Source organism: uncultured Desulfovibrio sp., assembly GCF_944324525.1.
Taxonomy (GTDB): domain Bacteria; phylum Desulfobacterota; class Desulfovibrionia; order Desulfovibrionales; family Desulfovibrionaceae; genus Desulfovibrio.
The window spans coordinates 1-46,990 of record NZ_CALUWS010000024.1; the positions used below are offsets into that span (position 1 = coordinate 1).

Genomic DNA, 46,990 nt, shown 5'->3' on the forward strand with positions numbered 1-46,990 from the left:
GGCATCTCGGCGACGCTGAAGGCGGCGGGCACGGCCACCAGCGCCACGGTGGGCGCGGTGAGTTCGGCGGCGGGAACGCTGAACCGGCAGACTCGGCATGCCGTAACTTCGCTGGGAAAGGCGGCCCGCAACGTCCTGCCCTGGCGGAGACGTTCCGTTGATTGAAGCCTGACGCATGCCGGGGGCTTTCCCCATGAGAAAGTGATTATTTATTATGCGAGGGGGAGAGGGAAACCGTTTTGAAAAACGGTTCTCCCTCTCCCCCTCGCGCACCCCCTCTCCTTTCCCCAAACTTTTATTCGGTTCATCCGACAGGGACGTGTCCGGCAGGGCGTTCGTCAGCCGCGTTCCTCGACGGCATGAAGACAAACAGCTCGGCCGGCAACAGCTGTCCGCCCTGTCTGTTCGTCCAGAGTCTGGCTGGCCTGGAGCCGGGCGAGGCTTTGCATGCCACGACGGCTTGCGTCTGGACAAGTAAAGTTTTTGGGGGGATGGGGGGTGTGGGGGAAGGGGCCCTTTGTTCACAAAGGCCCCCTTCCCCCACGAGAAAAAATGTTTATCCGGCGTACTCGACAGAGACGTGTCCGGCAGGGCGTTTGCGTCTGCTGCGTTCCCCGGTTGCTGAAGACAAACAGAGTCTGGCTGGCCTGGAGCCGGGCGAGGCCTTGCATGCCACGACGGCTTGCGTCTGGACAAGTAAAGTTTTTGGGGGGATGGGGGGGGTGGGGGGAAGGGCCCCTTTGTTCACAAAGGGCCCCTTCCCCCCACGAGAAAAAACTTTTTGCCCAAAGTTCCTTTCCCTCTCAGGGGCGGATGACCTTGTCAGCCAGGGCAAGACTGCTGACCACATCGAGCATATTGGTCGTCTGACCGACGGCGCGCTTTTCCAGAAGTTGATAAAAGTCGAGGCAGGTGCCGCAGACGAGGATGGACACTCCGGCGGCTTCCAGCGCCTTGAGGCTGTCGAGGGCTTTGCCGGGACGGGCGGCAAGGCGTACGCCGCCGTTGAGCAGGACGATGCGCCAGAGGGCATCTCCCAGTTCCGGCAGGGTGGCGAGAAAGTTGTCCATGAGTCTTGCGCCGAGGGTATCATCACCGCGCCCAAGGGTCTCGGTGGTGATGAGCACGAGGGTCTTTCCACGCGGCGCGGAGGGGGCGGGCTGCGACTGGGGAGCGGCGTCGGAGGCGCTGCCGCCGTCGCGGGAGGCGCGTATCCGCCAGAGGGACTCCTCCCTGCGCTCACTGGCGACAGCGTAGCCGCTGGTGCGCAGGAAGCGGCTGACGTTCTCTACGGCGGCCGCATTGTCCACCAGAACGGCGAGGGCGGAGGGGGCCTCCTCCTTGACCAGGCGGCTGCAGGCGACAACGGGACCGGGACAGGCTAGGCCGCGGCAATCTACTTCCTTCATGGACATTTTCCCCCTTTCAGAGCGTCGAGAAAACGGGTCTATGACGTTTTGGCCTCACTATCCGGCCGGGTGGCGTGGGCATCCACATAGAGGGAGTATTCCTCCAGCGGCATGGGCCGGGCGAAAAGATAGCCCTGCCCGCAATCGCAGCCCACACGGGTGAGGTAATCACGCTGTTCCGGCGTTTCGATGCCTTCGCAGAGCATGAAGAGGTGCAGACGCTTGCCCATGCTGATGACGGAGCCGATGATGACGTCGGCAGCGGCTTCATCGCTGGCGGCATTGTCCAGGAAGGCCTTGTCCAGCTTGATGATGTCCAGCTCAAAGGATTGCAGAGCGGCCAGCGACGCATAGCCCTTGCCGAAGTCGTCCAGCGCCAGCCGTACGCCGCAGGCCTTGAGCTCGGCAAGACTGTTCTTGAACAGCTCCTCGTCCAGCCAGGCCATGCTTTCGGTGATCTCCACCACGATGAGCGATGTCGGCACGTTGAAGGAGGCCAGGATGCTGAGGAAGACCTTGACGTAATCGTTGGAGAAGAAGAGGGCCTTGGACTGATTGATGCTGACGGTGGAGACGGGCAGTCCCGCATCCATGCGCTGCCGCAGCCAGGCGCAGACAGTGCGCAGCACGAAGAGATCCAGCTCGCGGATGAAGCCGTTTCGCTCAAAAAGCGGTATGAATTCATCGGGGTAGATGGGTTTGCCGTCCGGGGGTATCCAGCGGATGAGGGCCTCGGCCCCGTGCAGGCTGTTGTCGGCCAGATTGTGCTGCGGCTGCATGAAGACCTGGAATTCTCCGTTGCGCAGAGCGCCGGTCATGCGGTCTTCCAGCTCGTTTTGCTTGAGGAGGACCGCCTCGAGACGGGCGTCATACAGGGTGTAGCTCGAACGGTAGCTGTCGTCGGCAACGCTGCTTTCCGCGGTCTCGGCCCGCAGCAGGCAGTTGGCCATATTGCCGTCATACGGCATGGTGGAGGTCACCCCGCAGGAAAAGAGCACGGTCGTGCCGAGCTTTTGCCGCAGGGCGGCGGCACTTTCGAAAAAGTCCTCGATGCGCTGCCGCAATTCCGCCACGTCCCGGCATTGCCAGAGCAGCAGGAACTTCCCTGCCGAGGCGTGGGCGATCAGCTCGTTGTTGCGAAGCTGCTTGCGCAGGTCCCGGTAACAGAGCTTGATGAGCATATCGCCGCCCCGGTGTCCGCGCGTGCGGTTGATGAGCTTGAGGCGGCGCACGTTGACCAGCAGCAGATAATGGGGAGCCTGGGTATGGCTCAGGAGCTTGTGGGCGTCGTGGATGAAGCGGGCGCGGTTGTTGCCGCCGGTAAGGGGATCCCGGTAGGCGACTTCTTCCAGCTCGCGCATGTGGCGACGGTTGACGTGCAGGACGCGCAGGATGATGACAGCAAAGAGGATGATGCCGCCAATGCACAGTTCAAGACTGTATTCCCGCAGGATATCCAGCAGGAGTGCGCCGGGCGTGGGGGCGGTGCGCTCCAGCAGCAGAGCGTCGATATCCGCGGTGCTCATGGTCATGATGGAACGGTTGAGCACCGACATGGCATAAGGGGAGATGTCGTAGCGGAAGCCCAGCGACATGGGGTAACGGGCCCGGGTCGTCAGCATGGACGCGTTGGGCGGATTGACCGGCATGACGCCGCTCGCATTGGGATAGCCGGGGATATACGCGTCGATGGCCTGTCGCTTGAAGGCATCCTGGCATTGCTGCATGGAGTCATAAAAGGTGACGGTATCCTCCGGGTAGGCGGCCATATAGGCCTGACCGAAGGAGAGCAGTTCATGCGTGACGCCGACGCGGATCCTCCGGCCCGGTACGGCTTTGGCCTGTCCTACCAGCAGGACCGGCATGTCGAAAAAGGGACGGCTCACCAGAAGCGGCTGTGAGGCGTACATGCCAAGTCCGGCAAAGATGTTGCTGATGATGTCCGCCTTGCCTTCCTTGAGCAGGGCCAGCGCCTCGGGATAGCTCGGCGCGGAAACGTAGTCGAAGGCGATGCCGCTGCGCCGGGAGAGTTCCTCCATGAAGCGAATGAGGAAGTTGGATCCCGGCATGTGGTCGTTCATCATGGCCTGCTGTTCGCTGTAGGCCACACGCAACCGGGGTTTGTCGGCAAGCCACTCCTCTTCGGCGCGCGTCTGGCTGAAGGAGACCTGCTGGATGCCGTGCATGTAGCCGTCAAACAGGCTGGCGAGCAGCCAGGGCGAATAGAGGCTGAGCTGCTTCAGGGCTTCGTTGAGCGGCGGCAGCAGGGGGCTGCCCTTGGCCGTGACGAAGAAAAAGGGCTCCATGGCGATGATGGCCGCGATTTTGGCGTTATCGCCATGCAGGGAACCGTCGATGTAGCCGTCGATCTCGCCGCGCCGCAGGGCCTCCTGCATTTCCTTCTTGGTCGAGAACGTATACGGGCGAAACGTGAACTGGTACTGGCGGGTGAATTCTTCGATGACCTTGCCGCCGTAGGCTCCCCTGACCGTGCCGACGCGCATCTGGTCGAAATCCCGGAAATCCATGAAGCGGATGGGACTGTTTGCCGCGACATGGAGCGTAAGGCATTCATAGCCCACAGGAAGGCTCGTATAGTCGAAAGCGGCTTCCCGCTCCGGGCTGTAGGAGATGCCGCAGACAAGATCTATCTCTCCGGAAGCCAGTTTGGCGGGCAGATCGGCAATGGTGGTGTGTATCCACTCGTACTGCCAGCCGGTATAGGCGGAGACGGCCTGGAGCAGATCGGCGGCATAGCCTGCCATCTTGCCCTGCCGTTTCTGAAAGATGCCGGAAAGGTCGAACCAGCCGACGCGGATGAGCTTTTTTTCCTTCTGGTTCTGGGCGAGGATCTCGGGCGAGAAGTAATAGAATGTCTGCTTGGCGGTCGCCATGTAGGCCTGTGGCGGCAGGTCCGGGGAGGCGGCATGGGCGACAGGGGCAGCAAACAGACACAGGAGCAGGAAAAGGGGAAGGATTTTCCGAAGCATGACCTCATCTTTACCGTCCGCCCGGGACGGCGACTGGTATTGCGGCATCATCGCCAGCAGATGCACGAGGGGAAGGGAAACCTTTCCCGCGGAAAAGCCCCCTTCCCCGGCAATGATCATGTAACTAAAGAATGTCGCAGCTCTTTCGCCGTTGGGGCAGGGCGGAGAAGAGACGGCATGCTCCGCTGCCGTCAGCCCTCCCAGCGAATCAACGAAAAAGCCCTGCAGGCCGTCCGGCGGCTAGAAGGCGCAGATCTCGTCCGGCGGCAGAATGGTGAACTTGTGCTCGCGGAGCAGCTCAATGGCCTGATCAACCTTGTCAAAACGGAAGATGAGGATGGCCCCGCCCTTTTCCCGCTGCAGGAAAGCGTACATGTATTCCACGTTGATGTCGTGCTTGGAGACCAGCTGGAGTACGCTGTCCAGCCCGCCGGGGCGATCCGGCACTTCCACGGCTACCACGGAGGTCCGTCCAAGGGTGAAGCCCTTTTCCTTGAGGGCCTGCTTGGCCAGTTCCGGATCGCAGACGATGAGGCGCAGGATGCCGAAGTCCGAGGTGTCCGCCAGCGAGAGCGCCCGGATGTTGACCCCGGCCTCAGCGAGGGTATGCGTCACCTCGGCCAGGCGGCCAGCACGATTTTCAAGAAAAACAGAGAGTTGTTCAGCTTTCATGAGCGTATCCTTTGGCCCTAGGCCTTGCGGGATTCATCGTCGGAAGAGGAAGCCTGCTGTTTGTCCCTGCCGGGAGTGATGTCGATCTCGTCAGGTTCCGAGGAAGCGCGTTTGAAGTTACGGATGGCGCGGCCCAGTCCGCCGCCGATCTCCGGCAGCTTCTTGGCGCCGAAAAGGAGCAGCACGATGACCAGAATGACGAGGATTTCCTGAGTACCAATACCAAACATGGAAAAAGCCTCCCGTAAAGTGGGGCCTCTAGGCCAAACGTCATCAGCATACGGCCCGGAGGGGTTGAGGTCAAGCGGAGGGAACGATCAGCGCCGCCTCCCGGCCATGAGACGTTTTACCTTGGCGGGGGAGCCGGGAGCGGCGAACCCCGCTTCGACGAGGCGGCGCGCCATGTTGTCGCGCGCGGCACGGCTGCTGCCGCCCATGACGACGGCCATGAGCCGGACGCCGTTCCTTTCCGCCGTGATGATGACGTTATAGCCGCTGGCAGCGGTAAAGCCCGTCTTGAGGCCGTCGACCCCGCGAACCCGGCCGAGCAGCTGATTGGTGTTGTTGATGGCGCGGCCGCGATGCACCAGCCTGCGAGTGGCGTGGAAGGTGCGTACCGAAGGATAGGCCCGCAGATAGGCGCGGGCCAGCTTGGCCATGTCGCGCGCGGTGGTCTTCTGGCCCGGAGCGGGCAGACCGCTGGGATTCTTGAAGACGGTATGCCGCAAACCGAGATTGCGGGCCTTGCGGTTCATGAGGCGCACAAAGTTGCGGGTGCTGCCGGAGATGGCGTGAGCGACGGTCATGGCGGCATCGTTCCCCGAGGCGACGGCCATACCGAGCATGAGCCGGGAGAGGGGGAGGCGTTCCCCCGTGCGCAGGTGCATGGATGAGCCGCCCGTGCGCGCCGCCTCCCGCGTGACGCGCACCTTGCCCATGAGCGAGAGCTTGCGCGAAGAGACGGCGTCCATGGCCAGATACATGGTCATGAGCTTGGTCAGCGAGGCGGGAGGGATGCTCAGGTTGGCGTTGCGCTCATAGAGCGTCTTGCCGCTATTGAGATTGATGAGCAGCATGGCCTTGACGCCGGCATGCGCGGTCTGCGCGCTCAGACAGAGCAGGCAGAGCAGCGCCAGCAGAGGGAGGATCCGCCGAAAGCATGCGGCGGGGGTGAGCTCAGGCATGCTTTTCATACAGGACGCGCGCTTCTTCCAGCGACTGCAGGGCAAAGGCCAGCAGCACCGGGCCGACGATGAGTCCCACGGCGCCGAAGCTGGCCAGTCCGCAGATGATGGCGATGATGAGGACAAAGAAGGGCGCCTTGATGCCCTGCTGCAGGAAGAGCGGCCGCAGGACGTTGTCCACGCCGGCGACGGCGATGACCCCCCAGAGGGCCAGGCCCACGGCCGCCATGGTGTTGCCCGTGAACCAGAGCGAAAGACAGAGGGGGAGCCAGACCAGCGCCGTGCCCACGAAGGGGATGGGCGCCACCACGGTGGCCAGCAGGCCCCAGAAGGCGGGCTGATTGATGCCGGCCACGGAAAAGCCGATGCCGCAGAGGAAGCCCTGTGCGGCCGCCACCAGCAGGATGCCGAGCATGATCCCGCGCAGGGCCCGCCGGATGGCGCTGACGAAGCGGCGCAGCATGGCGGGCGGGACCAGGGTCAGCCGGGAAGCCACCTGGGCGATGCGTCGCGCATAGACCGCAAAGACCACCGTCAGGATGACGAAGAGCACAAGGCTCCAGAGGACGTTCATGGTGCCGCCCAGCACGTCGAAGCTCCGGTTGATGAGGATGCCCATAGCGTCGCTGAGCGTGCTGTCGATATTGTGGATCAGCTCGTTATAGGCGGATTCGAGGCCGGGGTAGTCGGCAAGCTTTTTCTCGAACGTCTGGAAGTATTGCACCCATTCCGGCGGAAGCTGGAAATTGTTGTCCTGCAGTTCGCGCAGGCGGGCCAGGCCGCCGGCGACCTGCGGGGAGACCAGCAGGATGAGGGTGGCGACCGGGATGATGATGACGGAAATGGTGAGCAAGGTATAGCCGAACAGCGGGATCTGGCGCACCAGCTTCAGCAGGATGCGCCGCGGCACTCCTGCCGGACGCCGCAAAACGCGCCGCCGCAGACGGCAGGCCCGGCGGGTCAGGCGGCGATAGAGCGGCAGGCTCAGGCAGGCGAAGCAGGCAGCCATGAAGATCGTTATGGGGTTGGGGCGCAGCAGCAGATAGCAGGCCAGTACGGCCAGCAGATAGAGGATGCGGGGAAAATGGGCGCTTGTTGTCATGGCGAGATTTGAAAATGCGACAAGTGCGGCAAAGTTTGAGTGTAGCAAAGGCCCCGCCTGCTGCCAAGCGGTAAAATGGTGACGGATTGTGAGCGTCCTTTCGGGGGAAGCGCCGCCGTCAGGCAAGAGCCTGCAGGATGGTCCGCAGCCGGTGGCCGTAGGTATGGCGGGCCAGCAGTTCTTTGCGCCAGGCGGCGGAAAGAGCGGCCCGCTCGTCCGGGCTGCGCCGCAGGGCGACCAGACGCCCGGGAAGCTCGTCGGGAGCGGCCAGCCGCATGGGGCGGATCAGCTCCGCGGGAAAGAGTTCGAGCCCCGGCGTGGGATCGCTGAAGAGCACGCCGCCCGAGGCCCAGACGTCGAAATGCCGCTGGCTCAGGCTGTGCGGCAGCAGCAGGCTGGTCACGTTGAGCACGGCCTCGGAGCGGGCATAGAGCGCAGGGAGGCGGCCGTAGTAATCCACAGGCGGCAGCACCGTCACGCCGGGCAGCAGCGTGCCCCAGGCCGCATCGCCGCAAAGGACGAAGCCCGCCCGTACGGCGGTCGCCAGCCAGTCCGCACGGCGGCGGCGCGAGCAGGCATCGGCCCCCGCTCCCGCCTCACGGATGGCCATGCCCGGCCAGCCTTGGGCATGCAGCCTGCGCTGCCACCAGTGGATATGGGGTAGCGGCGCCTGCGCATCGTGCGCCTGCGCCAGCAGGCCTTCCGCCAGAGCGAGAGCCTCCCGGTCGGGATGTACGGCGGCGAAAAAGCGTGCATGGTCGGGAAAGGAGGCCCGTCCCACGAAGAGCGGCGGCAGGGAGGGCGGCGTATCGGACGGCGGCAGCCACATGTGCCGTGCCGTGGCCAGGGGCAGCGGTTCCGCCCGGCTCGCGCCGGCCTCCCGCAGCGGAGCCAGGAAGCTCGCGTCCGTCACGAAAAGGGGGACGTTCCGCCACCAGGGAAGGCGCAGGCTGGAGAGTACATGCCAGGGCATGTCCACGAACCAGATGGCCAGACGGATGCCCAGCGCCCGGCAGGCATGGGCGATGCGGCCCTGCGGGTCCAGACCGCGCAGATTGACGGAGAGGAAGAGCGGCGGCACGCTGCCGGGCAGGTCGGCCAGCCGCCGCAAGAGAGCGGCGACCTGCTGCGGCTGCTCGACGCGGGCGGGCCAGGGCATGACGGGCAGGCGAAGGGCCGCCGCCGCGGCGCAAAGCTCCTGATGCAGCAGGGTATGCGCATCGCCGGGCAGGACGAGCGCCGGAAGGGCGGACGGCGCGGGAGCGCGGCGGTTCGCGTCATGCAGACGCGCGGCGTCCAGATGGCCCAGCAGGGGGCCCCAGAAGCGGGGGAAGAGCCGCATGCCCGGCTGATAGAACAGGATGCGGCACTGCCGGGCCAGCGTCCGTGCCTCCGCTTCCGAAACGGGACGGGCGCGGGCGGCATCCGGCGGGGCAAGGCGGCGGGCCTGCCGCCAGGCCAGCATGGGCGGGGCCTCCAGCCAGAAGACGGGGCCGGCGTCCGGCCCATTGGACGCAAGGGGGGCCGCTTCGGCGTCCGGTCCCAGGCCGAGCAGCAGGGTCGGCGCACCGGCTGCCGGCGCGGGCGCTACCTCCTGCCATGCGCCGGCATCGGACGGCAGACTGACGAGGCAGCCGTTCCAGTCCGGCAGGCGGGGCCGCCGCGGCCGCTCCGGGCTGGACGTGGCGGTGTCGGAGAGTGAAGGGGAGTCATGCGGCATGGCGGTATGCTTCCGATGCGGCGGATGCGCGGAGGGGAAAATCAGGACTTGGCGGCGGAGAAAAAAAAGAGTAAACTGCCTGCCGACAAATCCTATGAAAGAATATCGCGATCACTATTTCCTCAAGGCCAAGCGAGAGAACTATCCCGCCCGTTCCGTCTACAAGTTGAAGGAATTGGACGGCAAATTCAAGCTCTTTCGTCAGGGCATGCGTGTACTCGATCTGGGCGCCGCTCCCGGTTCCTGGTCGCTGGGCGCGGCCGAGCGCATCGGGCCGCGCGGTCTCGTGCTGGGCTGCGACATCCAGACGACGGAGACGGCTTTCCCGCCGCAAGTGACCTTCCTGCAGGAGGACGTGTTCCAGCGTTCTCCCGAGTTCGAGGCGCTGCTGACGGAAAAGGGGCCGTTCGACGTGGTCATGAGCGATATGGCCCCGCGCACCACGGGGACGAAGTTCACGGATCAGGCCCGTTCGCTGGAACTGGCCTGCGAGGCCCTGAACGTGGCCTGTCTGCACCTCAAGGCGGGGGGCAGCTTCGTCGTCAAGATCTTCATGGGGCCGGACGTGCAGGAATTGCTGCAGCCCATGCGCAAAGCCTTTCGTTCGGTCAAGTCCTTCAAGCCCAAGAGCTCCCGTGCCGAGAGCAAGGAGACCTTCTTTGTCGGCATGGGCTTCAGGGCTGTCCCGCCGGCGGCCGGCATGGCCGCTGACGCCGCGGCGAGCGCCGGTCCGGCGGCTCCCGATCCCGGAGAAGCATAGGGCCTGCTCCCCCCCCTGCGGGGAGGGCCCCGGCATTTGGGCACACCGCCTCGGTGTGCCGCTTTTTTCGTCCATTTCACCTGACCGCACGGGCGGTCGCAAGTCACACAGTTTCGGAGGTTGTATGTCTGGGCATAGCAAATGGGCCAATATCCAGCACCGCAAGGGCCGTCAGGACGCCAAGCGCGGCAAGGTCTTCACCAAGGCCGCCAAGGAAATCATCATCGCCGCCAAGAATGGGGGAGATCCGGCGGGCAATCCTCGTTTGCGTGCGGCCATTGCCGCGGCCAAGGCCGTGAACCTGCCCAAGGACAAGATCGAGGCCGCCATCCGCAAGGGCACGGGCGAAGATGCGGGCGGCGACCTGACCGAAGCCTTTTATGAAGGCTACGGCCCCGGCGGCATCGCCATCATGGTGGAAGTGGCCACCGACAACAAGAACCGCACCGTAGCCGAAGTGCGCCACCTCTTCACCAAGCACGGCGGCAACATGGGGGAAAACGGCAGCGTGAGCTGGATGTTCGACCGCAAGGGCGTCATCACCGTGGACAAGAACGCCTACGCCGAGGACAAGATCATGGAAGCCGCCGTGGAAGCCGGCGCCGACGACGTGGTGGATGATGACGACGTCTGGACCATCCAGACCGCCATGGCCGATTTTGCCGCCGTGCGCGACGCTCTGGAAGCCGCCGGCATCGCCATGCAGAGCGCCGAGCTGGCCATGGTGCCGCAGAACCTCGTGGCCGTGGACGCCGATATGGGACAGAAGGTGCTGCGGCTCATGGACGCGCTGGACGATAACGACGACGTGCAGAACGTCTTCGCCAACGTGGACTTCCCTGACGACATGGCTACGGACTAGAGCGTTTTCTTTTTGAGAAAGATAAAACGCGAGGCGGCGGCACAGCGCCGCCCGGCCCAAAATGAGCGGAAAAACCGCGTTTTTTCCGCGAAAGGCCAGGCCGTTTGGTTTGAAACGCGCAGCGTTTCAAACGGAAAATGCTCTAGGGCGGGCCATCCTCCTGCCCGCGGCAATGCCGCCGCTTTCCGTAACGATGCCGCGTTGCGCGGGCTGCCTGTGCGGTCCGCTCCTGACGGAACCATCCTTTTGTGACGAACCTTCCGGGAGGAGGCCCCGCCTTCTCCCGGTCTTTTTCCTCCCGCACGGGGCGTTTGTCCTGTGCGGCTGGAAGGGCCCCGTTTCCCGCATGCAGCAGCTCAGCCATCCCCTGACCATCATCGGCATCGACCCCGGATCGCAGCGTACCGGCTGGGGCGTCATCCGGGAAGCGTCGGGCGTCCTGACGCTGGTGGACTGCGGCATCATCCGTACGACCTCGGCGGGCGGCGATGCCGCCTTTTCCGTACGGCTTGCCCGTATCTTTACGGAGCTTGCCGCGGTCGTCCGCCGCCATTCCCCCGTCGAGGCCGCCATCGAGCAGGTCTTTACCGCCAAGAACTCCGCCAGCGCCCTCAAGCTGGGGCAGGCCCGGGGCGTGGCCGTGGCGGCCTGCGCCGCCTGCGGCGTGCCGGTCAGCGACTACGCGCCGACCCTCGTCAAAAAGGCGCTGGTGGGGACAGGACGGGCCGAAAAGGAACAGGTGGCCTTCATGGTGCGCCGTCTGCTCAATGTGCGCGGCGAAGGCTGGGCGCTGGATACCTCCGACGCGCTGGCCGTGGGCATCTGTCATCTGACCATGCGGCGTTTCGCGGCGCTGGCGAAGCGCTGAGATTCGGCAAGCGCCGGGGAGAAAAGAGCCAATGGCGGACCGGGAAAGCCTGCTGGCCTATGTAAAGGAAAAATACGCCACGTCGCCGGAATTCCTCTGGCCGCGTCAGCCCCGCTATGCCGTCCTGCGCCATGCGGAGAACGGCAAATGGTATGGCGTGCTCATGAACGTGCGGGCGTGCCGTCTGGGCCTGCCCGGGACGGGGGAAGTGGATGTGATCAACGTGAAGAGCCCGTGTGCGCCGGATATGTTGCTCAGCGGCGTTGCCGGGGCCTTTCCGGCCTATCACATGAACAAGCGCCACTGGATCTCCCTTGCCCTTGACGGCTCCTTCCCGGATGCGGAGCTCTACAGGCTTGTGGAGGAAAGTTTCCTGCTGACCCGTTGAAGCCCGCGCCGGCCGTATCCGGCATCGGGGGCCTCGTGTCCGGACAGCCAGCCTCACTCGTTACGGAGATTTTATGTCGCTCCTTGCCGTTTTTCTTCTTGCCGTGGCCCTTTCGCTGGATGCCTTTGCCGTGGCGGTGGCCTCCGGCTGCGCGTTGCGTCCCATACGCTGGGAGCATTATTGCCGCATCGGCGGCGCCTTCGGTTTTTTCCAGTTCTTCATGCCGGTGCTGGGCTGGCTGCTGGGGCAGTCCGTCCACAGCTATATCGAGGCCTGGGATCACTGGATTGCCTTTGTCCTGCTGGCCTGGGTGGGCGGCAACATGCTGCGCGGGGCGTGGAAGGACTTCCATCAGCAGGGCGGGGAGGCCCCCGAAGCGGCGGCGGAATGCTCCGGCTCGCCCCTGCGCTGGCGGACGCTCCTCGTGCTGGCCGTGGCCACCAGCATCGATGCGCTGGCCGTGGGGCTGACCTTCGCCATGACCGGGACGCCCGTCTGGCGGCCCGCCGTCATCATCGGCCTGACCTGTGCGCTCATCTCCGCCGCCGGGTTGCACCTTGGCCGGGTGCTGGCCGGCATGTCCGCCCTGCAGCGCTGGGCCGGACTCATCGGCGGGCTGGTGCTGCTGGCCATCGGTCTGCGCGTGCTCTGGCAGGACGGCGTGTTTGGTTAGGATCGGTTAGGCGTTTTGCCTGTAAAAAAGGCGAAACGCTTTATGTGAGTACGCCCAGGACGAACCGCATTCCGCGGACGGCGGGTCGGCCGTCGTGTCCTCTTTCCCCGTCGGGGATTTTTTCGTAAAAGGGTGGAGAGGGGCCGTTCTCATGGGCGGTACCGTCTGACATTTTTTCCAGGAGGACAGCATGGCAACGGCAACGGGAACGTATCTTGGGGATCTGCGGGTGGAACTGCGGCACGAGCAGAGCGGGGCCACCATCATGACCGACGCTCCGGTGGACAATCACGGCAAGGGCGAGGCCTTCTCCCCCACGGACATGGTGGGGGCGGCGCTGGGCGCGTGCGCCATGACCATCATCGGCATTTACGCTCAGGCGCATAACGTGGACGTGAGCGGCATGAAAATGGAAATGACCAAGACCATGAATGCCGACCCGCGCCGCATCGGCAAGCTGGAAGTGACCTTCATCATGCCGAAGCGCGCCTATTCGGACAAGGAGAAAGCCTCCATCGAACGGGCGGCCCGCACCTGCCCCGTGCACCTGAGCCTGCACCCGGATACGGAGCAGGTCTTTACCTTCCTCTGGCAGGAATAAGCGCCGGCATGCCCCGCAGGGCCGTTCACGGAAAGGTTGGGCGACCACGGGCGTGGCCATGACGCACAACAGCCCGAACGTTTGGATCGTTCGGGCTGTTTTCGTCTGCGAGTCCGCCGTGCTTTCGTCCAGGGCCTGTTAACACTAATTTTGCAACTAATTTAAATAGATAAGATATATCTCCCGTACGCACTCAGCTGGCCTCCGGGGCGGGGTTGCCTCATGTCCCGACTCTTCCCCCGGTAAAAGCGCGCTGGGGAAGGGATGGGGGGTGGGGGGAAGGGGAACCCCTCCCGCGCCGGCGGAGGGGGTCCCCTTCCCCCCAAACAAGTAGCGATGGCGTTGGAGCATTTTCCGTTTGAAACGCAACGTGTTTCAAACGGAAAATGCTCCAGGATGCGGCCACGGGCGTGGCCATGACGAGCAACAGCCCGAACGTTTGGAACGTTCGGGCTGTTTGCGTCTGCGAGTCCGCCGTGCTTTCGTCTACTGGCGGGCGATGCTGCCGTTTTCCACGCGGAAGACGGCGCAATGCGGCTGCGCTTCCCGCAACATGTCGGCCATGTGCGGATGGCAGGTGAAGTAGAGGAGCTGATGCGGGCGGCCGTGGCGGCCTTCGGAGAGCTCGACGAAGGTGCGGGCGGCCCGGGCGGCCCGCTGCGGATCGAAGTTGACCAGCACGTCGTCCATGATGACCGGCAGGGGCGTGGCCCGCTCCGCGTGGTTCTGGATATAGGCCAGCCGCAGGGCCAGATAGGCCTGTTCCTGCGTGCCGCGGCTGAGCGCCTCGGGGCTGATGGCCTCACCGTAATGGGGCAGGATGTGCAGGCTGGTGTCGTCCAGGGAGGCATTGATGCCGCGCCAGTTGCCGCCGGTGATGGAGGCGAAGATGGTGGACGCCAGCCGGATGACCTGCGGCTGCCGTTCGCGTTCGAAGGTGTTCTTGGCGCGCAGGAGGAGCTCGCGGGCCATCGCCAGGGCGCTCCACTGCAGGGCCAGACGGCGCATGCTTTCCAGGGAAAGAGCTTCCTGCTGCCGCAGGCGGGCCAGCGTATCCGTGCCGGTAAGGCCGTTGACCCGGGCCGTGAGGCTGCCCACCTCGTCGGAAAGGCGTTCTTCCTGTTCGCGGATGTCCCGCAGCTCGGCATTGAGGGCGGCGCAGCGGCTTTCTTGAGCGTCGTGATCCTCCGCCTCGAAGGAGGCGAGGAAGTCTTCAAACGGCTGGTTGCCGGCGGCGATACGCAGATTTTCCTGCAGACTGTCGCGCAGGCGCTGCGTCTCCCGGCTCTGGGCCAGCACGGCGGCCAGCCTCAGGAACTCGTCGGCATCGGCCGCTTCGGCCATATGCAGCAGGGTGGCCTCGCCGTGCCGCGCTTCTTCCAGCGCGGCGGAGGCGGCGCGCAGCTCGGCGTCCTGCTCGGCCAGCAGGCTGTCAAGGCGGCGGGCTTCAGCATCCACTTCCGCTGCCCGTTCGGCAGCCTCCAGCGCGCTGTCCAGCGCGCCCAGCCAGTCGGTTTCCCCCTCCTCATTGCAGGGCAGGGGACGGGAAAGGGCTGTCAGCAGCTGTTCCAGCGGCTGGTGCAGGGCGGCCATCTCCTGCTCGTTCTGGGCCAGCTCCGCCGCAAGCCGCTGACAGGCGGCATCGAGCGCAAGGCAGGTATCCATGCACTGCAGGGCCTTGCGGACGGTCTCGGGATCAAGATCCTCGCCCAGCCCCAGGCCGTTGAGGCATTCGCCCCAGTCGCGGCGGGCCGCTTCAAGGCGGGTCTGCGCCTGCGCCAGAGCCTGGGAAGCCTCGGCCTGCCGGCCCTGTATGCGTTCCAGTTCGTCTTTGTGATGCTGCAGGGTGGCGGTCGCCTTGATGCGCTGTTCACGGGCGGCGTCAGCCTCCCGGCAGGACTCCAGCACCTGACGGACGGCATCCAGCAGCGCGGGCAGGTCGCCCGGCTCGTGTAGGCAGTCCTGCACGGGCGCAAAGCCCCGCAGGGTGTTTTCGTACTGGGCGAGGTCGGCGCGCTGGCCTTCCAGCTCGGCCTGCGCGTTCTCCACGGCATCCCAGGCGGCACGGGCCGACTCGGCGCGGGCAAAGAAGCTTTCGGCGCTTTCCGGCGCGGGCACGTTGACCACCCGCAGCATGCTCATGAAGTCCTGCCAGCGGCGGCGGATACGCTGCACCGCGGCCTGCATCTCATGGGCCCGGGACTGGAGCTCGGCGATGCGCGCACGGGCAAGGCCGATCTCACGCTGCAGCTCTTCGGCTTCCTTGTGGCTGCGTTCCTGATTGAAGCACTGCTCCCGCTTGCGCTCCAGCATGACTTCCACGGCTTCCAGCGTTTCGGGATCCATGCTGTCCACGCCCGCTTCCTGACAAAGCTTGCGGGCCTTGTCGCCCAGCTCGGCGACATGCAGGGCGCAGGTCTCGCGGCGGCTCTCCAGCTGCAGGCGTTCCTGCCGGAGACGCTTGGCCTCGGGGCCGTTGCGGCGCGGCAGGCCGCCGCCCACAGCCATAGCGCCGCAGACCAGCACGAGGTAGCCGGACCAGAGGGTCGTGGGCAGGTGCAGGTTCTCGGTGATGGCAAGACTTTCCATGCCGAACTGCCAGTGCCCCACGAGGATGGCCAGCCCCAGCAGCATGATGATGCCCCCCAGCACGAGCAGGGCCATGTTCTTGACGGCGGCGGGCTCCTTCTCGGCATTGAGGCGGTCGCTCAGCTCCTTGAGGCGCTCCTGCTCCGTTTCCAGCGAAGCGGAAAGGGCGCGCAGCGAGCGCAGGGCGCTGCTGCGGTTATCGAGCGCCTCGCGGCTGGGGCCGTTGCTGCTGCGCTGTTCCTCGCGCAGCTGCTCCAGCCGGGCGCGCAGCATGTCGGCCTGCTCCTCGGCCTGCTGCACGGCGCGGGCCGCTTCCCCGGCGCTGTCGATGCTGGCCTGCACCTCGCGGGCCAGCCCCAGCGCCTCTTCCCGTTTGGCCAGCAGGGTGTCCAGAGCGGCGCGGGGGTCGTCGGCCTCCAGTTTGAGGCGTTCCTGAGCGCGTTCAAAGGCATGTCGTGCCTGTTGCACCGCCCGTTCCCGCGCGGGCAGGCGCTGGCGGCCTTCCTCCAGCAGGACGAGCGTCTGCCGCAGGCGGTCGCGCTCGGACTCGCCCAGGGCGGCCGCCGGGTCGGGCAGCAGGTCCAGCGCCGCGGTGGCGGAAGCGATGTCCCGCCGGCAGAGCTCCACATCCCGGTTGAGGCGGTCGAGCGTATCCACCGCGGCCTGATGGGAGGAATCCGCGGCATTCAGCTCGCGGGCCTGCCGTTCCAGATCCTTGTCGGCAAAGATGCCGCGGTCCGTCTGCCGGATGCGGTCACAGTCCCAGCCGGGGCCGAGGCGCTCCAGCTCGCGGGCAAGATCGGCATCGGCGCGTTCCTGCTCGCCCCGCAGGCGGGGCTGGGCCAGCTGGGCCTGCCGGTAGCCGCTCTTGCGCTCCGCCAGCGCCCGCAGCCGGGGCAGGGCCTCGAGCAGGGGACCGTCTTCCTGCAGGGCCTCACGCCGCTCCCGCAGGCGGGAAAACTTCTCCTGCTGGGCGGCCATGTGGCGCTCACAGGTCTCGCGGGCTTCCTGCGCGCGGGCCAGGCGGGCCGGGCCGTCTTCGGGGAAACCGGCGCTGACGGCGGGATAGGCCTCCAGCCGCAGGCCGCACTTGCGCCATTCGTCCCACTGCTGCCAGACGTTGAGCCGGCGCTCCACGCGGCGGCGCTCGTCGTCCACCACTTCGCGGCGTTCCCGCAGGGTGGCAAGCGTCTGTTTCTTCTCGTTGAGGGTTGTAGCCAGCTGATCGTAACCGGCCGATTCCTCGCTGACGGCCTGGATCTCGCCGCGCAGCTTCTCCAGGGACGTCAGTTCCTCATTGAGGCGCGGCTTGCTGGCGCTGGCCCGGAAGAGGGCGTCCTTGCGGCCGTCCAGATCGCGCAGGGCCTCCACGGGCGAGCGCAGGCCCGCGCCGAAGCTGGCCCCGTAGAGAGCATTGCGCACGCCGTCGCCGGAGAGGCTCTCAAAGGTCTGCAGTTCATTGAGGCTGAAGCCGAAGACGTTGCGGTAGACGTCCCGGTTGATGCCGAAAAGCAGCTGCTGGAGCAGCGTGCTCTCCAGCGGATCGCCGCCGGCATTGCTGAGGGTCAGCACGCCGCCGTCCTGCCCGGGCCGCCGGGTCAGGCGGATCTCGCCCTGTTCCTCACTGATGAGGTTCAGGCTCCCGCCGGGCTGACCGCCGCGCAGGGGCGGCGGGATGCGGCGGGCATCGCGGCTGCGGGCATTGGGATAGCCCACGAGCATGGTGCGCAGAAATTCCAGACAGGTGGACTTGCCGGCTTCGTTCTCGCCGAGAAAGACCGTCAGGCCCGGCGGCAGATTATCCACCTGCACGTCCGCAAAGATGCCGAACCCGTCGATATGGAAGGATTGGATATACATCAGCGGACCTCCAGCATGTCGATGCACAGGCGCTGGGCTTCATCCAGCAGGCGGCGGCTTTCCTCCGGGTCCGGCGGGGCCAGGGCCTTGCGCATGCGGGCATGGCCGAAAAGGGGCGCAAGGGCCGTCGCGCCGAGTTCGGCGAATTGTTCGGGATCGCGGCGCATCTCCTCGATGAGGCGCATGGTCTCGCCAAGCAGATCCTCACGGCGGCGGTATTCGGCCTCGTCCAGCAGGGGGCGGGTCTCCACCAGCAGATCCTTGAGCCAGATGCGCGGCGAATTGGCGGCCAGATGCAGCAGGCGCTCCTGAAGGTCGGCGCGAACCTCGGCCTTGCGCAGCTGTTCGTCCAGCGGCGTGCGGCCGGTGAGGGTCACGCGGGCGATGAGGGCTTCACAGCCGCTTTCCAGAGTGCGGGCCTTTTCTTCCAGCAGGCGGGTAAGCGCGTCCTCCAGCCCGTCCAGACTGTCCACCGCATCGAGGGAGAGGGAAAGTTTTTGCCACTCCACCGGGCCGAGGCGCAGGAATTCGCTCTCGCAGCGCCAGCCGCCTTCGCGGGGACAGGCCGTGACCAGCAGGCAGCCGCGGGGGCCCGTTTCGTTGATGTGCAGGCCCTGCGCGTTGCCGCTGTAGGCGATGAAGCTTTCTTCCTCCCACTGGCGGTGCTGATGGATATGCCCCAGCGCCCAGGCATCCAGACGGCTGCGGCGCAGGTCGTCCAGCGAGCAGGGGGCGTAGCGGTCGGCTTTGGCTTCGCCTTCCACGGTGCAGTGGAGGACGCCGAGCTGGAAGACGTCCCGCGTGTCGTCCCGGCGGAAGAGCTGGGCAAGGTTGCGGCTTTCGCGGGAACCGGCATGGCTTATGCCGTGGACGAGCGCCAGGGGGTGGCCGTCCTTTTCCACAAGGCGGCTTTCCACATCCGGGCCGAAGACGGTGACGTTCTCCGGCCAGTGGATGGCCGTGAGCCGCGAGGAGAGCGGGTCATGGTTGCCGTGGGCCATGAAGACCCGGATACCGAGCGCGTCGAGCCGGCGGCAGCCGTCGCGCAGGGCAAGCTGCGCCTTGGCGCTGTAGTTTTCCTGATTGTAGATGTCGCCGGCCAGCACGAGGAAGTCCGGGCGTTTTTCTTCACAGAAACGGAAAAGACGCTCCAACGCGGTGAAGGTGGCGTCCTGCATGATCCGCGAGAGGTGGCCGCTCTGGGCGGCCTCCCGGGCGAGCCCCAGGAAAGGCGTATCCAGATGCAGATCGGCCGCATGTATGTACCGCACGATGTCCATGCTTTGCCTCGTTGAAAGTGAAGGGAAGAAAGAGGCAAAACTTTAGACTTTTTCTAAACGGCTGACAAGCGGCCTGCCGCATGCGGGCGGAACGGGCTCAGCGTTTCATCTCTTCGCGCTTGCGCAGGCAGATCTGGCCGAGCTCCAGCAGGGCGGGATCGTCCTTCACATAGCTCAGGCCCTTCTTGATGTAGCCGAGGGCCCGCACATATTCGCCGGCGTCCATGTGCGCCTTGGCCATGAGGCCGAACACGGCCTGTTCGTTGCGGAAGTTCTTGAGACCGTCCATGAACACGGCGTCGGCTTCCGATGCCTTGCCCTGGGCAAGCAGGGCGCGGCCTTCCTTGAGGCAGTGGTCCAGCCCAAGCTTGCGTTGCAGGGTGGTCTCGTAGTCTTCCTGCTTTTCCTGCCCCTGCACGGACTTGTAGATCTTGATGAGCAGGTTGCAGAGCTCGCGCTCGCTGCCGGGCTGATAGGCCAGCGGACCGGGGTATTCCCGCCGGAAATCCTCATCCTTGGCCAGGGCCGTGATGGTCTCCCGGAAGTCGCCGCGCAGATCCATAGGCGGATTGGTGCCGGTCTCCTTGAAGGCGGTGACGATGAGATAAAGGGCGCGCGGCGTCTCGTTGCGTTTGAGACAGGCGCGGGCCCGGCCGAGGTCTTCACGAATCTTACGGACGTTCATAGAGGGCTCCTGCGGGGGAGTATGCCCAATTCACGCGCCAAGAGCAAGGGCGTGTTGACGGACGCCGCGCCCCGCTGCTAGGGTCGGCAGGCATCACCCCGCCTGCGGGCAGTCTGTCTGACGCCTGACCGCCGGCTCTGTTTGCTGCAAAAGGAGGCGGCATGGCGCGCATTGTATATGGCATCCACGGCACGGGACACGGACACGCCATGCGGGGACTGACCATCGCACGGCGGCTTGGCGGACATGAGTTCCTCTTCATCGCCAACGACGACGCCCCGCGCGTCCTGGAACCGGAGTTCCCCGTCCGCCGCATCCCCAATCTCGGCACGGTCTTCCGCAACTATCAGGTGGATCTGGCGGCCACCGTCCGCCGGGCCGTCCCCCTGCTGCTGCACCGGCAACGGCATGTGGAGGATGTGCTGCGCATCATGGACGAATTCCAGCCCGATGTCTGCATGACCGATCTGGAGTATTTCGTGCCGCGGGCGGCGGAGCGGGCCGGGCTGCCCTGTCTGACCCTGGATCATCAGCATGTCATCACCTGCTGCCGGCATGATCTGCCCCCGAACATGTGGTGGGACACCTTCCTGCAGGGGCTGACGCCGCGTTACCTCTTCCGTCCCACGGCGGACAATCTCATCGTTTCCTTTTATCAGCCGCCGGTGCTGCCGCGCTACCGGGCGCGGGTGGTGCCTCCCATCCTGCGCGACCGGGTGCTGCAACTTGCGCCGCGCGATGACGGGCATGTGCTGGTGTACCAAAGCAATTCCACCCACCGGGCGCTCATCGACTTTTTGCGGCAGTCCACCACGCGCACCTGTTACGTCTACGGCTACGACCGCACCGAAGGGCGGGAGGGCAACGTCATCTTCATGCAGAAAAGCGAAGAGGGCTTCTTGCGCCTGCTGGAAGGCTGTTCCTACGTCATCCAGGGAGGCGGACACACGCTCATGACCGAGGCGCTGCATCTGGGCAAGCCCATTTTGACCCTGCCGCTCAAGGCTATGGTGGAGCAGCGTTTCAATGCGCTCTATATCGAACGGCTGGGCTACGGCATGCAGGCCGACATGCTGCACCTCTCGCCGGAGCTGCTGCGGACTTTCGAGGACAACCTGCCCCGCTTCAGGGAGAACATCGCGCGCGGGCGCTTCTGCGGCAATGAGCTGGTGTTCGGCCTGGTGGACGCCTTCATCCGCACGGGGCGTCTGCCCCTGAGCGGCGAACCCGCCGTCAGCGAGGAAGGCGGCGTACGGAGGAAGGAAAATGCCTGAAGCAGGCGGATACCGCATCTTCACTTCCCGGATCGAGGTCGCGGAGCGGGATATGGACATGCAGCGCCGGGTGAGCAACGTGCGCTATGTGGAATGGATGCAGGACATCGCCGTGGCCCATTCCGCGGCGCAGGGCTGGAGCATGGAACGCTATGCCGCCGCCGGGCAGGGCTGGGTGGTACATCGTCACGCCATCACCTACAAGCGGCCGGCCGTGGCCGGGGATGTGCTGCTGGCCGCGACCTGGGTGGCCGAATACGCCTCCCGGCAGTGCCTGCGGCGCTACCGCTTCCTGCGGCAGGCGGACGGGGCCGTGCTGGCCGAGGCGGAAACGGCCTGGATGTATGTCGATATGAACACGGGCCGGGCCATCCGCGTTCCCGACGATCTGCGGCATGATTTTGCCGTGGTGACGGATGAGGAAGAGGTCAGGGCCTTCCTGCGGGCGGCTGTGGCCGCCTGCTGAACGCGGCGCAGGCAGGGCGTGCAGACGCAAATTTTGCAAATCATTTCGGCAGATACAACTGAAGATATGCTGTACATGCCCCGCCTGCGCTGAGGGCGGTGCGCTCTGCGTTCCTGCTTTTTCCCTGATGAAAGCGCGCTGGGGAAGGGATGGGGGGCTTGGGGGGAAGGGAAACCCGCTCCCGCGCTGGCGGAGGGGTTTCCCTTCCCCCCAAACAAGCAGCGAATAGCGTTAACAGGCCCTGGTGTTGACAGGCCCAGCCTTGCGTCAGCATGCCGCAACAGGCAGGGCGTAGAGGACGGTCTCCCAGCCGTTCATGAAGTGGTGTTCCAGATAGAAGCGGTAGCCGAGATCGCACTCTACCAGAAAGCGCGGGATGCGGAAGAAATCCTCCGGGCTGTGGTAGAGGCAGACGGCGAGCCGGGGGCGGAAACGGCGCAGGGTGCGCTCCGCTCCCTTGAGGGTGGCCAGCTCCGCGCCTTCCACGTCCATCTTGATGAAATCCACACGCGGCCAGCCCAGCCGCTCCGTTTCGGCGTCGATGCTCGTCAGCGGGATATCGGCCCGCCGCAGACGGGGATTGTTGTGCTCGAGGTGGCTGCCCGGCCCGCACAGGGAAAAGGCGACCGTCCCTCCCGCCGTTTCGCCGGTGGCCGCCGGTACCAGCGTCATGCGCCGGGCAAGGCGGGGATTCAGTTCCCTGTTGCGCAGGAAGAGCTGCCCGATGTCCGGATGCGGTTCAAAGGAGAGCACCTTGCCGTCCTCGCCCGCGCCGGCGGCGAAGAACAGGGCCGTATCGCCGTAGCAGGCGCCGCAGTCGATGACATGATCCCCCGGCCGCACGGCCACGCGAACCGGGCCGGCGGCATAGCAATAGGGCGGAAAGGCGGCGAGCTGATACAGGAATTCGCTGCTGCCGTAAAAATCGACTTCCTCTCCGGCCATGCGTGTACGGTAGCGCTCCAGGCGACAGCCCACGCCGAAGGCGTCGCGGGCAAGGGCCTCGCGCATGGCGGGATCCTCCTCGGCCACGAGGCAGCGGTCATGCAGGGCCTGCCGGCGTGCCGGCGCGCCGGGCGCATGGTAGGGGAAGCGGACGAAACGGTGTCCCAGCAGGGCATAAAGGGCGACCAGCAACAGCGTTTCCCGCGAGTGCCGGTCGGCAAGCAGGCCATACAGGGTGCTCTTGGTCAGCACCTGCCGGGCGATCTCCTGCGCATGGGCCGCCATGAAGGCCGCGGGCTCGATGTGGGGATAGCGCGCGAACCATTCCTTGTCTTCGCGCGTGTTTTCCTCGCAGGGGTGGGCATAGTAGGCATAACTGTTGTCCACGTAGCGGCACTGCCGGGAGGACAGATGCCGCTCGATGCCTTCCTCAAGGCGTTTTTGAAAGGCGTTCGTCATGGGAACCTCGCAATCGGACGGCGCTGTGTCGCCGCCTCGCATCCTGCCTTTTCCAAAGGCAACATGCTCTGGTAAAAGCGCGCTGGGGAAGGGATGGGGGGCTTGGGGGGAAGGGGAACCCCTCCCGCGCCGGCAGCGACCCGACGGGCGGCCCTTGGGCCGTGCCCGTTAGGCGACGCAGGAGCCTTACGGGCATCGACAGCAGAGCGAGGGGTTCCCCTTCCCCCATCAAGAAGCAAATAGCGTGAGCAGTCCTCAGCTCAGATCCACGTCGTGCGTGCCTATATCTTCGTCAATGCCGTAGTGGGCGCGGAACTTGTCCTCCGCTTCCGAGTCGCCGATGAGGTAGAGGGCGTCCCGAAGCGCAAAGATGTGTGTCGGCGGCGGGTTGACGTGCATGGAGCCGTCCGCGCCGCGGATGGCCAGCACGCTGCACTGCGTCTTGTTGCGTATGCCGCAGTCCTTCAGGCTTTTCCCGGCCAGCGCGCCGCGGATGGTGTAGCGGAAGATGGACAGGCGCTCGTTGATCATGAGCAGCTTGTCCGGCGAAAGCATGTTGAAGATGCTGCTGCTGACCAGCGAGGCCAGCGAGAGCACCTGATCCGCACCCGCGCTGTGCAGGCCGGAGACGTTGCGGTCCAGCGAGGCCCGGCAGAGGATCTGGGCGTCGGGACGCAGGCGGCGGCAGTAGATGCTCAGATAAATGTTGGCGTCATCGTCATGGGTGGTGACGATGATGGAGGGCGTCGTGCGGATGCCCGCCTTTTCCAGCACGGCCAGATCCGAGGCGTCCCCGCGGATGTGCGGCGTTTCGCCGGAGTTGATGTGGGCCTGCCGGTCCACGATGACCGCCGGGATGCGCCGCCGCGCCAGATGCGCCGCCACGGAGAGCCCCACGCGGCCGCCGCCGAGGATGACCGCCGGCGTCTGTTCGGCATCCTGCCGCGGGACGCTGATGAGCTTGTCCAGCGCGCGTATCTGCGCTTCCGTGCCGGCCACCACGAGCACGCAGCTCTCGGTGAAGACCGTGGACAGCTGCGGCAGCTGGAACACGCCGCGATCCCAGACACCCACCACGTTGACGCCCGTGCTCTCGCGCAGGCCGCACTCCAGCAGGGTCTTGCCGGAAAGATGGCTGCGCATGACCGGCGCCTCGGCCACCACCAGATTGCCGAAACGGCCCATGATGCTGACCCGTTGGGCCGTGTTGAGCACCCGCCGGGCCAGCGCCTTGCCGAGCACGCTGTGGAACTGGAAGACCCGCGTGCATCCGGCCAGCCGCAGGATGTCGCTGGCGTCGGGATTTTCCACCCCGGCGGCGATGGACACGCGCGGCGCGGCCTCTCGCGCGGAAAAGACGATGTTGGTGCAGCGGATGTCCGTATCCAGCACCACCAGCATGGCCGCGGCATCCGCGCGCAGTTTGGCGTAGGTCTTGACGTCGTCGTGGTCGCCGGCAACCACTTCATAGCCCTGCTCCAGCAGTTCGAGGCCGCTTTGCGGATCGTGGCACAGCAGGATGTTGCGCACGCCGTAGCGGGTGAGGTCATCGGCCAGGTTGAGCGTGATGGGGCCGCTGCCGGCTATGATGACGTGGCCGTGCGTGGCGGGGGGCAGCTGCCGGGGGACCATGTCCTTCTTCTGGCTTTCCAGCCAGGGCATGTAGAAATGCTGGATGAAGGTGAACGGCAGCATGATGAGGAAGAAGATGACCCCGGACATGAGCACGACGATGGAAAACACGCGGCCGAGGTCCGAGGTGAAGGTGATGTCCCCGAAGCCCAGCGTGGACATGACGGTAAGCGTCCAGTAGACGCCGGTGATCCAGGAATGGTGCTGCCCCTCGTATTCCATGATCACATGAAAGAGCACGCTGTAAGCGGCGATCATGAGAAAGAGCGTCAGGCTGAAGCGCCGCAATATGGCGATATTGTGGCGCGCCCCGCGTTCGTGCAGGAAGGACATGAGCTGTGAGGGGAGGTATTTCATGATGGCTACGCGGTTCAGGCTGGGGCGTGTTCACGCTCCGCACTGCTCATCTGGGGGAAGGGAATCTTTTCGCCTTGCTGTCGATGCCCGTACCTTCCTTCCTCGTGACGGGCACGGGGCCTCGGGCCGCCCCGGGAAAACGCTTGAGGCGTGCAGCGTACGCGCAACGGCTGCACGGGCAGGGAAAATCTGGGCAGAACGACCACGCGTGGGAGACGGGGCGTATCCTCCCGTGCCGGCCGGACGTGCCGTACGGACGGGGTACGCGGCCGTGTCGCCCCGACGCGCCCGGCTGACATAAGACATTCCGTGATTCGGGCCAGTCGGCTGCCCGGAGGCAGGCATGCGGCGTTCAACAGTTTTCCGGTTCCGCGGCGTCAAGCCTGCCGTCCTGGAGACGGTAGCGTTTGCCGCAGGCGGGACAGCGCAGATCCTTCGGCAGCTTTTCCCCGCAGGCGCAGACCCAGCCATGTTGCCGGGCCGGATTGCCGTAGATGAGGGCAAAATCCGGCACGTCCCGGGTGACGACCGCGCCTGCCCCGATCAGGGCATAGCGCCCCACCGTGATGCCGCAGACGATGGTGGCGTTGGCGCCGATGCTGGCTCCCTGCCGGACAAGCGTCGGACGGGCTTCATCCATGCGGCGGATATGGGCGCGGGGATTGAACACATTGGTGAAGACCATGCTCGGCCCGCAAAAGACGTCGTCTTCCAGCGTCACGCCCTTGTAGACGCTGACGTTGTTCTGGATCTTGCAGCCCCTGCCGATGCGGACGTCCGGCCCGATGACCACGTTCTGGCCGATGTTGCAGTTTTCTCCCACCACGGAGCCGGACAGCACATGGGTGAAATGCCAGATCTTCGTCCCGGCCCCGAGGCTGACCGCATCGTCGATGCAGGCCGTTTCGTGCACGAAGGCGGAGGGGGCGCTCATGCCAGGGCCTCGCCGAGCGCCGTGGCGACCCTGGTCACGTCCTCTTCCGTCATGTAGGGGTGGAAGGGCAGGGCGAGGATGTTGCGCGAAGCCTGGAGCGCCGCCGGCATGTCGTCCGCCGCGTAGCCCAGCCCGGCAAAGACGCCAAGGCAGTGCTGCGGCTTGGGATAGTAGATGTTGGTGGGGATGCCTTGCGCCTTGAGGTGTTCCATGACGGCGGGGCGGCTGCCTTCGGGCAGCAGCACGCAGAACTGCGCCCAGGCGCTGCGGTTGCCCTCCGCCACATGGGGAGGCGTCAGCCCCTTGATGCCGGAAAGATGCCGGGCATAGCACTGGGCCACCTGCTGCCGCGCCGTCAGCTCGTCGGGGAAGATCTCCAGCTTGGCCAGCAGGATGGCGGCCTGCAGGGTGTCCAGCCGTCCGTTCAGGCCAAGACGCACGTTGTCGTATTTGTCGCTGCCCTTGCCGTGCACGCGGATGGAGCGCAGCAGGGCCGCCAGATCGTCGTCATCGGTGAAGACGGCGCCGCCGTCGCCGTAGCAGCCCAGCGGCTTGGCCGGGAAAAAGCTCGTGGCGGCCGCGTGGCAGCCCAGGGCGCAGTGGCGTTGCCCGTGATGCGTGCCGCCGAAACTCTGGGCCGCATCTTCCAGCACGAGCAGGTCATGCTCGCGGGCGACGTGCAGCAGTTCCGCGTAGGGCGGGGCCTGGCCGAACAGATCCACGGGGATGACCGCCCGCGGCGTCAGCTTGCGGGTGCGCGCCGCCTCAGGAAGGGGATAGATGCCGGCATCCTGCCGGAGCACGGCCTCCACCGCGCGGGCCAGCAGGTCGGGCCGCATGTTGAAGGTCTGGGGATCGATGTCCACGAAGATGGGCGTGGCTCCCAGCAGCGCGGGCTCCTCGGCCGTGGCGAAGAAAGTGAAGGGCGGCACGAAAACGGCGTCGCCCGGGCCGATGCCCCAGGCCATGAGCGGCATGAGCAGCGCATCCGTGCCGGAGGCGCAGGTGATGCAGTGCCGCGCGCCGGTAAAGGCGCACAGGGCGGCCTCCAGCTCGGCCACTTCCGGGCCCATGATGTATTTTCCGTGATCCAGGACGGCCGTGATGCGGGCCTCGATACGGGAGCGGATGCGCGCCTGCTGCGCGGCGAGATCGATGAACTGCATGGATGCCTCCCCGTAGATGCTTACAGCCGCCAGAGGTCAAAACCGGCTTCGCGCAAGGCGTGTTTGTCCCAGAATCCCTTGATGTCCATGAGGCTGACGGGCTGCGTCTCGAACATGGCCGCGATGGCGTCGGGCGTCAGGCTGCGAAAGCTGTCGTGCGCCACGGCCAGGATGAGGGCATCCAGCCGGCTCAGGGCCGACAGGGGCAGCAGCTCCTGCCCGTATTCGTGCAGGGCCTCGGCGGGGGCGGCCTCCGGGTCGTGCACAAGCGGCGTGACGCCGTATTCCTTCAGTTCCGCCACGATGTCCACCACGCGCGTATTGCGGATATCCGGCACATTCTCCTTGAAGGTGAAGCCCAGGATGCCCACGCGCGCGCCCTTGACGCGCCTGTCGGATTCGATGAGGCGCTTGACGCAGATCTCGGCCACGAATTTTCCCATGCCGTCATTGATGCGCCGGCCGGAAAGGATGACTTCGGGGTGGCAGCCGATCTCCTCGGCCTTGTAGGTGAGGTAGTAGGGATCGACGCCGATGCAGTGCCCGCCCACGAGGCCGGGCCGGAAGGGCAGGAAGTTCCATTTGCTGCCCGCGGCTTCCAGCACCTCCAGCGTGTCGATGCCGAGCTTGTTGAAGATGATGGCCAGCTCGTTCATGAGGGCTATGTTGATGTCGCGCTGGGTATTCTCGATGACTTTGGCGGCTTCGGCCACCTTGATGGACGAGGCCCGGTGGATGCCCGCGGCCACCACGCTGCCGTAGACCTGCGCCAGCAGGTCGGCCGTGGGCTCGTCCGAGCCGGAAACGATCTTGCGGATGGTCTCCAGCCGGTGCACCTTGTCGCCGGGGTTGATGCGTTCGGGCGAATAGCCGAGCGTAAAATCCTGCGGGAAGCGCAGACCGGACTCCGCCTCGAGGATGGGGCGGCATTCCTCTTCCGTCACGCCGGGATAGACCGTGGACTCGTAGCAGACCACGCAGCCGCGCGACATGTGGCGGCCCACCGTGCGGCTGGCCGCGCGTACCGGCGACAGGTCTGGACGGCGATGATCGTCCACCGGCGTGGGAACGGCCACGATGATGACAGCGGCCCGCCGCAATTGTTCGGGATCGTCGGTGAAGAGCGCCTTGCAGGCGGCCAGTTCGGCGCCGTCCACCTCCCGGGTGGCGTCGTGTCCCTGCCGCAGGGCCTCCACCCGGGCGCTGTTGACGTCAAAACCGATAACATCGAAGTGCCGGGCCAGCGCCACGGCCAGAGGCAGGCCAACGTAGCCCAGCCCCACAACGGCGACAGCGGATGTCCCCTGCCGCAGTGCATCGAGAGAAACCATGCCCTCTCCTCTTTCACAACGTTTGAATCTTCTTGCAGCCGGCGCGACGCCTGCTTTTTGCCGGGCATAGCGGCACGCTCGCGGCAAAGAGCGTCCGGCACGGCGAAGCGGCGTCAGGCCGGCAGGGTGTGCCTTTTCCGGTCGGGCGCAGCTCCTCCAGGCAGGCTCTAATACTCCAGCGGGAGCGAAACGGTCTTGTTGTCGCGGGCGCTGCAGTAGGCGGCTATGAGGATCTCAAGGGACTTGAGTCCTTCACGGCCGTCCGTTTCCGGTTCCGCTTCACCGCGGAGCACGTCGATGACGTTCTTGTAATACAGGGGATGCCCGAAGCCGTAGACGGATGTCGTGGCATAGCTCGATTCCGCCACGGTGGCGTCATAATCGCGGGGCTCGTCAAACTTCCAGATCTGGATCTCGTTGACCGCCACGCCGCCGACGCGGGCCGTGCCCTTTTCCCCGATGATGGTGATGGAGCCTTCCAGATTCTTGTCGTAGGTGAGCATGGTGACGGCCATGGAGCCCAGCGCGCCGTTGCGCCAGCGCACGTTGAGCACGCCGGAATCCTCCACCTCGATATGGCGGGCCAGGGTGCCGGTCATGGCCTGCACGTCGGCTATGGGGCCGATGAGCCATTCCAGCAGATCCACATAATGGCTGGCCTGGTTCATGAAGGCGCCGCCGTCCATTTCCCATGTGCCGCGCCACTTGGCGGAATCATAGTAGGATTGCGGGCGGGTCCAGAAAACGTTCAGATGCACCATGTAGATGCGGCCGAAGCGCTGTTCGTCGATGGCGCGCTTGAGCAGCTGGAGCGTGGCGTTGCGCCGGTTCTGCTTGACCACGAAAAGGCGGCGTCGGGCCTCGTCGCAGGCGTGGATCATGGCCAGACCATCCTTCCAGCGGGTGGCCATGGGCTTTTCCGTCATGACGTGCCGCCCGGCGCGGGCGGCCTCGATGACCATCTGCGGATGCAGGCCGCTCGGCGTGCAAATGGTGACAAGATCGCAGTCGCTCTTGTCCAGCAGTTCGGTGAGCGAGGAAAAACCGGGAACGCCGTACCGCTCCACATGGTCGCGCAGCACGGCGGGGTCGCTGTCGCAGACGGCGACCAGTTCCATGTTATCCTGATGCTTTTCTATGGAAGCGAAGTGATTTTTGGAGATGCGGCCGCAGCCGATGATGGCGTTTCGGATCTTTCTGCCGGTAATGGTAGGAAACATGTCGGACTCCCCGGATAAGCTGGCAAAAAGATAGCCTGTTCTCCCCAACCGGTCAAGGAGCGCTCCCGCTACGCGGACGCGGCACGTGTGGCGTTTTTTCCTTGTGATTCATGTCCTGCGGGGATAGACTGCAATATATGGCCCTTCACAAACTCGTGGAGCTTACGGGGAACTTTACAGGCCTAGGAGGTCACATGTTCGAATCCGCCGCGCTTGGGCGAAAATGCGCCGACAAGGAATATGAAGCCGCCATGCAACAGTTGCGACTGCGCCTTTTTGAGGCACAGCGTCAGTGTCTGACCCGCAAGATACCTGTACTCATCACCATAGCGGGACTCAACGGGGCAGGCCGGGGGGCCGTGGCCAATCTGCTTTCCGAGTGGATGGACGGCAAGCATCTGCATCACCATGCCTTCTGGTTTGAAACGGATGAGGAACGGGAGCGCCCCCCCTTCTGGCGCTACTGGCGGCAACTGCCCGCGGCCGGCGAAGTGGGGGTCTTCCTGGGGGGCTGGTACGGGCCTGCCGTGCGCCTGCGGGCCTGCCGGGACATTTCGGAAGATGCCTTCAGCAGCCGTCTGCACCGTCTGCGCGGGCTGGAGAACAGTCTTGCCGCATCGGGCATGGCCATCATCAAGCTCTGGCTGCATCTGGACAAGAAGACCTTTACCCACCGTCTCAAGCACCGTCTCGCGCATCAGGAGGTCTTTCACTTCACGCCGTACGACAAAAAGAGCGCCGACAACTATGACGGGCTGGTGGACGGGATCTCCACGGCCATCCGTCTGACGGACCGTCCGGAAGCGCCCTGGACCATCGTGGACGCCGCCGACGCCAATTACCGTAATCTTTCCGTGGCGCAGGCCATCATCGCCGGCATGGAGCGCGCCATGCGTGCGCAGGATGCCAAAGCCGGGCGCGTGGCTCTGGAAAAGGAACAGGATCAGAACGGGGCCGGCCTCGTGCAGGAAGGTCTTGTCTCCAGCCTGGAGGCCATCGACCTCACGCAGTCGAAGGAGCCGGACCATTACCGCAAGGAATTGAAGAAACTGCAGGACGAAGTTTTTGCCCTGACCTACCATGCCTACCGGCGCGGCATCTCCAGCACGCTCATTTTCGAGGGCTGGGACGCATCCGGCAAGGGCGGAGCCATACGGCGCGTCATCGGCGGCGCGGACGTGCGCATCACCCAGGTCATCCCCATCAGCGCACCCTCGGACGAAGAGCTGGCGCACCATTATCTGTGGCGGTTCTGGCGGCATATTCCGCGTGCGGGCTTCATCACCATATATGACCGCTCATGGTACGGGCGCGTCCTCGTGGAACGGGTGGAAAAGCTTACGCCACGGGAAGACTGGAGCCGCGCCTATGCCGAGATCAACCATTTTGAGGAGCAGCTCACCGAGGATGGCAACATCCTGCTGAAGTTCTGGCTGCATATTTCGCCGGAAGAGCAGTTGCGACGTTTTGAGGAACGGCAGCAGACGCCGTGGAAGCAGTACAAGATCACGGATGAGGACTGGCGCAACAGGGAAAAGCGCGATGCCTACAGCGTGGCGGCGGACGAGATGTTCCTGCGCACGAGCACGGCCTATGCGCCGTGGCACATCATCCCGGCGGAGAACAAGAAATATGCCCGGCTGGCCGTACTGCGCTGCTATCGGGACGCCCTGCGCGCCGCGTTGGAGAAGAAGCCGGAGCGCCGCAAGGATGAACGGGCCCATAATGCCGTCCGTCCCGATGACGGCCGTCCGAAGCACAAGAAAAAGTAGCGTCGTCTTGTGACATGCCGTGCGGGGCGGGGAAGCGAAAGCTTCTCCGCCCCGTCGCTTTTAGAGCGTGCAGTCTTTGTTGCGGAACACGAGGCGGCGGACAGTGCCGCCCGGCCCAAAGTGAGCGGAAAAACGCGCTTTTTATACGAAGCGCCAGACCGTATGGTTTGAACCGGAACGCGTTTCAAGCTGAAAATGCGCTAAAGCGTGAAACGACTCCTCTCGCTATGCGGGGCTGTTTGGGTGTACTTGCGCAGGCGAACAAAAAAGCCGCCTTGCGGCGGCTTTGCTTATGGTGGGAGTCAGGCTCAGGCCTTGGTGGTGGACACCGCGGCCGCCTTGGCACGGTTGGTTTCGCGGATATCCCGGATGCGGGCGCGGGTCGCCCTGGTGACGGAGATCTGCCACCAGGTATGGAAGCCGAAGCCGAGCATGACGATCTCGGTGAAGAAGAAGAACAGCCACTGCAGATGGCGGTCGGCCGGTTCGGGGGCGCTTTCCTGCACCAGCCAGTATTCGGCCAGCGCAGTCTTTTCTTCAGGGGTGATGCTGTCCATCCCCTTCTTGAGGATGCTGAACAGGATGGGCCAGTCCTTGCGCACGGCAATGGCGTGGCCGTAGCTGGACTCCACGCTGCCAACCTTCTCCATCTGCATGATGCCGGCCGTGTGGATCTTTTCCTTCAGGTTGAATTCGTAGTCGATGATGGCATCGGCATCGCCGTCGACCACGGCCTTGAGCGCGTCCACAGTGGTGGCGCAGGGCACCACTTCCACTTCGGGATGGTGTTCCAGGAGGAAGTCATGCCAGGAGTAGGCGGCCACCACAGCCACCTTTTTGCCGTGCAGATCGGCCACGGTGATGTCGTGCAGGCCGGAGGTACGGGGCGCCCTGATGACGCCGGGTTCGTTGATGTAGGGCTCGGTAAAGAGCATATACTCGCTGCGGCGCGCCGTCTGGGCGGCGGCCATGTACATGTCCACTTCGCGGGCCTGCGCGCTGTGCTCGGTGGCGGCCCAGTCATTGAGGCGCAGCGGCAGGAACTGGATGCCGGTCAGGTGGCTCAGAAGCTTCATGTAGTCGCCGCCAAGGCCGGAATACTGACCGCGGCCGTCAAAGGTTTCAATGGGGTAGAAGTAGGGGTCCACACCTACGGTGACCTTGCCGTGGTTGGTGATCCAGGCCTGTTCTTCGGGGGTGAGCTTGCTGATGATGGGTTTCTTGTCCTGGATCAGCTCGTCCACGATGTGCGTCTTCTGCTGGAACACGCTGGGGAAGAAGGTTTCCAGGCCGATGTACACCTGAACGACGGTCAGGAGCAGGGCAAGGAGAATGGAAAGCAATAAACGCATGGTGATACTCCGCTATGGCTTCGACACCTTCGGGGTCGAAGATGACTGGCTTGCTCGGGACGTCCGCGGCCCGACAGGGGGCGGCGCATGACGTGATGAACGGTCGTACACTGCCGGCGGGAGGGGCGGCGCCGGCGTGCGTGTCGCTCCGGCAGCCGCCACCCCGGCGCCAAAACCGCTAAACGATGTCCTCGTCGTCTTCCATGGTGTCGAACAGCACTTCCTGATCGGCTTTGCCGAACAGCAGGTAGCGCATGGTCGAGTGCGGAATGGAAAGCAGTTCCTGCTGCTTGCCCAGGAAGAAAATGGCCCCGAGGGCGACCCAGGCAAAGAGCATGGCCCAGTTGGGCACGTTGATGGCTACGGGAGAGCTGGGGATCATGAGCAGGCCGATGCAGATAAGCGATGTAATGGCGCCCAGAGTGCAGACGGGCTTACCCCAGGAGGATTCGCGCAGCTCAGGGTGCGCAAGCAGATACTTGCGTGCCGTCAGGCAGGCGAAAAGGTAGGCAAGCGCCGTGCCGATGGACGATGTGGCCACGATCCAGTCAAGAGCCGGTCTCCCGAACCACGGCACAATCAAGGTCAGCGCCGTGATGAAGACGACGCTCTTCCAGGCGGTATTGTATTTGGGATGCACTTCGGAGAAGAAGCCGGGCAGGAATTTGCTGCGGCCCATGCTGAACAGCAGGCGCGTGGTGGCCATGAAGAAGCCGTTCATGCCTGTCAGAATGGCCGCCAACACGGGAACGGCAAGGGCTACCCCGCCCCAGCGGCCGAAGATTTGATTGGCGACCCAGCCCGTGGCCCAGTCATGGTTGGCGGCCAGCAGTTCCTTGTAGGGGATGAGGCCGGCGACGCACAGCGTGACGAGGGCGTAGATGACGGCGCCGCAGATGATGGAAAGCAGCATGAGATCACGGGCTTTGCCGGGAGAGAAGGAGAACTCCTCCGCCATCTGCGGGATGGTGTCAAAGCCCACATATAGCCATGGTGTCAAAGCCAGCACCATCATGATGCAGGCAATGGCCGAGCGGTTTTCCGCAAAGAGGGGCTGAAGGTTGTCGAGGCTCGCGGTCTCGGCGGTGGCCGTGCCGATGGTGAGTACCAGCACGCCGATGGTCAGGGCAAAGGCCAGGAAGACCTGAACGGCACTGGCCGCATCAACTCCACGGAAGTTCATATATCCGAAAACGAGCAGGATGACCGTAATGTAGCCCACTTCGCTGAGGTAGATATCCCAGTCCAGAACGGTATAGAGATAGCCGAACTGGATGCTTTTCCCTAGCAGGAAGCGTACCAGCAGAATGATGGCCGTGGCGTTGGCGGCAATGACACAGACATAGCTGAGCACCAGCGCCCAGCCGCAGATGAAGGCTCCCTTGGAGCCGAATCCCGCGTAGGCGTACACAAAAGCCCCGCCCGCCACCGGATAGGGCTTGATGAGAAAACTGTAGCCCAGCGCCACGATGCACTGAAAGAATGCGCCGATAAAAAAAGCGATGATGGTACCCAGCGGGCCGGCATTGGGCAGAAAGGTGATGCCGGGCAGCATGAAACACCCCCAGCCCACGATGGCGCCCAGGGCGAGCGCCAGCACTTCGGTGGGGCCGAGAGTTTTGGCAAGAGCCTCGCGTGCTTCCTCCATCAGCTCATGCTTTTTTGGTAAATCCCCCATGTGATCCTCCAAAATATGATTTGTCCAAAAAAGAACATTGGACACATTAAAGGCAGAAGCCTCGCCCGTCAAGGGCAGGCAACCGACTATATGCAGCGGCCGGCCTTTTGGCTAACCGTACTTGAGTACCATTGTGCCGCAACACACGAGCAGGACGGCCAGGATGCGGCTGGGCGTAAGCTTTTCGCCCAAAAAGATGACGGCCATGAGCATGCCGAAAATGACGGATGTCTCGCGCAGGGCCGCCACCATGGCGATGGGCGCCTTGGTCATGGCCCAGATGGCTATGCCGTAGGAACCCAGGCCGCACAGCCCGCCGAAGATGCCTATCCCCCCGCGCTGCCGGAGATAGGGCAAATATTCACGACCATGCCGCAGGAAGACGTAGATATGCAGCGGGAAGATGTTGAGGAAGAAGATCCAGCAGGCGTAGGCCACGCCGTAGCCGTCGCCGCCGGCCGACGCGCCGAAACCGTCCGCCAGCGTATAGCCGGCGATGACGAAGGAGGTGCGCAGGGAGATGAGGATGCCCCGCAGGTTGGCGTGCCGTTTCAGATTGTCCAGGGAAAGCGCCAAGATGCCGAGGCAGAGAATGGCGACCCCGCTCCAGCTCGTCAGGCTGAGTCCCTGACCGAGGCAGAGCATGACGATGGAAGTGATGAGGGGGGCGCAGCCGCGCATGATGGTGTAGCCGATCGAAAGATCGACTTCCTTGTAGGCGGCGGAGATGCAGATGTAATAGGTGAGGTGACAACAGCAGGAAAGGGCCAGAAACGGCCAGCAGGCGGCAGGAAGCGGTGGGAGGAACGGCAGGATGAAGAGCGTGCCGAGACCTCCTCCCAGAGCGTTGAGGGCTGACTCGAAGAGCTTGTTGTCCCCTCCTTTGACGATGATGTTCCACGTCGCGTGCAGAAGGGCGGCTCCAAGAACCAGCAGCAAGATATGGCTTGGCAAAACGAACCTCCCCCATTTGCCGACAGTATGCAGAGTCGATGGCGCATCCTGCCATGAGGGAGGAAAAAAGGCAACAACCTGGCGGGTTTTTGAGCGGGATTCCAGCGGTCGCGGCGTTTGCCTTGCTGGAGCTTGTGTGGAAAAAATATTTTTTTCAGATGGTTACTTTTTGTCATAAAAATAAAAGAAAACCTCTTGTTTTCTTTTTCACAAATAGGCCGGGAGCAGAAAAAGCCTCCGGTGGCAGGCTGCCGCCGGAGGCTCGTATCATGCGAGTGATGAGCCGTCAGGCCCGGTTCGTCAGCAGGTTGGAGCTTTTCCCGTTTGAAACGTTTTGCGTTTCAAACCCTACGGCCTGGCGTTACGCGGAAAAACGCGGTTTTTCCGCTCACGTTCAGCCGGGCGGCGCTGTGCCGCCGCCTCGCGTTTCACCTTTTTCCAAAGTGAAACGCTCTAGATCTTTTCCAGCACATACTGGCGGCTGCCGAGGCCGATCTCCTCGCCATAGCTGAGCTGCAGGGGACCGCGGGTATTGGGCCAGCGTGCCGTGAACTTGTCGTCGCCGGGCGCGACCTTGAGGGAGGGATCGAGGCACGGGGCCTTATTGACCAGGTCAAAGCAGGCCTGATCCAGGGCCACGGGGTCGGTGGAGGCCAGCAGGCCGATGTCCGGCACCAGCGGCATGTCGCTCCAGGCCACGCAGTCGCAGTCCGGGGTGACGTTCATGACGAAGTTGATGTAGCAGACGTTCTTCTTGCCCTTGACGGCCCCGAGGGCGTATTCGGTCATGCGCTCCACGAAGGGAGCCATTTCCGTGGCCCAGTCGATGCTGATGGCCTTGGTCGGGCAGACGGTGATGCACTCAAAGCAGCCGATGCAGAGGGACGTGTCCACACAGCTTTTCTTGTCTTTCAGGCTCAGGGCCTTTTGCGGGCAGTTCTTCACGCACTTCCCGCAGCCGACACAGGTGGCGGCATCCACGGACACATGGGTGCCGTGCTGGTCGCGCTTGCCGCGCACCGAGGCCCCGCCCATGGCCAGGTTCTTGATGGCTCCGCCAAAGCCCGCCATCTCATGCCCCTTGAAGTGCGAGAGCACCACCATGCTCGGGGCGCGGCGGATCTCCGTGGCGATGTGCACTTCCTTGAAGTGCTTGCAGTTGATGCGCACGGGCACGTCGTTCTCGCCGTAAAGGCCGTCGGCGATGACCACGGGGGCCTGCACGACCGACGGCGCGAAACCGTGGCTGTAGGCGGTCTGCAGATGGTCCACGGCATTGTGGCGGGTGCCGGAGTAGAGCGTGGTGGTATCCGTCAGGAAGGGCTTGCCGCCCGCGCTGTGCACCTTGTCCACCACCTGGCGCACGAGGGCCGGATTCAGGTGTGTGTCGTTGCCGTATTCGCCGAAGTGCAGCTTGATGGCGGTGAGGTCATTCTTGCGGACGACCCGCTTGAGGCCCACCGCGTCGCACAGCCGCGCCAGCTTGGCGATCTTGCTGTCTTCGTGCGAGCGGGTGTGCATGTCCGTGTAATAGACAGTTGCAGCCATGATATCCTCCTTGGTTAGGCAGGCCGGCGGTGCTGCTCCCGGGGCGGGACATGCCCTGCCGGCAAGGTGCGTGTATCGTGTCGTCGCGTCGGCGGCAAGACCTGCCGGCGGACATTCCCGCGCCGGCGGGACGGCGACCGTCCCTACCAGCCGCGGATGCGTTCCCAGCAGGCCGTGATCTGCCCCTGCCGCAGCACATGGTAAGTGTCGTACTGTGCGGCGGTGGCGCAGGCATGATTGGGCAGGATGCGCAGGCGGCTTCCCGGGGGGAAACGCTCATGCAGGGCCGGAACGGGGACGGCCTCCCCGGGACGGAAACTGATGATGCCGTGCTCCTGATTGCACTCGCTGACCCGCAGGCCCGGCAAGGGCGTGCCGTCCAGAGTGCAGGGCAGGCCAAACCCCCAACGGGCGAAGCATTCGTCCAGACCGCGGTCCTGGGCAAGGGCCATCCAGCCGGCGTCCGTCACCAGCGCCCCGTCCTGACGGCGGTGGCCGATGACCGTGGCAAGGACGCTGAGCGCCACATCGTCCGTCGTGCAGACGCCAAGGCCGCACATGGTCAGATCCATAAAGGGATAGACGCCGGCCCGGACTTCGGTGACGCCCTGCGGATATTCGCCCAGCAAGGCGGTGGGCGTGGAGCCGACGCTGCGTACCGCACAGGCGTATCCTGCGGCCTGCAGGCGTTCGGCGGCGGCGACGACCGCGTCGCCTTCCTGGCGGGCCAGGGCGGCGATCTGGGCCGTATCCGTGCAGGCATAGGCGGCGCCGGCATGCGTCAGGACGCCGCGCAGCTCCAGAAAGGGCGATGCCTGTACCGCCGCGGCCACGGCAAGGAGCTCGTCGCCCGCCGGATCAAGGCCGCTGCGGTGGCCGTCGCAATCCAGTTCCAGCAGGACGGGGAGGGGCGTGTCCTCGGCGGTGCACAGGCGCTTTGCCGCCGCATCCAGCAGCGCGACCGTCACGGGGTCGTCCAGCACGACGGAAAGATCCGTCCCTTCGCGGCGCAGGGCAAGCACCCGCTCCAGCTTGTCGGGCGTCATGCCCACGGCATAACAAATGTCCGTCACGCCCCGGGCCGCGAAATATTCCGCCTCGGCGAGGGTGGAGACCGTGGCCGGCCCGGCGGGCGTCCGCAGGATGCGCTGCGCCGCGGCCATGCTTTTGCACGTCTTGAGGTGCGGCCGCGCGGCCAGGCCCTGGCGGGCCAGATGGCGATTGAAACGGGCGATATTGCCCGCCATACGCGCCTCGTCAAGCAGCAGGCAGGGCGTGGTCAGGGCCGGATCGTCCGGCGCACAGGGAAGGTTCAGGCGGGATGGTGGCGTCATGGGCGACTCCTTACCGGGGGTTGGGAAAGACGGGAGGGCACGGGCTGCCGGAGGCGGCCTCCGCAACCAGCGCCGTCAGCCGCCGGGCGGTCTCCTGCGGCGCATCCGCTTCGCAGGTCAGGCGGCCCAGCAGACGGCCGCTGCGCTGCGCCTGCTGATGACCGTAACATTTGTCGTAATAGTGGAGCACGCGTCCGACGGCTTCGTCAAGTCGTCCCTCGCGCACCAGTTCGCAGCAGCGCGCGCAGGCTTCGCTGCCCAGACGGCGGTGCAGTTTTTGTAAGGCCGCGCATAGGGCCTCCACGATGTCCGGGGCCGGGGGAGAACCCGGGGCGGCGCTGCCGTAGATGGCGACAAGGCGGCGGATGCGCAGGGGCAGCGGCAAGTCCACCACCAGCAGCGGCGAGGTGTCTATATGGCGGAAGAATTCTTCGCAGAGCGTGACATGGCCGATGCGCCGGCTCTCATCCTCCAGCCAGACCGGACGCCGGGGATCCAGCGTACGCCATTGCTCGAAGAGGCTGTTCTCAAAAGCTTCGTTGCCGGGCTGGCCGCCGTTCAGGGCCACGGCGCCGAAGGCGGAGCCCCGATGATGGGCAAGGCCTTCCAGATCGATGATCTGTTCTCCCCGGGCGGCCAGCGCATGGAGGATGTCCGTCTTGCCGCAGCCGGTCATGCCGCCCAGGACCAGCACAGGTCGCGGCCGGGCCAGCTCCTTGCGGACATGGGTACGGAAGGCGCGATAGCCGCCGCGCAAGAGGTGCACGGTAAAGCCGCAGCTCTCCAGCAACCAGCCCACGCTGCGGCTGCGCAGGCCGCCCCGCCAGCAGTGGAGCAGCACATGGCGGCAGGGCGTGGACGGCGTTTTCGACAGGGCCGGGAGCGTGCCGGCCGACGTTGCGGAACAGGCGGACAGCGCGGCGGCGGCATCCGGCGTCAGCGGCCGCGGCGGACAGATCCGCCGGGCGGATTCCACCATATCGGCCAGGCGGCCGCCCACCAGCCGCAGGGCGAGAAGGGAGGCGACCTCCTGCCCCTGCCGGGCGTAAGCGGTGCCCACCTGGGCGCGCTCCGCATCGGAAAAGAGGGGGAGGTTGTGGGCCCCCGCCATATGCGCCGTCTGGTATTCGGCAGGGGAGCGGACGTCCAGCAGCGGCAGGCCGGCGTCACGCAGGCGGAGGAAATCTTCGATGGAGTGCAGCACAGGCATGGCAACTATCCCCGCAGGGCGCGCGAAAGCGGATTCGTTTCAGAAAATGCCGCCACGGGGACAGCATCATACATTCTTGGGAGCAAAGAGCGACTTTTTCCGCAGGATGGCCCTGTCCGGCATCCTGACGCTGGGCTCGTGCTACGCCAAAACGGACGGCCTGTAAATACGCGAAGAAACTGCCGCTTGACAGGCAAAAGGGGAGAAAGCTAGGATAAAAAAGTTTATTTATAACTATTTTACAGTGTTGAGGAGGCCGTTATGGCTGTGCATGTGGTCGATCATCCGCTGGTGCGGCACAAGCTCGGGCTGCTGCGCCGGGAGTCCACGGGAACAGGCGAATTTCGCAGTATCGCCAATGAGCTGGCCCGCCTTTTGAGTTATGAGGCCACCAAATCCTTCAGTACCGAAAAGATCACGGTGCAGGGATGGGCCGGGCCGGTGGAAGTGGAGGCCATTTCCGGCAAGAAAGTAACGGTCGTGCCCATCCTGCGGGCGGGGCTGGGGCTCATGGACGGCGTGCTGGACATGGTGCCGGGGGCAAAGATCAGCGTGGTGGGCCTGTACCGCAACGAGGAGACCCTTGAGCCCGTGGAGTATTACGTCAAGCTGGCGGGCAATCTGGAACACCGTTTTGCCATCATCCTCGATCCCATGCTGGCGACGGGCGGTTCGCTCATCGCCACCATCGATCTGCTGAAAAAGCGGGGCTGCCGCCAGATGTGCAGCATCAATCTCGTCTGCGCTCCGGAAGGCATCGCCCGCCTGCAGCAGGCCCATCCCGACGTGGACATCTACACCGCCGCCATCGACAGTCATCTGAACGAGCATGGATACATCATCCCCGGTCTGGGCGATGCGGGCGACCGCATTTTCGGCACGAAATGATGACGGGAAGCGACATGAATTCCGTGACCGCCCATGACGATCCCTGCCGCTACGTCTTTCGCCTGCGGGAGGCGCTGCTCGGCGCGCAGATGCTCTTTGTGGCCTTCGGCGCGCTGGTGCTGGTGCCGCTTTTGACCGGGCTGGACAGCAATGTGGCCTTCTTCACCGCGGGCGTCGGCACGCTGATCTTTCAGATCGTGACGCGCGGCAAGGTGCCTATCTTCCTGGCGTCGTCCTTCGCCTTCATCGCGCCCATCATGTACGGCGTGAAGACCTGGGGCGTGCCCCTGACCATGGGGGCGCTCATCTTTTCCGGCCTGCTCTATGTGGCGCTGAGCACGCTCATCCGCTTTCGGGGGACCGCGGTCATCCTGCGCATCCTGCCGCCCATCGTCACCGGCCCGGTCATCATGGTCATCGGTCTCGTGCTGGCGCCGGTGGCCGTCAAGATGGCGCTGGGCCTCTCCGGCGACGGGACGCAGCAGCTTATCCCCCGCGGCACGGCCCTGGCGCTCTCCATGTCGGCCCTGCTGACGACCGTTGCGGTCTCCCTGCTGGGACGCGGTCTGCTGCGGCTGATGCCCATCCTTTGCGGCATCGCCGTGGGCCTGCTGGTGGCCCTCGGCCTTGGCGTGGGCAACTGGGACGCCGTGCACGCCACGCCGTGGTTTGCCCTGCCCGACTTCGTGCTGCCGCAATTCTCCTGGGAGCCCATGCTCTTCATCATCCCCATCACCGTGGCCCCGGCCATCGAGCACTTTGGCGACATCATCGCCATAAGCTCGGTGACGGGCAAGGACTTCCTGCGGGATCCGGGCATCAAGAACACCATGCTGGGCGACGGTCTGGCCACTATGGCGGCCTGCGCGCTGGGCGGCCCGCCCAATACCACTTATTCCGAAGTGACGGGCGCGGTGACGCTGACGCGAGCCTTCAACCCCGCCGTCATGACGTGGGCGGCCATCTGTTCCATCCTGCTCTCCTTTGTGGCCAAGGTGGGGGCCTTTTTGAGCTGCATCCCCACGCCGGTCATGGGAGGGATCATGATCCTGCTGTTCGGGGCCATCATGGTGGTGGGACTGAACACGCTGGTGCGGGCGGGGCATGACCTGCTCCAGCCGCGCAACATGGTCATCGTGGCGCTGATCATCATTTTCGGCGTGGGCGGCATGCAGTTCGACTTCGGTTCTTTCACGCTGGCGGGCATCGGCCTGGCGGCGGTCACCGGCGTCCTGCTCAATCTGCTGCTGCCGCGCGATAATCCGCGTGACTAGGGGCAATTTCTGTTTGAAACGCTCTGCGTTACGGCCTGTCGTTTTGCGGAAGAAAAAAACGCAGCTCGCACACGGCGGCAAGACGACAAAAACGGCGGCATCCCTGCGGAGGCCGCCGTTTTTGTATCCTGTCTCCAAGAGCGGATTCGCAGGGAAGTTGTGTCCAATTTCCCTGCTGACGCTGCCCTCACACCACGGAAAAGGCGTGGTTTTCCGTGTGTTCGGTTGCGGGTAGTCGCTCTCGCGACTACTGGAGCAGTTGCCGTTTGGAACGCTTCGCCTCGCAGAACCATACGGTCTGTCGCTTCGCGGAAAAAACGCGGTTTTCTCGCCCTCTCTGGGCCGGCGGCGCGGTGTTGCCGCTTCACGCCGTGCCTTTTTCAACGGCAAAGCGCGCTATTGCCGTGGAGCCTGCCCCTGCGGATCGTCTCCTTCTTCCGTCTCGCCGGCATCCGCCGGGGTGGGCGTTTCCAGCGCTCCTTCGGAAGCGGCGGGCACGAGCTGCGGCAGCGCCAGTCCCGTAAAGATGCAGTCCTCGCGAGTGGCGGCACGCGCACGCGCATAGAAGGCGTCGACCGGCAGGTTGGGCTCGCCGTTCTTGCCCACACGCACGGTGAAGGCCGCCAGGCTTTCTTCGTCCTCAAAGGGCGTGCTGCTGTGCAGGGTCTCCAGTGCATGCGCAAAAAACTTGATGCGTACGACCTGGCCGCCGTCCTGCTGCCAGAGCTCAAAGGTCAGCGCGGCCGCGGGAGGGATAAGATCCACGGGATAGCCGGAAGCCTGCCAGTGGATGTCCAGCAGGGCGGCCACATTGGCTATGTTCACATCCGATCCCACAAAGACCACGATGGGCGACCGGTTGGCCCGGCTGTCCGTCAGCTTTCCCCGAAGGGCGGCGACAAGCTCATTGAGCAGCGTGCTGCCCTGCGCGCCCGCCACGGAGGGCGTCCGCTGCACGGCATTGAAAACGGCGCTGTGCAGGCTCAGGATCTGCCGCATGGTGGCGGTATCGGCCTGCCCCCAGGCGGCGGGCTCGCTGGGCCACTGACTGAACTCCCGCAAAAAGACGTCCGTCAGGCTGGAGGCGATGCCGAGCCCGCCCAGGATGAAGGCGCTGGTCCCCTGCCGGGCAATGGCGACGGAAGAGGGGATGGCGGACAGACGGCAGCCGGGCGGCAGGGCATAGCGCAGGCAGAGCTCCGCATCCGCCGGACCGATGATGCTGTCCAGCAGGGAGAGCTGCTGCGCGTATGCGGCATTGAGGCCGGGCAGACCGTCCTGCATATTGTTCAGCACGTCCTTGGCCGTGGCGGCAAAGTGGAAGGTGCACATGCCGTTCTGGACGGGGTGGAAAAGCGGGTCGGGCGACAGACTGCCGACGGCGTAGCCGTTATTGCCCTGGGGCAGGATGCCTTCCAGCAGGGCCGAGGCGGTGGCGCGCGCTGGCTGACGGTTGTCGGCACGCACATAGACGGCGGCCGGCGAGGCATTGGCGGGCAGCACGCCCAGCGCCAGATAGCGGTTGCGCAGCTCGCTCCAAAGCTCGCTCACCAGAGCCGCCCCACGACGGGTCAGCTCACCCCGGCTCGCGGGCCATTGGGGCCAGGTGCGTTCCGTCCAGGAGTCCAGCATCGCTTCACTTTGCAAAGGGGCGCTCACCCCGGCTCGCGTTAGAGCCACCACCTTGAGCAGGCGGGGCGTGGATGGCGAATCGGCGGCCGCTGCCGCTGACGTCAGGCAGAGCAGGCAGCAGATGACAGGCAACAGGATGCAGACAGGGCAACGTTTGCGCATGGGGCTCTCCTTGCCGGAAAGTATAGCGGCAAAGGGAATGGTGGGCAATGGGAAGCAGGGCCGGATACCCTTCGGGAGCCCTCGGTACGGCGCAGCGCCTCCGCATGGACAAGGGGGGCTTCCCGTGCTAGGTTCGTCGCTCACTGATCGCATTTGCGGCAAAACGGCCTCTCGCGCTGGCTTTGGCGGCAAAACGTCTGCGTGGCTCCTGCCCAGTCCCCGGTCTTGGTTTTCGCGCATGCCGTGCCGTACGGGAGCTCTCCCTTGTCGGAAAGCCGCTGCCGCAAGTGCCGCCCGGGCGCATGCCGCGTCACGGGTTTCGGTCATGCACAGGAAGAATATGGACTAGAGCGGCCCCGCAGGGGGTGGAGATCGCATGAGCAGACTGACCAATCGTCATTTTTTGAAGGAAACGGACTTTACTCCCGAGGATTTCCTCTACCTGCTGGATCTGGCGGCGGCCCTGAAGAAGGCCAAGAAGGAACGCCGCGAACCGCGTTTCCTGGAAGGGAAGAACATCGTCCTTCTGTTTGAAAAGGATTCCACCCGCACCCGCTGCTCCTTTGAGGTGGGCGCGCACGATCAGGGCGCTTGCACCACCTACCTCGGGCCCTCCGGTTCCCAGATGGGCAAGAAGGAATCCATGGCCGACACCGCCCGCGTGCTCTCCGGCTTTTATGACGGCATAGAGTACCGCGGCTTCGGGCAGGATATCGTGGAACGGCTGGCCTCCTATGCCTCCGTCCCGGTCTGGAACGGCCTGACCAACGAATGGCACCCCACCCAGATGCTTGCCGACATGCTGACCATGCGCGAATGCTGCACCAAGCCCCTGCGTGAGCAGACGCTGGCCTATCTGGGGGATGCCCGCTACAATATGGGCAATTCGCTCATGGTCTGCTGCGCCATGCTGGGGCTGGATTTTCGTTCCGTGGCCCCGCGCCCCCTCTGGACGTCGGATGAGGTCTACCAGACGGCCTGCGCCATCGCCGAAAAGACCGGCGCGCGCATCACCCGTACCGAAAGCGTGGAAGAGGGCGTGCACGGCTGCGACTTCCTCTATTCCGACGTCTGGGTGTCCATGGGCGAGCCCGATGAAGTCTGGCAGGAGCGCATCAACCTGCTGACGCCTTACAGCATCGATGCCGAGGTCATGCGCAAGACCGGCAACCCGCAGTGCGGTTTCCTGCACTGCCTGCCCAGCTTCCATAACCGGGAAACCACCATCGGCGAAAAGATCTACCAGCGTTTCGGCCTCGAGTACATGGAAGTCAGCGACGAAGTGTTCGAAGGGCCCAACAGCTACGTCTTTCAGGAAGCGGAAAACCGCATGCACACCATCAAGGCCGTCATGGTCGCCACGCTGGCCGACGTGCCGGACGCCTTCATTTACGGCTGATCCGGCGGTCTGTTGCCATGTTCTTGCAGGGGAGTTGCCGCCGGACAGGCGGCGGCTCCCCATTTTTCTTCAAATCTCTCTCTGCATAAGGAAAGGAGTTCGCCATGCTGTTGCCGGTATCCCGCCTGCCGCTTTGCCTCTGCTGCTGTCTGCTGCTTCTTTGCGTCGCCCTGCCGGTCAGGGCATACGCTCAGGACGACGCCGCGGCGACCGCGGAACTGCGCGCGCTGGAACAAGAGCATCAGGCCCGCATCGGTCTTGTGGCCGTGGATGTGGACAGCGGGCGGAGGCTGGCATGGCGCGGTGATGAGCGCTTCACTTTCTGCAGCACCTTCAAGGTGCTGCTGGCCGCCTGCATACTGGACCGCTCCGTCAGCGAGCCGAACCTGCTGACGGAGCGCCTGCACTGGTCCCCCCAGAAAGAAGTGGACTGGTCGCCCATCACCGGCGGGCACGGCAGCGACGGCATGACCATCGCCGAGCTCTGTGCCGCCTCCCTCGGCTTCAGCGACAATACCGCCACCAATCTTCTGCTGGATCGCCTCGGCGGGCCGCGCAGCGTGACGGATTACGTCAGAAAGTTGGGCGACGTCACCTTTCGTCTGGACAGGATGGAGCCGGAGCTCAACCTGTCGGCTCCCGGCGATGAACGGGATACGACCACGGCGCTTGCCTATGCCCGGACGCTCCAGTCTCTGCTGACGGGGCAGGCCCTGCCCCCCGCACAACGCCGGCAGCTGCTGGCCTGGATGGCCGCCTGCACGACCGGCACGGGGCGCATACGCGCCGGTCTCCCGGCAGACTGGCGGCTGGCCCACAAGACCGGCTCCAGCGGCGGCCTCGCCCATGACGTGGGCCTCGCGGAATCCCCCGACGGCCGGCGGATTCTCCTGGTCATCCTTACCCGTTCGCCGGATAACGCGGACATGGCCCGCAAGGAAGCCCTCATCGCCTCTGCCGCCCGCTGCGCCCTGCGTGCGCTGGGAGTGCTATAGGGCAAGGGAGGATTTTTGCGAGGGGGAGAAGGGGACCTTTTTGCGAAAAAAGGTCCCCTTCTCCCCCTCGCGCTCCCCCTCATCCCTCCAAAAACGTTTTTTCTGATCTCTGTATGGCGTCGTGATGCGGCAAGGCGTCCCTGTCCTCTCACGTCCCCCGGCAGCATGTCAGGCGGGACCATCCGGCAGGTCGTATCCGGATCCCGCCTCGTATCATTTTTCGTGTGCCTCGGCTGGCGTGCGTTCGGGAAGCTGACCTTGAGGCCAGACTGTCCGACAGCAACAGCGGCAAAAGTTTTGGAGGGGAGAAGGGGGTACGGGGGAAGAGGGGAGACTTTTTCAAAAGTCGCCCCTCTTCCCCCGTCTCAACCGTTTTGAGCGGCATACGGAAGGGAGAGCTGTTCAGGCTCCTGCAGGAGTGGGGGAAAGAAAAAAGTCGTCGAGGATGCGCGAGGCGGCGGCGTCACAGTGGGGGAGGCTGTGACGGATGCTGTCGGCGTCCGGGGCAAGCTCGAAGTCGGCGAAGTCGAAACCTGGCGCAACGGTACAGCCCACGAGGGCATAGGGGCTTCCCGGACAGGGCATGGCGCCGAACCAGCAGCCGCCGGGCACGACATGCACAAGCGCTTCTCCGGCGGTGATGTTCTGCCCCAGCAGACAGTCCTCTCCGCTGCCGTCAGGATGGATGATTGCCAAACGCAAGGGGCCGCCCAGCAGGAAGTGCCAGATCTCATCAGAATGCAGGCGATGCAGCCGTGAGTGCTGGCCGGCGCGCAGCAAAAAGAGGATGGATGTGCTCCACGGCCTTTCTCCGGCATAGCAGGCGGGCAGGGCTTGTGCGGCGATGCGGCCGCCGCTGCACCAGATGCGCCGGTAGAAGCCGCCTTCGGGATGCGGCTGCAGGCCATAACGGGTCACGAGCTGATCGCTGGAGATGTCCGGCAGTTGGCGCATGTATGCCTCCTCTGGCACTATCCGTTAGAGTTTTTTCCGTTTGAAACGCTCCAAGCTATCTGACATGCGCCCGGGCGTCCAGCGCGGAGGTGAGACAGTCCGTCGTCTACATCGGCAAGAGCCGTGACAGAGCAATTCCACATGGAAAATGTGGATTGCTCTGGTAGCCGCGAGAGCGGCTACTCGCAACCGAACACACGGAAAAACCACGCTTTTTCCGTAGTGTGAGGGCAGCGTCAGCAGGGAAATTGGACACAATTTCCATGCGAATCCGCCCTGGAACAATTCCACATGGAAAATGTGGATTGCTCTGGTAGTCGCGCGAGCGGCTACCCGCAACCGAACACACGGAAAAACCACGCTTTTTCCGTAGTGTGAGGGCAGCGTCAGCAGGGAAATTGGACACAATTT

Annotated in this window: 38 protein-coding genes; 14 read left to right on the forward strand and 24 right to left on the reverse strand. The window is 64.6% G+C overall.

Translation table 11 applies throughout. The annotated features are described in order from the left end of the window. Window positions 1–803: 803 nt before the first annotated feature. The 7 genes from yedF to Q0K12_RS07540 all read right to left on the reverse strand — a co-directional run bounded on the left by yedF (window position 804) and on the right by Q0K12_RS07540 (window position 9,077). Entirely contained in the window at window positions 804–1,415 is a 612-nt protein-coding gene (gene yedF / locus Q0K12_RS07510) for a sulfurtransferase-like selenium metabolism protein YedF (RefSeq protein WP_297261607.1), read from the reverse strand. Window positions 1,416–1,447: 32 nt separating this feature from the next. Further along, the gene (locus Q0K12_RS07515; RefSeq protein ID WP_297261609.1) at window positions 1,448–4,399 is read right to left on the reverse strand and encodes an EAL domain-containing protein; all 2,952 of its coding nucleotides are present in this window, start codon (window positions 4,397–4,399) and stop codon (window positions 1,448–1,450) included. Between the two features lie 240 nt (window positions 4,400–4,639). After that, window positions 4,640–5,071 carry an ACT domain-containing protein gene (locus Q0K12_RS07520; RefSeq protein WP_297261610.1) on the reverse strand — a complete coding sequence of 144 codons (432 nt, stop codon included), beginning with the start codon at window positions 5,069–5,071 and terminating at the stop codon, window positions 4,640–4,642. 17 nt (window positions 5,072–5,088) lie between these two features. Then, window positions 5,089–5,301 carry a twin-arginine translocase TatA/TatE family subunit gene (locus tag Q0K12_RS07525; RefSeq protein ID WP_297261612.1) on the reverse strand — a complete coding sequence of 71 codons (213 nt, stop codon included), beginning with the start codon at window positions 5,299–5,301 and terminating at the stop codon, window positions 5,089–5,091. Window positions 5,302–5,388: 87 nt separating this feature from the next. Beyond that, window positions 5,389–6,255: a D-alanyl-D-alanine carboxypeptidase family protein gene (locus Q0K12_RS07530; protein ID WP_297261614.1), complete on the reverse strand. Its 867-nt coding sequence runs from the start codon at window positions 6,253–6,255 to the stop codon at window positions 5,389–5,391. Next, window positions 6,248–7,357: an AI-2E family transporter gene (locus Q0K12_RS07535; RefSeq protein ID WP_297261616.1), complete on the reverse strand. Its 1,110-nt coding sequence runs from the start codon at window positions 7,355–7,357 to the stop codon at window positions 6,248–6,250. The genes Q0K12_RS07530 and Q0K12_RS07535 overlap by 8 nt, the downstream gene beginning before the upstream one ends. A 118-nt stretch (window positions 7,358–7,475) precedes the next feature. Continuing rightward, on the reverse strand, window positions 7,476–9,077 hold the full coding sequence (locus tag Q0K12_RS07540) for a glycosyltransferase (protein WP_297261618.1): 1,602 nt from the start codon (window positions 9,075–9,077) through the stop codon (window positions 7,476–7,478). A 94-nt stretch (window positions 9,078–9,171) separates the two neighbouring features. On the opposite strand from Q0K12_RS07540, the gene Q0K12_RS07545 reads away from it, so the two are divergent. The 6 genes from Q0K12_RS07545 to Q0K12_RS07570 all read left to right on the forward strand — a co-directional run bounded on the left by Q0K12_RS07545 (window position 9,172) and on the right by Q0K12_RS07570 (window position 13,229). Continuing rightward, a complete protein-coding gene (locus Q0K12_RS07545; protein ID WP_297261620.1) occupies window positions 9,172–9,837 on the forward strand; it encodes an RlmE family RNA methyltransferase in 666 nt (221 codons plus the stop codon). Window positions 9,838–9,961: 124 nt separating this feature from the next. After that, window positions 9,962–10,699, forward strand: a complete 738-nt coding sequence (locus tag Q0K12_RS07550) for a YebC/PmpR family DNA-binding transcriptional regulator (RefSeq protein WP_297228141.1) — start codon at window positions 9,962–9,964, stop codon at window positions 10,697–10,699. Window positions 10,700–11,045: 346 nt separating this feature from the next. Continuing rightward, window positions 11,046–11,567 (forward strand): crossover junction endodeoxyribonuclease RuvC, encoded by a 522-nt coding sequence (gene ruvC, locus Q0K12_RS07555; RefSeq protein WP_297261622.1) that lies wholly within the window; start codon window positions 11,046–11,048, stop codon window positions 11,565–11,567. 31 nt (window positions 11,568–11,598) lie between these two features. Continuing rightward, entirely contained in the window at window positions 11,599–11,955 is a 357-nt protein-coding gene (locus Q0K12_RS07560; RefSeq protein WP_297261624.1) for an MmcQ/YjbR family DNA-binding protein, read from the forward strand. Window positions 11,956–12,028: 73 nt separating this feature from the next. Next, window positions 12,029–12,628 carry a manganese efflux pump MntP family protein gene (locus Q0K12_RS07565; RefSeq protein ID WP_297261626.1) on the forward strand — a complete coding sequence of 200 codons (600 nt, stop codon included), beginning with the start codon at window positions 12,029–12,031 and terminating at the stop codon, window positions 12,626–12,628. Window positions 12,629–12,818: 190 nt separating this feature from the next. Further along, window positions 12,819–13,229: an OsmC family protein gene (locus tag Q0K12_RS07570; RefSeq protein WP_297261628.1), complete on the forward strand. Its 411-nt coding sequence runs from the start codon at window positions 12,819–12,821 to the stop codon at window positions 13,227–13,229. A 486-nt stretch (window positions 13,230–13,715) separates the two neighbouring features. Here the strand turns inward: Q0K12_RS07570 and Q0K12_RS07575 are convergent, their stop codons facing one another. The 3 genes from Q0K12_RS07575 to Q0K12_RS07585 form a co-directional block, all read right to left on the reverse strand. Continuing rightward, window positions 13,716–17,678, reverse strand: coding sequence for an AAA family ATPase (locus Q0K12_RS07575; protein ID WP_297261630.1), 3,963 nt, complete (start codon window positions 17,676–17,678; stop codon window positions 13,716–13,718). After that, window positions 17,678–18,958, reverse strand: a complete 1,281-nt coding sequence (locus Q0K12_RS07580; protein WP_297261633.1) for a DNA repair exonuclease — start codon at window positions 18,956–18,958, stop codon at window positions 17,678–17,680. The genes Q0K12_RS07575 and Q0K12_RS07580 overlap by 1 nt, the downstream gene beginning before the upstream one ends. 97 nt (window positions 18,959–19,055) lie before the next feature. Further along, the gene (locus tag Q0K12_RS07585; RefSeq protein WP_297261635.1) at window positions 19,056–19,643 is read right to left on the reverse strand and encodes a hypothetical protein; all 588 of its coding nucleotides are present in this window, start codon (window positions 19,641–19,643) and stop codon (window positions 19,056–19,058) included. Window positions 19,644–19,804: 161 nt separating this feature from the next. On the opposite strand from Q0K12_RS07585, the gene Q0K12_RS07590 reads away from it, so the two are divergent. Next, window positions 19,805–20,917, forward strand: coding sequence for a glycosyltransferase family protein (locus Q0K12_RS07590; protein WP_297261636.1), 1,113 nt, complete (start codon window positions 19,805–19,807; stop codon window positions 20,915–20,917). After that, window positions 20,910–21,383: an acyl-CoA thioesterase gene (locus tag Q0K12_RS07595; protein ID WP_297261637.1), complete on the forward strand. Its 474-nt coding sequence runs from the start codon at window positions 20,910–20,912 to the stop codon at window positions 21,381–21,383. The genes Q0K12_RS07590 and Q0K12_RS07595 overlap by 8 nt, the downstream gene beginning before the upstream one ends. A 267-nt stretch (window positions 21,384–21,650) precedes the next feature. Here Q0K12_RS07595 and Q0K12_RS07600 read toward each other — a convergent pair whose 3' ends face one another. The 6 genes from Q0K12_RS07600 to Q0K12_RS07625 all read right to left on the reverse strand — a co-directional run bounded on the left by Q0K12_RS07600 (window position 21,651) and on the right by Q0K12_RS07625 (window position 29,427). Beyond that, window positions 21,651–22,787: an FkbM family methyltransferase gene (locus Q0K12_RS07600; RefSeq protein WP_297261638.1), complete on the reverse strand. Its 1,137-nt coding sequence runs from the start codon at window positions 22,785–22,787 to the stop codon at window positions 21,651–21,653. A 255-nt stretch (window positions 22,788–23,042) separates the two neighbouring features. After that, complete coding sequence (locus Q0K12_RS07605; protein WP_297261639.1) at window positions 23,043–24,776, reverse strand: NAD-binding protein; 1,734 nt, start codon at window positions 24,774–24,776, stop codon at window positions 23,043–23,045. Between the two features lie 352 nt (window positions 24,777–25,128). Continuing rightward, entirely contained in the window at window positions 25,129–25,710 is a 582-nt protein-coding gene (locus Q0K12_RS07610; RefSeq protein WP_297261640.1) for an acyltransferase, read from the reverse strand. Next, window positions 25,707–26,876, reverse strand: a complete 1,170-nt coding sequence (locus Q0K12_RS07615; protein ID WP_297261641.1) for a DegT/DnrJ/EryC1/StrS family aminotransferase — start codon at window positions 26,874–26,876, stop codon at window positions 25,707–25,709. The genes Q0K12_RS07610 and Q0K12_RS07615 overlap by 4 nt, the downstream gene beginning before the upstream one ends. A gap of 20 nt (window positions 26,877–26,896) precedes the next feature. Then, on the reverse strand, window positions 26,897–28,207 hold the full coding sequence (locus Q0K12_RS07620; RefSeq protein ID WP_297261642.1) for a nucleotide sugar dehydrogenase: 1,311 nt from the start codon (window positions 28,205–28,207) through the stop codon (window positions 26,897–26,899). Window positions 28,208–28,374: 167 nt separating this feature from the next. After that, on the reverse strand, window positions 28,375–29,427 hold the full coding sequence (locus Q0K12_RS07625) for a Gfo/Idh/MocA family oxidoreductase (RefSeq protein WP_297261643.1): 1,053 nt from the start codon (window positions 29,425–29,427) through the stop codon (window positions 28,375–28,377). Window positions 29,428–29,621: 194 nt separating this feature from the next. Between Q0K12_RS07625 and pap the strand changes: the two genes are divergently transcribed. After that, window positions 29,622–31,199: a polyphosphate:AMP phosphotransferase gene (gene pap, locus Q0K12_RS07630; RefSeq protein WP_297261644.1), complete on the forward strand. Its 1,578-nt coding sequence runs from the start codon at window positions 29,622–29,624 to the stop codon at window positions 31,197–31,199. Window positions 31,200–31,507: 308 nt separating this feature from the next. Here the strand turns inward: pap and Q0K12_RS07635 are convergent, their stop codons facing one another. The 3 genes from Q0K12_RS07635 to Q0K12_RS07645 all read right to left on the reverse strand — a co-directional run bounded on the left by Q0K12_RS07635 (window position 31,508) and on the right by Q0K12_RS07645 (window position 35,183). Further along, window positions 31,508–32,551 (reverse strand): transporter substrate-binding domain-containing protein, encoded by a 1,044-nt coding sequence (locus Q0K12_RS07635; RefSeq protein WP_297261645.1) that lies wholly within the window; start codon window positions 32,549–32,551, stop codon window positions 31,508–31,510. 178 nt (window positions 32,552–32,729) lie between these two features. Further along, window positions 32,730–34,199, reverse strand: a complete 1,470-nt coding sequence (locus Q0K12_RS07640; protein ID WP_297261647.1) for an APC family permease — start codon at window positions 34,197–34,199, stop codon at window positions 32,730–32,732. 141 nt (window positions 34,200–34,340) lie between these two features. Next, complete coding sequence (locus tag Q0K12_RS07645; RefSeq protein WP_296303494.1) at window positions 34,341–35,183, reverse strand: DMT family transporter; 843 nt, start codon at window positions 35,181–35,183, stop codon at window positions 34,341–34,343. Between the two features lie 38 nt (window positions 35,184–35,221). Between Q0K12_RS07645 and Q0K12_RS07650 the strand changes: the two genes are divergently transcribed. Continuing rightward, entirely contained in the window at window positions 35,222–35,695 is a 474-nt protein-coding gene (locus tag Q0K12_RS07650; protein WP_297261649.1) for a hypothetical protein, read from the forward strand. On the opposite strand, the gene Q0K12_RS07655 is transcribed toward Q0K12_RS07650, so the two are convergent. The 3 genes from Q0K12_RS07655 to mnmH all read right to left on the reverse strand — a co-directional run bounded on the left by Q0K12_RS07655 (window position 35,637) and on the right by mnmH (window position 39,275). Further along, window positions 35,637–36,731: a DUF362 domain-containing protein gene (locus Q0K12_RS07655; RefSeq protein WP_297261651.1), complete on the reverse strand. Its 1,095-nt coding sequence runs from the start codon at window positions 36,729–36,731 to the stop codon at window positions 35,637–35,639. The two genes, Q0K12_RS07650 and Q0K12_RS07655, sit on opposite strands and share 59 nt — an antisense overlap. Before the next feature lie 143 nt (window positions 36,732–36,874). Further along, window positions 36,875–38,065 carry an alanine racemase gene (locus Q0K12_RS07660; protein WP_297261653.1) on the reverse strand — a complete coding sequence of 397 codons (1,191 nt, stop codon included), beginning with the start codon at window positions 38,063–38,065 and terminating at the stop codon, window positions 36,875–36,877. Window positions 38,066–38,075: 10 nt separating this feature from the next. Next, entirely contained in the window at window positions 38,076–39,275 is a 1,200-nt protein-coding gene (mnmH, locus tag Q0K12_RS07665) for a tRNA 2-selenouridine(34) synthase MnmH (RefSeq protein ID WP_297261655.1), read from the reverse strand. 261 nt (window positions 39,276–39,536) lie between these two features. On the opposite strand from mnmH, the gene upp reads away from it, so the two are divergent. Further along, window positions 39,537–40,163: a uracil phosphoribosyltransferase gene (gene upp / locus Q0K12_RS07670; protein ID WP_297261657.1), complete on the forward strand. Its 627-nt coding sequence runs from the start codon at window positions 39,537–39,539 to the stop codon at window positions 40,161–40,163. A gap of 14 nt (window positions 40,164–40,177) precedes the next feature. Beyond that, entirely contained in the window at window positions 40,178–41,437 is a 1,260-nt protein-coding gene (locus Q0K12_RS07675; RefSeq protein ID WP_297261659.1) for a uracil-xanthine permease family protein, read from the forward strand. A 396-nt stretch (window positions 41,438–41,833) separates the two neighbouring features. Here the strand turns inward: Q0K12_RS07675 and Q0K12_RS07680 are convergent, their stop codons facing one another. Next, window positions 41,834–43,231, reverse strand: a complete 1,398-nt coding sequence (locus Q0K12_RS07680) for a histidine-type phosphatase (RefSeq protein ID WP_297261661.1) — start codon at window positions 43,229–43,231, stop codon at window positions 41,834–41,836. A gap of 376 nt (window positions 43,232–43,607) precedes the next feature. Between Q0K12_RS07680 and argF the strand changes: the two genes are divergently transcribed. Further along, window positions 43,608–44,630 carry an ornithine carbamoyltransferase gene (argF, locus tag Q0K12_RS07685; RefSeq protein ID WP_297261663.1) on the forward strand — a complete coding sequence of 341 codons (1,023 nt, stop codon included), beginning with the start codon at window positions 43,608–43,610 and terminating at the stop codon, window positions 44,628–44,630. Window positions 44,631–44,734: 104 nt separating this feature from the next. Next, entirely contained in the window at window positions 44,735–45,625 is an 891-nt protein-coding gene (gene bla / locus Q0K12_RS07690) for a class A beta-lactamase (protein ID WP_297261665.1), read from the forward strand. Window positions 45,626–46,027: 402 nt separating this feature from the next. Here bla and Q0K12_RS07695 read toward each other — a convergent pair whose 3' ends face one another. Then, the gene (locus Q0K12_RS07695) at window positions 46,028–46,579 is read right to left on the reverse strand and encodes a cupin domain-containing protein (RefSeq protein WP_297261667.1); all 552 of its coding nucleotides are present in this window, start codon (window positions 46,577–46,579) and stop codon (window positions 46,028–46,030) included. Window positions 46,580–46,990 lie beyond the last annotated feature (411 nt).

Bases quoted from the DNA above. Each gene is read 5' to 3' on its own strand.
- yedF (WP_297261607.1), bottom strand. From the start codon at position 1,415: ATGTCCATGAAGGAAGTAGATTGCCGCGGCCTAGCCTGTCCCGGTCCC.
- Q0K12_RS07515 (WP_297261609.1), bottom strand. From the start codon at position 4,399: ATGCTTCGGAAAATCCTTCCCCTTTTCCTGCTCCTGTGTCTGTTTGCT.
- Q0K12_RS07520 (WP_297261610.1), bottom strand. From the start codon at position 5,071: ATGAAAGCTGAACAACTCTCTGTTTTTCTTGAAAATCGTGCTGGCCGC.
- Q0K12_RS07525 (WP_297261612.1), bottom strand. From the start codon at position 5,301: ATGTTTGGTATTGGTACTCAGGAAATCCTCGTCATTCTGGTCATCGTG.
- Q0K12_RS07530 (WP_297261614.1), bottom strand. From the start codon at position 6,255: ATGCCTGAGCTCACCCCCGCCGCATGCTTTCGGCGGATCCTCCCTCTG.
- Q0K12_RS07535 (WP_297261616.1), bottom strand. From the start codon at position 7,357: ATGACAACAAGCGCCCATTTTCCCCGCATCCTCTATCTGCTGGCCGTA.
- Q0K12_RS07540 (WP_297261618.1), bottom strand. From the start codon at position 9,077: ATGCCGCATGACTCCCCTTCACTCTCCGACACCGCCACGTCCAGCCCG.
- Q0K12_RS07545 (WP_297261620.1), top strand. From the start codon at position 9,172: ATGAAAGAATATCGCGATCACTATTTCCTCAAGGCCAAGCGAGAGAAC.
- Q0K12_RS07550 (WP_297228141.1), top strand. From the start codon at position 9,962: ATGTCTGGGCATAGCAAATGGGCCAATATCCAGCACCGCAAGGGCCGT.
- ruvC (WP_297261622.1), top strand. From the start codon at position 11,046: ATGCAGCAGCTCAGCCATCCCCTGACCATCATCGGCATCGACCCCGGA.
- Q0K12_RS07560 (WP_297261624.1), top strand. From the start codon at position 11,599: ATGGCGGACCGGGAAAGCCTGCTGGCCTATGTAAAGGAAAAATACGCC.
- Q0K12_RS07565 (WP_297261626.1), top strand. From the start codon at position 12,029: ATGTCGCTCCTTGCCGTTTTTCTTCTTGCCGTGGCCCTTTCGCTGGAT.
- Q0K12_RS07570 (WP_297261628.1), top strand. From the start codon at position 12,819: ATGGCAACGGCAACGGGAACGTATCTTGGGGATCTGCGGGTGGAACTG.
- Q0K12_RS07575 (WP_297261630.1), bottom strand. From the start codon at position 17,678: ATGTATATCCAATCCTTCCATATCGACGGGTTCGGCATCTTTGCGGAC.
- Q0K12_RS07580 (WP_297261633.1), bottom strand. From the start codon at position 18,958: ATGGACATCGTGCGGTACATACATGCGGCCGATCTGCATCTGGATACG.
- Q0K12_RS07585 (WP_297261635.1), bottom strand. From the start codon at position 19,643: ATGAACGTCCGTAAGATTCGTGAAGACCTCGGCCGGGCCCGCGCCTGT.
- Q0K12_RS07590 (WP_297261636.1), top strand. From the start codon at position 19,805: ATGGCGCGCATTGTATATGGCATCCACGGCACGGGACACGGACACGCC.
- Q0K12_RS07595 (WP_297261637.1), top strand. From the start codon at position 20,910: ATGCCTGAAGCAGGCGGATACCGCATCTTCACTTCCCGGATCGAGGTC.
- Q0K12_RS07600 (WP_297261638.1), bottom strand. From the start codon at position 22,787: ATGACGAACGCCTTTCAAAAACGCCTTGAGGAAGGCATCGAGCGGCAT.
- Q0K12_RS07605 (WP_297261639.1), bottom strand. From the start codon at position 24,776: ATGAAATACCTCCCCTCACAGCTCATGTCCTTCCTGCACGAACGCGGG.
- Q0K12_RS07610 (WP_297261640.1), bottom strand. From the start codon at position 25,710: ATGAGCGCCCCCTCCGCCTTCGTGCACGAAACGGCCTGCATCGACGAT.
- Q0K12_RS07615 (WP_297261641.1), bottom strand. From the start codon at position 26,876: ATGCAGTTCATCGATCTCGCCGCGCAGCAGGCGCGCATCCGCTCCCGT.
- Q0K12_RS07620 (WP_297261642.1), bottom strand. From the start codon at position 28,207: ATGGTTTCTCTCGATGCACTGCGGCAGGGGACATCCGCTGTCGCCGTT.
- Q0K12_RS07625 (WP_297261643.1), bottom strand. From the start codon at position 29,427: ATGTTTCCTACCATTACCGGCAGAAAGATCCGAAACGCCATCATCGGC.
- pap (WP_297261644.1), top strand. From the start codon at position 29,622: ATGTTCGAATCCGCCGCGCTTGGGCGAAAATGCGCCGACAAGGAATAT.
- Q0K12_RS07635 (WP_297261645.1), bottom strand. From the start codon at position 32,551: ATGCGTTTATTGCTTTCCATTCTCCTTGCCCTGCTCCTGACCGTCGTT.
- Q0K12_RS07640 (WP_297261647.1), bottom strand. From the start codon at position 34,199: ATGGAGGAAGCACGCGAGGCTCTTGCCAAAACTCTCGGCCCCACCGAA.
- Q0K12_RS07650 (WP_297261649.1), top strand. From the start codon at position 35,222: ATGGCGCATCCTGCCATGAGGGAGGAAAAAAGGCAACAACCTGGCGGG.
- Q0K12_RS07655 (WP_297261651.1), bottom strand. From the start codon at position 36,731: ATGGCTGCAACTGTCTATTACACGGACATGCACACCCGCTCGCACGAA.
- Q0K12_RS07660 (WP_297261653.1), bottom strand. From the start codon at position 38,065: ATGACGCCACCATCCCGCCTGAACCTTCCCTGTGCGCCGGACGATCCG.
- mnmH (WP_297261655.1), bottom strand. From the start codon at position 39,275: ATGCCTGTGCTGCACTCCATCGAAGATTTCCTCCGCCTGCGTGACGCC.
- upp (WP_297261657.1), top strand. From the start codon at position 39,537: ATGGCTGTGCATGTGGTCGATCATCCGCTGGTGCGGCACAAGCTCGGG.
- Q0K12_RS07675 (WP_297261659.1), top strand. From the start codon at position 40,178: ATGAATTCCGTGACCGCCCATGACGATCCCTGCCGCTACGTCTTTCGC.
- Q0K12_RS07680 (WP_297261661.1), bottom strand. From the start codon at position 43,231: ATGCGCAAACGTTGCCCTGTCTGCATCCTGTTGCCTGTCATCTGCTGC.
- argF (WP_297261663.1), top strand. From the start codon at position 43,608: ATGAGCAGACTGACCAATCGTCATTTTTTGAAGGAAACGGACTTTACT.
- bla (WP_297261665.1), top strand. From the start codon at position 44,735: ATGCTGTTGCCGGTATCCCGCCTGCCGCTTTGCCTCTGCTGCTGTCTG.
- Q0K12_RS07695 (WP_297261667.1), bottom strand. From the start codon at position 46,579: ATGCGCCAACTGCCGGACATCTCCAGCGATCAGCTCGTGACCCGTTAT.